Source organism: Trinickia sp., assembly GCF_051954495.1.
Lineage (GTDB): Bacteria > Pseudomonadota > Gammaproteobacteria > Burkholderiales > Burkholderiaceae > Trinickia.
In genome coordinates, this window is the sequence record NZ_JBQCHR010000166.1 from 1 (window position 1) to 47,158 (window position 47,158).

Genomic DNA, 47,158 nt, shown 5'->3' on the forward strand with positions numbered 1-47,158 from the left:
GTGCCGATGCGCTGGTGATACATCTTCGCGAGCGCCGGATACCCGAGCGCTTCGGACACCGCTGCGACGACGAGAAAAGTCGACAGCTCCTCTGCCAGCACCGGATCTTCGTCACTGCGCTTGCGCAGCCATTGGTAAAGATCCGGGTGAAAGTTCGTGAACACGCCGTTGAAACCCGCCGAGCCTGCTTTCATCGCGTCCCACGCAATCGCCGCATTCGCGTTCAGGATTTTCAGCGGCGAGCCCTGCGCCAGCGCGACGCGGCGCTTCACGGTCGCCAGATCGCAACTAACGTCCTTGAGCATGACGAAGCGGCCGGTGTCGATGCAGGCCTTCAGTTCATCGTCGGTGAGCAGACGCCGATACGGCGCCGGACACTCGTACAGCCCGAGCGGCACGTCCGAGGGCAGCTTCGACAACAACCGATGCAGGCTGGCGAGAAAGGTTTGCGTGCCTTCACGCTTCGGGTCGAGGTGATTCGTCACCAGTACGACGCCCTGAGCACCCGAATCTGCCGCGATACGCAGCTCTTCCACCTGGGCATCGAGGTCGTCGCTGATGTGGCCCGATGCGACGACAGGCACCCGCCCCGCGACCTTCTCGACGACGAAGCGCGCCAACGCCCCGCGCTCGGCCAGACTCAAGAACTGCATTTCGCTGGACTGTGCAACGGCGAACAACGCATCCGAGCCCTTCTCCAGATACCACTCGATCAGCCGCTCCAGCCCGGCATAGTCGATCGTGCCGTCATCGTGGAACGGCGTCAGCATCACGGGAACGATGCCCTCGATCGGGCCGGCCTCTTTCGTTGTATCGATCATCGGTTCTCCTTGAATAGGCAGGTTCGGTACGGCACGGGGCTGCTCGCTTCAGCATCCGTCAAATGGCCTGCCGAGCGGACACGTTCAACACGTCGTGCTCGGGAATGGGTTTCTTGACCAGCAGCAGATAGGCCAGCGCACCGACGAAGGCGATGCCCGCCGCCGTCAGCAACGCGGGAACGAACGACGTCGCTTGTGCGATGAATCCCGTGACGATCGGAGCGAGTGCGCCACCCAGAAAGCCGCCGAAATTTTGTATCGCGCCCAGCGATGCGACACGGCCGGGCGGCGCAGCCGCCGTCGCCAGCGCCCACGATGCCGCGGAGGCGGCATTCGCCAGAAAAATCACAACGGAAATGCATGCGATCGCGATCACATTGCTCTGCACCAGCGCGGCCGGAATCGTGAACGCGACCATGCCGAGCATCGTGATCACGACAGCGTTGCGACGGCTGATGACGGGCGAATCGCTGCGCTTCGTGATCAGATCCGAGAACCAGCCCGCGAGCAATGCGCCGACGAAACCACACAGGAACGGCACCGACGCCGCGATCCCTGTGCGTGTCAGGCTCATATGCCGTTCCATCGTCAGATAGCCGGGCAGCCAGGTGAGATAGACCCAGTTCAGATACACGGAACCGAAGAAGCCGATCAGCATGCCCCACGTCGTTCCGTGAGAAAACAGCGCACGCCATTGCGCGAACGTAAGCTTCGGTGAGCGCCCCGCCACTTGTTCGGCGTCGGCTTCCAGGTAGTCGCATTCTTCTCGGGTCAGCGCTCGTCTGTCCGGATCCCGATAGAGCATGAACCAGACGACAGCCACGACCAGCCCGAGGGCACCCGTGGCGATGAACGCCCAGCGCCAGTTGAACGCGACGATCAGCACGGACAGACACAGCGGCGCCAATGCGCTGCCGAGCGGCGACGCGGAGTTGAAGATGCCCGTGGGCGTGCCGCGCGACTTCAAGGGAAACCAGTTGCTCACGACGCGCGCCGCCGAAGGAAACTGCGGCGCCTCGCCGATCCCCAGCACGATGCGGGCGAGCACGAAGAAGCCGAACGTCGACACGAGGCCGCCGGCGATCTGCGCGAACGACCAGATGATCAGGCCCGCGCCAAGCAGGCGGCGCGGGCCGATTCGATCGACGAGGCCGCCCACGGGCAACTGGCACAGTGCATAGCTCCAAGAGAACGCCGACAGCAGCAGCCCCATTTGCCCAAGCGACAGCCCCAGATCGGCGCGGATCAACTGATTCGCAACGGCTAGCGTGCCACGGTCCAGGTAGTTGACGATTCCGCTCACCATCAGCAGTGCAAGTGCGGTCGTCTGCGCGCGCCGTATGCGTGGCGGCGTGGCCAGGCGTTCAGAGGTCGTTTCCACGTTTGCTGTCTCCGTCAGTTGTATTGGACGCTGTTTCCATCGACGAACGATCTGGGACGGCGGTTCGTCATTATGTTAGCGCTTACATTGCAGGTTGTTTTGCACAGCAGAATGCGCGCCGGGCACGTTGGCACGCCCTACTCGCCGTCCTCTTCTCACGCAGTGAGCGACCCAACCGAATGTTAGCGCTTACATTTTTGGTAGAAACGAGCGAAAATTGCAAGCAAGATCGCGAAGGATGAGGGTAAACGCGCGATCGTCCCGCTGTCTCATTCGTTGCCCTGTAAGATGGCGGCGACCTTTCGCCCGCGCAGCGGCTTACCTTCAGGCGTTCATGACCATGAGCCGTTCACCGTCAACTGCTACACCCTATAAGAGCGCCGTCCGCACGCGCCGCAAAAGCGGACGCGCCGTGCTGGGCGACGTCGCGCGGCTTGCGCAAGTGTCGACGGCCACGGTGTCGCGCGTCTATAACGAACCCGACAAGGTCTCGCCACTCGTGCGCGAGCGTGTGCTGCAGGCGGCGACCGAGCTGGGTTGGATACCGAATGCCGCCGGCCGCGCGCTCGCGTCCACGCGGACTCACATAGCAGGGGCGATCATCCCCACGCTCGACGATCAGGTATTCGCGTCGCAGGTCGCCGGCATGCAGGCGGTGCTGGCCGAGCGCGGCATCACCTTGTTTCTCGGCTGCTCGAATTACGATCCCGCGCAGGCCTTGACTCAAGTGCGGGCCATGCTCGCCCGGGGTGTCGAGGCGATTGCGATCGTCGGCGAGGCGCACCCGCCAGAGCTCTTCGATGCGCTTACGCAAGCGCGCGTACCGTACGCGATCACCTATGCATATCGCGACGGCAGCCCGCATCACTGTATCGGCTTCGACAATCGTGCGGCTTTCGTTGAAATTGCCGAACATCTAATCGGATTGGGACATCGCACCTTTGCGACCGTCATTCAACCGGCTCGAGACAACGACCGCGTTCAAGCGCGAATTGCGGGCATCAGGGAGGCGCTCGAGCGGCATGGGCTCGCGGTGCGTCCATCGCACATGTTCGAGGGCCCCGCGACGATCGCGTTCGGCCGTCAAAGTCTGCGCAAGATCTGGCAAGGCGGCGACCAGCGCCCCACGGCCATCATCTGCGGCAACGATCAACTGGCTATCGGCGTGCTGCTGGAAGCAGCTGAACTAGGGATCAAGGTGCCGCAGCAGTTGTCGGTGACGGGCTTCGACGACATCGCACTCGCGCAGGAGATTCATCCGTCGCTCACCACGCTGCGCGTCGATACCGCGGAAATCGGCCGGCGTGCCGCCCGGTATCTGCTCGATGTGCTCGACGGGAAGGAAAACCTAGAGCCCCGTGTCGTGCCGCCCGTTTTAAAAATCAGGGAATCGACGGCGCGGGTAGGCGACTCCCGGTGGTAAGCGCTTCACCCAACCCGCCTTCGCCCAAGCTTCCCCCGGCCAATAAATCCAACGAAATCTCCGTTTGAGGCAGTACCGGTGCGAACCGGTGGCGCGTCGTCTTGTACGGGAACAAGCTCCTGTCCTCTAAGATGCGCCTGCCGATGCTTGCCACGCTGAACGGCGCACCCGTGCCCCAGTGCGTGACCGAGACCCGCGGGTCGAGATAGTCGAGCAGCACACAGGGCAAATAGCGCAAGCCGAGCATCGCCGCCGCACGCAACCGGTGATTGCCGTCCATCACGATACCGGTTCTCTTTTCGATGGGAATCGGCGTTGTCCAAGCGCGCGCTGCCCGGATCTCGACCGCGAGCCCTTTTACATGCGCCTCGTCGACCATCTCCGATTGCCGCAGAAACGAAACCGGCTTGACCGCCACGCAATACGCCAACTCACCGGGCATGCTGTCTCCGTGTAGAGTTCGTCTTCACCGCCGTCACCGTTTTTACCGCTTTCACGAGCGCATCGAGCATCGTGTCACCCGCTCGACGGGAACTAGGAACTAAAGGCGCCATCGACGATGACATGGCTCGCACCCCTGGAACACCGCTCGACGCGGGCGTCGATGCGATATACGTCGCGCAGCATCGCCGACGTGACGATGTCTTCGCACGGCCCACTGCCGCGCGCCGTGCCGTCCGCGATCACCAGAACCTGATCCGCGAAACGCAATGCGTGATTGAGGTCATGCAGCGCGATCAACACGAGCATGCCGCACCGCGTCGCGAGGCCGCGCATGAAACCGAGCACTTGTACCTGGCGACGCATATCGAGCGCACTCGTGGGTTCATCCATCAGCAGGACTTCCGGATCGCGTGCGAGCGTCTGCGCAATCGATACGAGCTGGCGCTGTCCGCCGCTCAGTTCGTCCAGATTGCGAAACGCCAGTTCGCCGATGCCGATCGACTCCATGATGCCGTCGATCGCCGCAAGATCGTCATCGTGCACCGCCCAAGCGCTCTGGTGCTGCTTGCACGCGAGCAGCACCGATTCGTACACTGTCAACCGTGCGGTGGCGAGCGAGTCCTGCGGCATGTAGCAAACGCCGTCGCGCCCCCTTCGAGCGCCTTCGATCCGCACGTTGCCCGGTCCGTCGAGCAATCCCGCGATGCGTTTGAACAGCGTCGACTTGCCCGCCGCATTGGGGCCGATGACCGCCACCACCTGTCCGCCGGAGAAAACCGGCGTGCTGATGTTTGAAAGTATCCGACGGCCGCCATAGGCGGCCCCTACTCCGTCGAGCGATAGCTTTACCATGCGTTCCTCTTGCCGCGCAAAATCAGGGTGATGAAGAACGGCACGCCGATGAGCGATGTCACGACACCGATAGGGAAGATCGCGCCGGGAATCAGGGTCTTGCTGACGACCGAGCTTGCAGACAACATCAGCGCCCCCGTGAGCAAAGAGGCCGGGAGGAAGAAACGCTGGTCTTCCCCAACCAGCATCCGTGCGATATGCGGCCCCACCAGCCCCACGAAGCCGATGACGCCCACGAACGCGACCGGAAACGCGGCAAGCAGGCTCACCATGACAAGCGTCTGAAAGCGCAGGCGCTGCACGTCGATACCGAAACTCGCGGCTTTGTCGTCGCCGAGCCGCAGCGCCGTCAACTGCCACACACGTCGCGCGAACACCGGCAGCATGATGACGATTGCCGCGCAGACGACGGCGAGCTTCGGCCAAGTCGCCTTGGTGAGACTGCCCATCGTCCAGAACACGACGGCGGCCACGGCCTGCTCGCTCGCAAAGTACTGAACGAGCGCGAGCAAGGCGTTGAACGTGAACACGAGCGCGATGCCGAGCAAGACGATCGTTTCCGCTGTGACGCCGCGTCGCGTACTGAGCATGTGGATCAGCATCGCCGAGAGTACCGCCATCACGAATGCGTTGAGCGGCACCATGTAGTCGACGGCCACGGGCAGCAGCTTGAGACCGAACGCCATCCCCAAAGCGGCGCCAAAACTCGCCGCGGCGGAAATGCCCAACGTAAACGGGCTTGCCAGCGGATTGTTGAGGATCGTCTGCATCTGGGCGCCGGCCAGCGACAGCGCGGCCCCTACCGCCACGGCCATCAGCGCCACCGGCATACGAATCTCCCACAACACCACGCGCACCTGCGCCGGCACGCTGTCAGGCCACAACACCGCGCGCGCCACATCGCCTACGCTGTAGTTCGCCGGACCGAGCGCTAGATCGAGCAGCACACTCGCAATCAGCAAAATCGCGAAGACGCCGAGCAGCATCTGCTTGCGACGCACCAGGCCGCGATACGCGCTGCGCTGCGGCGCCCCCACCCAAGACACTGAATTCATCGGCGCACCTCTTTGGCGTTGGCGGGCAGACTGACGAAGTAACCCGGCTCATAATCGACGGGCAGGAACCGCTCATGCAATTCTCGAAACGTCGCGTCGGGATCGAGATCGGCGAAAAGCGTCGGATGAAACCACTTTGCCAACTGCTGAATGGCCACGAAGTCGTACGGGCTGTCGTAGAACTGATGCCAGATCGCATGAAACGCGTGGTTCTTATTCGCTTTGACGCCCGCATACGCGGGCCGATTCGTGAAGTACTCGAGCTTGCGCGCGGCCTGCGTCAGGTCCGCGCCCGGCCCTAAACCGATCCAGTGTCCGTTCGGCACGAAGGCTTGCCAGTTCGCGCTCGTGACGACGATTTGATCTGGATTGGCCGCAACGACCTGTTCCGGATTCAACTGCCCGAAGGTGCCGTGAATGATGTCGCCCGCGATGTTGTGCCCGCCCGCCATTTCGACGAACTTGCCGAAGTTCTCGTTGCCGAAGCTCAAGCAACAGTCGTCGGTGTAACCGCCGATGCGTTCGATGAACACTTTCGGGCGTGTTGGGCGATGCGCGGCAATCACGTCGGTGACGCGCTCGATCTGCGCCTTGCGAAACGCGATGAAGGCCTCGGCCCTCTCTTCCTTTCCGAACAGCTTTCCGACGAGCCGCATCGTGGGTTCGGTGTTTTCCACCGGATAGTGACGAAAGTCGACGTACACGACCGGGATGCCGAGCGCGGCCAGTTTTTCGGTGTAGCGGGCGTCGTCGGTCGCGCGTTGCGCTTCGACGTTCATCAGGATCACGTCGGGCTTCAGTGCGATCGCCTGCTCGATGTCGAAGGTGCCATCTTCGAACCCGCCGAACGTCGGGATGTCCGCGATCTTCGGAAATTTACGCAGATAGGCGGAGTAGGTATCCGGGTCCGACTGAATGAGATCTTTGCGCCAGCCGACTATGCGTTTGATCGGATTGTCGGTATCGAGCGCGGCGACCAGATAGAGCTGACGGCCCTCCCCCAGGATCACGCGGCGCACGGGCACGTGCACTTGGACCTTGCGCCCGAGCAGATCGGTGACGGTCGTGAGTGCAGGCGCAGGTTCCGCGGCGACGGCCGGCGTTTCACCGGTCGGCTTCAGCGCCACAAGCGCCAGGGCGCAAACGGCGATTCCGGCGATTGCGGCAACAGCCTTCAATACGCTGCGCCATGGATGTTTTATTGTCATCGTGATGAATAGCTCTGTGTTTGAATAGTGCGGCTCTTATTCGCCTACCGGCCCATTGAAGCCCATGGACGTGCGATGGCGCCACCCCTCGCGCCTAAGCAGCAAAATGCCGACCATCGCCAGCGAATAGGACACCGCAACGTAGAAGTAGGTGTATCGCAGGCCAACGCCGTCGCTCAGCCAGCCGCCGAGCGCAATGCCCACGATCGAGGCGAATTGAGTCGTGCTTTGAGCGACGCCGAGTACATAGCCTTGGCGAACGCTGCCCGCCGTCTTGGAGATCAACGACATCAGCACGGGCGTCGTTGCGCCAAGCAGCACGCCCCACGCGAAATGAATGGCGATGAATACGGCGATATGGTGCGTGAATGCAGCCGCGAGGGTGAGCATGGCGCAGCCCAGTGCAATGAACGTCATACGCCGCAGCGAGTCGGCGAGCATTCGATGCTCGAAATAGCGGGCCCAAAGCGAAGCCGAAACGATAAAGCCAAGCGACAACATGCCGTAACACAACCCCACCGTCCAGTTACCCACGTTGAACCGCGAACCGACATAGAGGGAGAACGGCGTTTGCGTAAGCATTCGGCTGACGAGCAGTATGCCGACGACGCCCAGCAGGCCCGGTATCGGCGACGATCGCCATAGGGGCTGCGTGCCTTCATCGTCCGTCTTCATCGGTTCCGAGGGCGCGACATGCGCAGGTTTGGACGCAAGAACGTTCGGCAGCATCATGGCCGCCGCGCCGGCGCAAACCATACATAAGACTGCAGCAACGATGTTGATCCAGAAGAAGGTCGCATGATCGAGGATCAAGCCGCCTGACACCGCACCCGCCAATGACCCGAGATTCGTCGACACCTGCAAGTACGCGAATAGTCGTGCGCGGCGCGCCGGCGATACGATGCCGACGCCGTAAGTTTGCGCCGGCGCGATGTAGCCCGCGCACGCGCCTTGCACGAAACGCAGCGCAAGGATCGTCCAGACATCGTTGGCCCAGGCCAGCGCAAGCTGGGTCAACGACAATCCGATCAGTGCACGGATCATCATCAACTTATGTCCCGTACGATCTCCGACGCGCCCCCAAAACGCACTCGTGAGCATGATGCCGAGCATCGGTCCCACGTAAACGGCGACGCCCGCAAAGGCAAACTCGAATTCGGAGGCGCTCAGTTCCTTGAGATGCAGCGGCCAGAACGGCCCGCTCATCTCCATGGCGCCCATCGAGACGAGCTGTAGGAAGAACAACACGTGGATCAGACGTGCTGCGCGTTCCGGCGCGATGGCGGCATTCGTCACCGGTCAGCCCTCGTCACACGCCGATTGCAGCGGATTGGGCAAATCATGCTGGAGCCGATAGTCCGAATACTGGAGCAAGTGCATGCGCATGACGGAACGAGTGGGCCAAGGATGGTCGAGAAACGCCGCCTGCTCCGCTTGCCATAGCGCGCTCGAGACGCGCGGCCGGAATGCATCGAACGCGCGTGCCGTCTCTTCCCGAAGAATCGACCACAGCCGCGTCGATGCAAGGTTGTACTCATCCGTGAGCCGCAGCGCCACCTCGTGCAGATGACAGACGAAACAAGCATCCAGCACGAACGAACGGACCGGCTCGATGTCGCTGTCGAAAACCGTCGGCAGAATGCCCGGATGCACGTAGGGCGCGAGTTCGTGACCCCGGGCGGCAAGCAGCGGCGCATACGTGCGGCCATCGCCGAAATCGCGGATCAGCACGCTTTTGGGCATGCCGTCCTCGTCGAACAGTATCGATGTGTTCTGCTGATGCGCCTCGAGCGCGATCCCATAAAGTAGATAGATACCGATCACCGGATGCGTGACGACGCGCGCGTACTGGCGGAACCATGCTTCGACCGTCTCGGCGGCCGCGGGGCGATCGCCTTGCGCTTCGACCAGTTCGGTGACGAGGGCTCGGCCATCGCTTGGCGACGCCGTCAGCAATGCGGCCACGGTGACCGGCAGCAAGTCGTCCGAGCGTTCGAAAGCGTCCTTGCTCGCGCGGTAGGCAACCGACAAGTGACGTCCGGGCCGATCCTCTTGACGCACCGCGTGCCGGTAGTGATACGCGAGTTCCTCGGGAAAAATCTCCAGCGTTCGGTCGAAGCCGTTTTCGTCGGCGAGGATGCGCTGGATCACGGTGCTGATGCGCGGTCCCATATGAATCGACTTCGCCTGAAGGCTGCGCTGCTCGCTCGTCAGCCACAACGCCACAGGCAGCTTGATGAAGGGCGCCGATCCCGGCAGTCGCGGCATCATCGTGCGGAACGACATCGTGGGCCATGTTTCGATGTCGGGGCCGTCCAGCATCAGCACGCCCTCCTCGATTTCCGCCGCGTATTCCGTGCGGACGAAGTGCTCGAGGTGCCACGCGTGAATCGGCAGCGGCAACCACGCGTGCTCATCGAAACCGTTCGCGTTCAGGCCGTGTTTCCAGCGCGCCCACACCTGGGGAAAGTTGTCGGCGAACCAGTCATAGAGGTTCGCGACGTGAGGCATCCGCTCGACATGCGCCATATCCGTGCGCAATGCGGCGATGCGCACGAGCACTTTCGCATTGAACTCCGGGGACAGCGCGGCGACCTGCGTCGCGTCGAGGTCCGGCTTGCTTTTCCAGGTGGGATAGAACGGATGGCCCTCGAGCGAACCCCATTGATCGAGCAGGACGGCGGCGTCGCGCACGCTCCTTTGCTTGCGCAGATAGCCGATCAATCCGATCGTACCGGCCAATCCGATGCGCATACGCAGGTCTGCGTCCCATGCGTCGCGGTAGATGCGAGCGAGCGCGTCGTTCTCGATACTATTCGCGATGTCGGCCTTCAATTTCGTCACGCCCGCTTCGTCAGGCGAAAAATCGAAGTACGGAAGCAATAGATCGATCAATTGATGCGCGCTTTCGACGGGGACACGTACGCCGTTCGATTCGATCAGCGTCAGCGAGCCACGATTGATCAAGGTATTGGCGGGCGCCGCCTGGAGGTGGCTGAAAAACAGCAGCGCGTGCCGGTTCCACAAGGGCAGCCAGGCGCCCTGCCCCTGCGGTGCGAACACGAGTGCGCCGCTGTCGATGATTCTCTCGGCGAACACGCAGCGCACGAGGCGACGCAATGCGTTGCGCTGCGCCGATTCGAATGCGCTGCGGTGGCGCTGCGCGTAGAACGCGTTATCCGGCTGCAATAGCGATAGTGTCTTGTTCATGAGATTCCGGCGTCAGGCCGGCCAAGTTTCGGGAAAGTAGTCCAGTGCGGAACTGCGCAGGCCGCCCATATAGGACACGCTCCAGTCAAAGACTTCTTCCATGTGCGGCAGAGGGGCGTCCAGGCGCCGGCCCATTTCGACGAGTAGCGCGAGGCCGTAGGCCACGTCTTCGTGAAAGGCGCGATGCGTTGTGTCGATGACATATCCCGCGCAATCGCCGGCCGGAATCAATGGGGCTTCGATGGCGTCGTACGCCTGGTTCGTGCGCAGCACGGACAGCATCGTGCCGTGATCCCGAATTTGCGTGCCGTAGGCTTCGACGATTTCCTGCTTCAACGGCTTGATCGACGACAGATCCAGGCCTAGTCGCGCCTCGATGGCCCGGCACAGCACCTGATTCTCTTCGTCGGTGCGCTCGATAAAATACGCGCCAAGCTCAGGGCAATCGGTCCACCAGCAGATTCGAGAATCGAATGCCTTGCCATGCCACTGTCCGTATGGGCCGATCAGTCCGTAGATCACGCCGCTATGCATGATCGGGTTTCCGGGCGTCAGCGTGATCTCCAGATAGTGATCGAGCAATTCGACCGGCGCCTGATAGAGTCTTTGCAAATGCGCGAGGAGTTCGGCGCGCGAAGCCTCGCTCTCGCGTGCGTGCGTCGCCACGTAGAGCGTGCTTTTGGCGCCGCCCATCCGAACCGACTCGCCGGGATGCAGATCGAACGCAATATGCGACACGTCCTTCATGCCCCAGATGACGACGTTCGGATGCTGTGCGAAGACACGTTCGGCGAGCCAGTCGAAGCCGCAAAACCCGGGGATGGCCCCGACGTAAACCGGCTTATTCGACGGCAGATGCGCCGCGATCGAGCGCAGCAACGCAGGCCTCGCATGCGCCGGCACGGTGATGAAAACCACGTCCGCATCGGCAAGGATCGCACTTGGCTCGCTTGCGACTGCATCGAGACGAGCGGAACACGTCGTGCCGTCGGGCATCGATACTGTGATCCCGCTTTCGTTGGTGCGATGACGATCGATCGCCTCACGATTTCTCGTGAGTAGCGACACGCGCACGCCCGGAAGCTGTTTGAACAGAACGGCCGCGAGATGCCCCGTGCGGCCGCCGCCGCAAACGACCACGTTCAGTGGCGACATTGGCTTCACGCTCCCCGCCTTCATGCTGCCTGCACCGCGTGCAGACGAGGAATGTCGCGCGACGCTTCGCCGAGGCTCTCTTCGCCGAGCCAACCGTCGAGCTGCTCCCAGACTGTCGGGTCGAGCAGATTGCGTTCCCTCAGCCAGCTTTCGCTGAAGACGGTATGCAGATACTTCTCGCCGCCATCCGCGATGGCTGCCACGACATTGCCGCCGATCAGGCCGCTGTGAATGAATTCGAGCGCTTTATAGACTACCCCGCCCGTCGATCCGCCTACGAGCATGCCCATGCGCCGCGCCATATACCGGGCGGTTTCGAAGGCCTGTGCATCGGAGACCTGTACACCCATATCGATACAGCTGTAATCGAGCACGAGGCCCACCGTGTCGCCGGCCGGCGTACCGGTGCCGGACTGGTAGTAGGGATGCCCCGGCTGTCCGAACACGATCGAACCGTCGGGTTCGACAGCGATCGTCTTGGTGTGCGGATTGTGCACTTTGAGCCCGCGCGCGATGCCCGTCATCGAACCGCCTGTGCCGACGCAGCCGATGTAGGCATCCACGCCGCCCACTTCGTTGATCACTTCCCTGACGAACTCGGAATAGCCGCCGGCGTTGGCCGCGTTGTCCGACTGATTCATGAAAACCGCACCGGGGATTTGGCTCGCCAGTTCGGCGGCCATGCGCTGCCGCTCTACCACGGCGACCTCGTCCTCGCGGTACTCGCCTTCGACGAACCGAATTTCGGCGCCGAGCGCGCGCATCACGGCGATCTTGTCGGGCGCGGCGTGATGATCGACGACGGCGATAAAGCGCAGCCCGAATTCGACAGCCGCAATCGCGAGGCCGATGCCCGTATTGCCCGACGACGACTCCACGACCACGCCGCCTGGGGCAAGCCGCCCCGACTTGAGCGCGGCCAGGATCATGTTGCGGGCCATACGGTCCTTGATGCTGCCGCCAGGATTGTTCTTCTCGATCTTCAGCAACAGTCGCGATTGCTTCGATGGAATCGCGATACTTAGAATGGGCGTGTTGCCAATCAGGTCGGTCACTTTAGTCAAGATCATTCCGGTTCTCCATACGATCGTCGGGTGAAGTCGTCATGCCGCCCGCGGCGTCAAATGCGACGCTGATCCGGCGCGGCATGGGATGGCGGTGAAATTCGTTTTCGAGCAAGTCCATCTGGTAGCCCCCCGTATTCGCGTACACGAGCAGATCGCCTGCTCGCGGTCGCCTCGCGAATTCGATGAGCCGATTGGTGAGTACGTCTTCGTCGAGACAGCTATGCCCGGCGATCCAGCCGCGCGTGGGTTCGTGTCTTTCTTCGCCTTCGCTATGCGGCGAAATCCGCGGCGAAATCTGCGGCGAAAGGTGAATCGGGTCGACCAGAAACTCGGAGGCGAACCACGTCTCGCAAGCACTGAAGCTGCTGCCTTCGACAAAGATCACGACCTCGCCCGGCGACAACGATTTGACGCGTGCGATACGAAACACGGAAAGGGCCGTTTGATCGGCGAGACTGCGCCCCGGCTCGATGGCCAGCAGCAACCTGTTCGCGCGCAGATAGCCGGCGATCGACTGGTCGTCGCCGCAGGGCGAAGCGAGGAACCGGTCCAGCCACTCGCAAGCGCCGATCGGCCCGCCATACGGATAGAACGATCCGGGGACCCTGCCGTTCCGGTAGCCGTCGCTGCGCTGCGTCTCGAGATACGCTTCGTAGTCGTCGCGCTCCACGTACTGGACCGGCAACCCGCCCCCGATATCGATCATCTTCGGATCGAGGCCCATTGCACGGGCCGCATCCACGAAGCGAACGACCTCGCGCACGGCATTCGCCCGCGCCTCGTAGCCGTACCCGCCGAGATGAAAATGAAACCCCTCGAACGAATAGGGGCTGCCCGCGGAGGCAAAACGTTCGAGGCAAAACAAGATGTCGTTTGCGCTCATACCGAACCGGCTTGCAGCGGACGCTTCGGGCCGATAGCGCAACAGGACGCGGACCGGCTGCTCGGGCTCGATCTCGCGCATCACCGATTCGAGATCGCCGAGTTCCTCGATGGAATCGACCGAAATCAGCGCCGAGTTCGCAATCAGCGCCATATGAAACACCCGCGTTTTCGCCGGGCCCGTCGCACACAGCCGGCGCGGGTCGATGCCGGCGCGCAGCGCATCGCGCATTTCGTAGAGGCTCGACACGTCCACGCCGATGCCCGCCTCCACAGCTGCGCGCACCAGCCCCGGCGATTTGTTGACCTTTGCCCCATAAAATATTTCGCCGCGCACGTCGTGCCGCTGCAGCACCGCACGAAGCGCGTCCGCGTTCGTCGCGAGCACCTGAGGCACGACCACGTTCAGCGGCGAGCCGAACGCCTGCGTCATTTCAACGAGCGCGCCCGGCGAAACGCAAACGAAACGGTCGAGCGCCGCGCCCAGGACGGGCTTGAGCGTCGTGGGTTTAGACACGTACACGTCCGGAACCTTCGTCGCCCGGAAGGAGACTTCGCGTTGCAGCGGCATCGCGCCTGTCTCCGTCAGAAGTCCACGGTGGCCGACGCAAACAGCGTGCGCGGCGCACCGAGCGAGATCGTGCCGTACGAGGCGACCCCCGACCAGTATCGGCGGTCGGATACGTTCAGCACGCCCGCGCGAAAGGTGGTCGACTTGCCGTAGATGGCCGTCGTGTAGCGCGCGCCGAGATCGAACGTCGTCCACGACGGTACCGATTGCGTGTTCGCCTGGTCCACGTATTCGTTGCTCGTGAAGTTCACCGCGCCGGTGAGCGTCAGGCCTCGCACCCAGGGCAGGTCCCATTCCGTTCCTATGTTGGCCGTCCACCGCGGCACGCCCACGGGACGGTTGCCCACCGTTGCAGCGCTATTCGTTTTGGTCAGCTCGGCATCGAGCAGCGTCGCACCGCCGAGCACGCGCACGCCCTTGACCGGTTCGCCCGCCACGGTGAACTCGAGCCCCTGATTGCGCTGTTCGCTGTCCACGGCATAAACGGCGCCGTACAGTTGACCGCTCGGTTTCGTGATCCTGAACGCGGCCAGTGTCGCCATTACGTTGTGGTAGTCGAACTTCACCCCGACTTCTTCCTGCTTGGCTTTGTATGGCGCAAACACCTGCCCTGCGTTCGAAGCCGAAGCCGGTGCGATGTCGCCCCTGCTGAGCCCTTCGATATAGTTCGCGTAAAGCGAGACGTTTCGCATGGGCTTGAAGACGATGCCCGCGAGCGGCGTCACGGCGCCCTTGTCATAGGACGTTGTTTTCGCACCCGTGCTGACGTTGAAGTTGTCCGACTCGATTTGCTGCTGCCGCACGCCGAGCGTCAGTTCCACGCGGCGGTTCAGCATACTCAGCGTATCGGCGAGCGCCACGCCCACAAGTCGCGACGACGACACCTTCGGGACGCGCGACGGCGTCGCGATGTTTTGTTCAGGGCTCGCGATCGGTGAATAGAGGTTCGAGAGAATCGCCGTGCCCGAATTGCTCGCTTGCGCGAGGCGATCCTGATAGAGACTCGTCTGCAACGCGACGTTGTGCTTGACGGGCCCCGTGTCGAATTTCGCTCGCACGCCGGTGTCGGCGCTCCAGCGGTTCACCTGGAATTGCCAGTTCTGCGGTATCGAGCGCGTGTCGCCTGCCGAGTCGAGGATGCTTGGCGTCTGGTCGGACAGCCGGGCGACGTCGGTCTTTGCGCCGCCCACGTCGCCGAACACCGTCACGTTGCTGTTCACGTCATATTCCGCGTGCAGCAAGGCCGACTGATCGAAGGACTTCCACCAGCCCCACGACTGAGTGACATTGCGCCGCCCATCCGCCGCGGAGGGCACCTGAATGCCCGATGCGACGACGAACGGCCGCGTCGGCGCATCGACCCATTGGTATTGCTCGATTACATCGAGCGTGGCGCGGAATTTTTGGCCTTGATAGTCGAGCGACAAGGCGCCGACTTCGGCGCGCGAAAATTGGTTATCGAGCGGTGTCCCGCCTTGCCGATGCAGGCCGTTGAAGCGGATGCCGAACTGCCGGTCGCTGCCGAAGCGGCGGCTGATGTCGACGTGCTCTCCGAGCTGGGAAGCGGACGTGAAGTCGACGCCCACGCGGGTGAGATCCTCCGACAGCGGCCGTTTCGGCACGATGTTGACCACCCCGCCGACGCCGCTGTTCGGCGACATCCCGTAAAGCAACGCGGCCGGCCCCTTGAGCACTTCGACGCGTTCGACGTACTCGGGAAACACGTGATAGTTCGGGACGACGCCGTAGACACCGTCAAACGCGAACTCGCTGATGTTGCCTTCGTTGATCGGAAAGCCGCGGATATAAAAGGAATCCGTGACACCGCCCGTCTGACCGGTGAAACGGATCGACGGGTCTTGGTTCAGCACGTCCGCAAGCGTCGTGGCCTCTTGATCTTCCATCCGCTTGGACGTATAGCTGCTGACGCTGAACGGCGTACTCATCGCGCTCTTGTTGCCTAGCAGCCCCATCCGCCCGCCTCTCGCGATCTGACCGCCCGCGTACGGCGCGGGCAGCTCGTCCGCCGCCGCGGTAGCCTTGACCACCACGGCGGGCAGCATGTGCCCGTCGGCCTGGTTTGCCGTGAAGTCTTGCGCGGCTGCTTCGGCGGGAGCCTGTGCGAAAGAAGCCGTGCCGAAACCGGCGCCGAGTGCGCCCGCGAAGGCAAGGCGAATAGACAGCACCAAAGGCTTGGATGCGATGCCTGACGGGATGACGGCTGAAGCCGCCGACTGGACTGCCTGGCAAAAGGGCCGAAATGACATGACGGTAACTGAGCGTTCTTGTTGAAAAACGTGACTAAGGAGAGCTTTGATCGCAAGCTTTTCGTTAGTTAACGATAATACAAATAAGAACGATTCGCAATACCGATGGAGTCGTCGCCACACCGTGGTGGGCATTAGGAGACAGCGCGACGCTTGAAGATCTGCGGTTATGCCGTGAGGCGGCAACAAACGTTGTAAGATCGGCCGGTGACGTCTTCGCCAATCGATTTCCGGTTCCTACGGATCCAGGCCCGCGGCAAGCGTCCGTGCTGTTCGACTTCTCTTTGACCGCCCCGACGACCGACGTGACCACCGACTTCGACGCCCTAGCCACCCTCATCCGCGAACGCTTTCCCGATTTCAGCCCGCAGTTTCAGACTGGTGCGGCGTTCTTGCTCGACAATCCGGACGAGGTGGCGGTCCTATCGATGCGCAAGGTGGCGGAGCGAGCGAGCGTTCAGCCGGCGGCAATGGTTCGGCTTGCCCAGCAATTGGGTTATCCCGGGTGGAACGAACTGAGGGACGTGTTCGTCGGCAGGCTCCGTACACGACCGGAGCCGCTGACATCCCGCGCCAAAACGTTGATCAAAGGCAGTGCGGGCGATTCGCTTTCGCATCGGCTGACAGCGGCTCAAACACACAACCTCGAAGTCACGTTCAGTCAAAGCGCACAGGCGGTCAGCAGCGCCGCCAAGTTGTTGCGCAAGTCGCCTCACGTGCACGTCGCCGGTTTCAGATCCTGCTTTCCCGTCGCGTTCGGTTTGGTATACGGCTACCGATTGTTCAGGTCGTCGGTGAGCCTCATTTCCGCTGAAGCCGGTACGCTCGAGATGCAACTTCGCGCGATCGAGAGCAAGCACGCGACGGTCGTCGTGAGCTTCGCCCCCTACTCCGTCGAGGCCGTGCGCGTGGCCGAAGCCGCGCTCGATCAGGGGTCCAAGCTGATCGCGCTCACCGATAGCGCCGTCTCTCCGATCGCATTGAACGCCGACGAAGTCTTGCTCTTCTCGCACGACACGCCGTCTTTCTTTCCGTCGCTCGTGGCAGCCAATGCAATCGCGGAGCTGCTCGTTGCCCAGCTGCTTTCTCTCGAAGGACCGGATGCCGTCAAACGGCTCGGCCTGACCGAGACGGCGCTGCATCAGTACGGCGCCTATTCGCCATAATGGGTGGCCGATTCCCGTTTCAACCACTCGCACGAAGAAAAACTTAGATGAGCGCACTGACTTTTTTAAACCGGACGCCGTACGTCGCCCAATTCACTGTCCGCAAGGGGCAACAGATCGTCGCCGGTCTGCCGAGCGTCGCGCCGGGCGGGCAAATTAGCGTGCCGTCGGACGGCGTGGGTACGGTCACGGACAGCGCGATCTCGGATTCGATGGACGAGGAGACGCTGGCGGTCGGCAGCCCCTACTTCGTCAGCGCGGTCGTCAACGGCGTGACGACCGAAACGGTGCAAACCACCAATGCGAATGCCGTCATCACAGTGGCGCGCGACGATGCCGCGCTCGGCGGGGGCTACTACACGCTCGAAGTCGCCTGAAAACCGCTGCTGCGCGGCACGCGCCGCGCAGTCTGCCACCGGTTCGGCTTAGGTTTAGGCTTCCACGCCTTTGGCCCACTCCCGATACCATGCGCGGAACAGCGCATACTGCTTTTCGGCGTAGTTGCGCTGAGCGTCGCTCAAAACGTCCGTCTCGTTGAAATGCAGCGTGTATTCCTTGTCGCCGTTCAACACCATCAGGTACTTGTAGAACAGCACGAGGTCCGTGCCTTCGTCGAACGACGACAAGACACGCAGCGCCGAGTCCAATTCATGAGCCTGGCGGCGGGCGGTGACGTCGCCTTCAGCCGCCTTTTTGCTCAACCTCACCAACTGCAGAACTTCTCTCGGCAATGCGTTGCCGATGCCCGTGATGGCGCCGGTGGCGCCGCAGTTCACGAAGCCGTGCACCACCTGAGTATCGACGCCCGCCATCAAGATGACGCTGTCGTCTTGCGACGTGATGTTCTCTGCCGCGTAGCGCATGTCGGCGGCGCCGCCGAATTCCTTGAAGCCGACCAGATTCGGGAATTGACGACGCAGTTCGAAGAACAGATCGGCGCGCGTGGCGAAGCCGTAATACGGGCTGTTGTAAATGACCGCCGGCAACTTGGGCGCGGCCCCGAGAATGGCGGAGAAATGCGCCTTCTGCGCGGCCGGCGATGAACCGCGGGACAGGACGCGCGGAATCACCATCAAACCTTGCGCGCCGACCTTGGCCGCGTGCGCCGCGTGCGAAACGGCCTCTTTTGAATTGACCGCACCGGTGCCGACGATCGTCGGGACGCCGGCGGCGACGAGGCGCGCGACGCCTTCCTGGCGCTCCGCCTCGGTCAGCAGCGGCCAGTCGCCCATCGACCCGCAATATACGACCGCGCTCATGCCGAGGCCCACGAGTTCGCGTCCCTTGGCGACCAGCGCGTCGAAGTCCGGCTTGCGCTCGGGCGTGCAAGGGGTCATCAGCGCGGGGATCGTGCCTTCGAAGATATTTGTAGCCATCATGCTTTCCTGAGTAGTCGGAACTTGAGAGTCGCGAGCCGGAGCAGATACCGTCTCGTCGGCGGCGCTTGGATGCGTCGGCACGCATACAACCCGCCACACATCTGTTACGCATCGTAAGGAGTCGCAAAGGCGCCGTCTTGAGGGTTTGCTTTATACGTGGTGACGAAATCGGCATAGCCGGCGAGCTCAAATGTCGGCGCGGGGGGGGGCGCTGCGGCCCGCCGTAGCCTACTCGGCGGCCGATTGCGGCGAACGCTCGCCCTCCCGTTAGAACTTATGACGTACGCCGGTCACCGCAATCATTTGCGTGTGGCTGCTGGACGGCCCTGAAGCGCCTTCGATCTGCGCCGCCGCGTTCGAAGCGCGCTGGTACATCAGGTCCGCGTACACGTCCGTCGTTTTGGACAGGAAGTACTGCAATCCGGCCGTGGTTTGCCAGTAATGCCAAGCACCGACCTTCCCGTTGGTCGATACGGTGGTGTACGTTTCGCCGATGGCCGCATGCAAGGCGGGCGAGAGGCGGTATCGAAGGCTCCCTTCCGCGTTCTGCCACGTCTGGTACTGGCTGGAGGGCGTCAGTTCGAAGCGCGTATTCGTATACATCAAGCCGAGGCTTGCATTGCCGATGTCATACAAACCGCCGGCGCCCATAATGCGCTGCCGGCTTATGCCCTTCAAAAACGTGAAGTAGTTGTCCGATGGAACGGCGCCCGTGGTATCGGTGGCGGGACGATCGAGCACCACATAGGCCGCGCCCAAACGCAATGGGCCGTTCCCGTAGCTCGCGCCGACGCTGTAGGACCGGTTCATCGCGAAGTTGCCCGCGTTGCCCGACAAGGCATACATGGCGTTGACCTGAACGCCGTAGAACTTCGGCGTCACGTATTTGACCGCGTTATCGGTGCGAAACGTGTTGTTCAAGTCGTCGACATCGAACGGATGCGTACCGTACTGCACGGTATCGGCAGCAACTTGCAGCGGTTCGAGCGAATCTTGAGCAGCGTTGTACTGCCGGCCCAGTGTCAACGTGCCGTAACGGTCGCTCGCGAGTCCCACCCAGGCTTGACGTCCGAACATTCGCCCATTGGCGCTGGCCGCACCGTTCATGAGGTTGAAACCGTTCTCCAACCTGAATAGGGCATGCAGTCCGCCACCGAGGTCTTCTCTGCCGAACAAGCCCCAGCGCGAGCCCTGCTCGTTGCCGGCCGTCGCTTGATAGTTCGACTTTCCGCCCTGGTTGCTCGTATAAGCGAAGCCGGCGTCGACGATGCCGTACAGCGTCACGCTCGACTGCGCGTGCGCCGAGCCAGCGGCCAGCCCGATGCCGCCAAGTGCGAACAGCGTGGCCGGTATGGTGTGTTTTCGCATGGTGCTCTTCCTCTTGAAGTGTGTCTTGCTGTTGAAAATCGGTTCGTCTGCCAACGAAGGGCGTCCTGCCGGTCATGGCGTCATCGGGTGTGTTCGCACGGAATCGCGGGCAAAAAGGGATCCGGACGACGCGCTGAACGCGTCGCCTCGTTGCCCTAAAGGCGTGTGATGGCGGGGGCTGCTAGCTGACTTATCCGCCGGCAGTGACGTGCGGCGGCATGGTTTCGAGCGACCTCGTCGGAACGATGGGCAGCACGACGTGCGACGCTCGACCCGCGCCGACATGCACGCGGTTCACCGCGACGCGCGGCAGGCGCGCCAACGCGGGGGCTTCGCCGCTATTGGGATTCACGTCGAAATGCGGGAAATTGCTGCTCGAGATGTCCACGCGGATGCGGTGGCCGCGTTTGAATAGATTCGCCGTGGCGAACGGTTCGATATCGATCGCGTAGATGCGCCCCGGTTCAAGGGAGCGCGGTTCGCTCCACGATTCGTGGAAGCGGCAACGGAAGATGCCGTCGGTCACGTTCATCGCATAGCCATGCGGGTAGTCCGCATTGGGCGGATAGACATCGACGAGTTTGGCCGTGAAATCGGTATCCGGCGCATCCGACGAAATCCACAGCTTGACGACGATCGGCCCGATGACGGCGACATCCTCCTCGAGCGGCTCGGTTTGAAACACGAGCACATCGGGGCGCGCCGAAAGCGGCATGCCCGGGTACCGCGTGCCGAAAAAGCGCGGATGTTCGCGCTGGTCGAATGCGCCGCCCTCGAAAACCGGTGCGCCCGACGTCAATGCGCCGCCGATCGTCGGTACGGGATCGGATGGATCGAACGCATACGAAATCGCGTTCGGCTGCGCATCTAAAGCATCGCGCGAGGTTGTCAGCGAGCCGTCGGCGCAGAGGTAGAACGGTGTGAGGCGAGTGGCCGGCAGCGGCCATTGCGACGATTTGATCCACCGCCCGCCGTGCTCCATTCGCCCCTGCGCATTGCGCGCCCCGCTACCGCCTCCCATCACGAAAATACGCGCGACAGGATCGCCGGGCGCGCCGGCTGACGCTTGCGGTTTGAGCCATCGGTCGAACCAGTCGGCGCGGAACGTCAGCCAATCGTGCGCAATCTGGCCTTCGATCTTCGCCTCCGGGCCGAATTCAACGTCGCCGCTATGCGTCACGTTGCGATCGCCGTGCAGCCAGGGGCCCATGATCAGGTAGGCCGGGGCGCCCGGCGTGCCCGAAAGCGCGGCGAAGTTCTCCAGCGTGCTGCGTACATAGGCGTCGTACCAGCTCGACATCAGCACCGTCGGCACGCGCGTCATGGTGTCGTAGTAGCCCGCGCCGTAGATGCCCGGCTGTTTCCAATAGTCGTCGAATACGTCGCGAGTCCATTGCTCGAATAGATAGTTCTCGTATTCCGGCACCATCGAAAGCGGCGAGTGTCCGGGGCGCCATGGCATTCGCGCGAACCATTGACGCAGATCGGTTGCATCCAGCGCCCGGGCGACCAGCGGATCTTCCGCGGCCGCGGCGCTCGTTTTCGCTCGATTGAACGCCCACGTTGCCTGCTTCAGCTCGAATGCGCCCCCTTGCCGGATGCCGCAACGATAGCCGTTGGCGAAGCCGCCCGAATCCAGCACCATGCAGGCCAGCCCGGGCGGGTTCAGGCACGCCAGCGCGAGTTGCGTATGGGCGGCGTAAGAGAGCCCCATCGTACCGACCTTGCCGTTCGACCAGGGCTGCCGGGTGATCCACTCGATGGTGTCGAAGCCGTCCGGTCCCTCCGAAACATATTTGGTGAACCTGCCTTCGGATCCGTAGCGTCCCCGACAGTCTTGCATCACGACGGCGTAACCGCGCGCGGCGAAATAGCGCGCGACATCGGCGTGATTCGCGCTCGGCTGGCCGTGATGGACCTCCGCGCGCGAGACGTCGGTCTTCCCATAGGGCGTTCGCTCGAGAATCGTGGGCAACGGCTCGTCGATGCCGACGCGGTAGCCGGCGGGAAAGTAGACATCGGTGGCGAGACGCACACCGTCGCGCATGGACACCATGGCTTCGCAAGGCGGGGGGAGCGTCGAATCGATGGGAGGCGCTCCGCTCGGGAGTGATATGTCGGTCATGGTTCTTGAGTCTCGATGAAGAGCAATGAAGTGCGTTCGGCTTTGTTGGGCTTGAAGATCACGCCGTTGCGCGTCGCCCAGTAATCGATCGGAAAATAAAGCGGCACGATCCCGTAGTCGCTGAAGGCGGCGTGAGCGGCCTGTTGCAGCAACGCCTCGCGCCGTGCTGGATCGAAGGTTGCGACGGCCTCGCGCAGCAACGCGTCGACCGTCGGATTGGAATAGCGCGCGCGGTTGAACGTGCCCGTGCCGGCTTTGCGCGAGTAGGTCTCCAGCACGGTGACCATCCCGATCGCCGAATCGCTCGTCGAATTGCCGAAACTAAAGACGAACGCGCTGTAGCGACGTCGCGACGCAGCGCCCGCATAGACGTTGTACGGTTGCGTGACGACGTCGTTGACGGCGATACCTCCACGCGCGAGCATCTGCCCCAACGCTTGCCCCAGGTCCCCATCGCTCGCGAATCTGTCATTGGACGAGTGGATCGTGAGCCCGAAGCCGTGCGGGTAGCCGGCGGCGGCGAGCAGGCGTCGCGCGCCGGCGGGGTCGTAAGGCTCCGGCCGAAGCCCCGGGTCGTACCCGCGCATGCCCGGGGGCACCATTTGCGCGGCCGGCAGACCGGCCCCGTTCAGCAAGTGCTGGGTGATCGCCTCTCGATCGATCATCTTCGAGATGGCTTCGCGTACACGCACGTCGCGCAGCGGGTTATGCGCGATTTTCGAACCATCGGCGGCCGTGACGAATGGCGACGCATCGCGCGACGAGTCGAGTGCCAAATAGATGAGGCGCGCCGATGGACCGGAGAAAAGCGTCACATTCGGTTCATGCCGCAGGCGCGCGATCGTGACGGGCGGAACGTTGTCGATCACGTCGACCGAGCCTGACAGCAACGCCGATAGTCGCGAGGCGTCGTTCGACATGAAGCGGATCGTGCACGTGTCGAAGATGGGCCGCTTGCCCCAGTAATAGTCGTTGCGGGCGAGTTCGATGCGGTCCCCCGGCGCCCACCGGATGAGCCGATAAGGGCCCGTTCCGACTGCAACGGAGGGCTGGCTGAAGTCGTTGCTCGTGTGACCCGACGCGGCATGCTGCGACACGATGTACACGAGCCCGACCTGCTCGACGAACGAAGGCGACGGCGTCTTGGTGACGATGCGCAGCCTCAAAGGGTCGACGATCTCGATGCTCCGGATATTGGCGACCGCGCCCGAAAACGACGCCGGACTGTTTGGCACGGCCGCCGCGCGATGCAACGAGTACACCACGTCCTGCGCGGTCATCGGCGAGCCGTCGGAAAACCGGACATTCGGCCGCAGCTGGAATTCCCAAGTGAGCGGATCGAGCGTGCGCCATGACACTGCCAAACCGGGCTTGACCTGCAGGTCGCGGTCCTGGTCGATTAGCCGCTCGTACATGTTCTCGGCGGTCTGCGTGTTGTTCTCGGTACGCGAGAATTGCGGGTCGAGCGACGACGGCTCGGAAGCCAAAGCCATCGTCAGCGAGCGTGCCTGGACCTCGGCGCTCGTCGCCGCGAGACTCAGTGCCAACACGAGCGCGAACGCCGCCGAGGCTCCGACCGCGCGTCGGCGCGGGAGTGACGTGAACACGCTCATTGCCCTTCCCCCGCGACCAAATGGCCTGCAATCAAGTGGCACGCAACTTCATGCGCGGCCCCGCGCGGACGCAGCATCGGGCGCTCCGTACGGCATCGCTGCGTGGCATGCGGACAGCGAGGATGGAAGTGACAGCCTTCCGGGGGAGAGAGCGGCGACGGAATTTCGCCCTGAATCGACTCGAACTGCCGTTTTCGATTCGACAAACGAGGCACCTGTTCGAGCAGCGCGATCGTGTAAGGATGCTGTGGATTGGCGAACAACTGCGTGGTGGGCGCCGTTTCGACAATTCGGCCCAGATACATGATGGCGACGCGGTCGCTGATGTGCTCGACCACGCCGAGATCGTGGCTGATGAACAAATACGTCAACCCCAGATCGTGGCGCAACTGCATGAAAAGATTGATGATTTGCGCCTGGATCGACACATCGAGCGCGGCAATCGATTCGTCGCAGATGAGAAAGTCGGGCTTTACCGCTAAAGCTCGGCCGATACCGATGCGCTGACGCTGCCCTCCGGAAAACTGATGCGGGAAGCGCTCGCGGAAATCCGGATTCAGGCCGACGCGCTCCATCACATCGACGATATAGGCATCGAGATGTTTGCGCGCCACGATGCCGTGCACGAGGGGCGCCTCGCCGATGATGTCGCGCACCCGCTTGCGCGGGTTGAGCGACGAAAGCGGATCCTGAAAGATCATCTGGGTGGCGAGCCGGCGCCGCGCGGCGCCGTGCGCTGCGTGCGCCCCTGCGACTTGATCTTTGCCGCCCGGAACCGACGGCTCGGCGCCCTTCTCGAACGTATGGATGGAGCCGCTCGATGGCGAGATGATTCCGGCCAACATGCGGCCGAGGGTCGACTTGCCGCAGCCGGATTCGCCCACGAGACCGACGACTTCCCCGCGATGAATCGTCAGGCTGACGTCGTCGACCGCATGGACGACCTGCTCCTCGACGCGCACGCCGAGCCAGCCGGCGATCCGCTCGGCGTAGTTCAAGCGGCGAACGAAGCGGCGCGACACGTGGTCGACTTCGACCAGCGGCGCCATCGGATGGGGGCCGTTCATGCGGACGCTCCGAGACGAGGATGGAAACAGCGGTACATATGGGCGCCCTCGCCGGCGACGGGCGGCTCGGCGCTTCGGCACAGCGCGCTCGCGTAGGCGCAGCGCGGCGCAAACGCACAGCCGGTAGGGAGTTTGAGGGCGCTGGGCGCCATCCCCGGAATCTGTTTGAGCGGCTCCCCTCGCCGGGCCTTTTCCGGCAAGGAATCGATCAAGCCGATGGTGTACGGGTGGCAGGCCCGCTCCAGAATCTCGTCGACGGTGCCGGTCTCGACGATACGGCCGGCGTACATCACACAAATCCGATCGGCCAATCCAGCCACGACCGCTAGATCGTGGCTGACCCACACCATCGCGGTATGGGATCGAGCGCACAGCTTCTGCATCTGCGCGAGGATCTGCGCCTGGATCGTGACGTCGAGCGCGGTGGTCGGCTCGTCCGCAATGATCAGTTCCGGGTCGTGCAGGAGCGCGATGGCGATCGCCACACGCTGACGCATCCCGCCTGACAATTGGTGCGGATAAGCACGCAAGCGCTCGTCCGGCGAGGGAATCCCGACCGCGGCGAGCGCGTCGCGCGCCTTGCTGCGCGCCGCGCGCTTCGATACGCGTTCGTGCGCCCTCACCGCCTCGATCATCTGCGTGTCGATGCGCAGCACGGGGTTCAGCGTCATCATCGGATCCTGAAAAATCATCGCGATGCGATTGCCGCGCAGCCGGCGCAACGATTCGGGCGCGAGTGTCGTCAGGTCTTCGCCTTTGAAAAGCACGCGGCCTCCGACGATGCGCCCGGGGGCGTCGATCAACCCGAGCACGGAAAAACCGGTAATCGATTTGCCCGAGCCGGATTCGCCGACGAGGCCGACGATTTCGCCGGGCGCGACGTCGAAGCTCGCGTCGTCCACGGCTTTGGCGATGCCGGCGCCGGTAAAGAAGTGCGTGCGCAGATGCTGCACGGACAAAGTTGGGGTGGACATACGAATTCCTATTTTTGCAGGCGCGGGTTCAAGGCTTCCCGCAGCCGGTCGCCGACGATGTTCATGCTGAAGACCAGTACGAGCAGCAATAGACCAGGGAAAACGCTGATCCAGTAGTACCCGGCGATCAATTGCTGGTAGCCGTTCGCGATCAGCAGACCGAGCGATGGCTGGGTGACGGGCAAGCCGATCCCGAGAAAGCTCAACGTGGCTTCCGCTGAAATGGCGGCGGCGATTTGGACCAGCGCGATGACGATGACGGGCGGCAGGCAGTTCGGCAGCAATTGGCTGAATAACGCGCGCCGGTGGCTCAATCCCAGCCCTAACGCCGCCTCCATGTATTCCTTGCGGCGTTCGACCGCGGCCACCGCCCGGACGGTTCGCGCGAAATAGGCCCATTGCACGACGACCAATGCGAGGACCACTTTATCGACGCCTTGGCCGAGGATCGCGAGCATCATCAACGCGACGAGAATCGTCGGGAAGCCGAGCATCAGATCCACCGTCCGCATGATGAGCGAATCGACATAGCGGCCGAAGTAAGCGGCCATGAGGCCCAGCGTCGTGCCGAGCGTCATGGCGAATACGCCGCTTAGCAGGCCGACGCCGAGGCTGATGCGCAGCCCGTACATCATCGCGGCGAACATATCGCGCCCTAGGGCATCGCTGCCGAGCAGATACAGATGACCGTGGACGCCACGCGCGCCGGGCGGCAAGCGGCCATCCACGATATCGAGCACGGCGAGGTCGTACGGGTTTTGCGGCGCGATCCAAGGCGCGAGCAGCGCGAGCGCGACGAGGACAAGACACACGCAAGTGGCCGCGGCGGCGGAAGGCTTGCCGAATAAGCTGAGCAGTACGATCCCGAGCGTGGTGTCGCGATCGATGCGCAAAAAGGGCGAGGCGGTATGCGTTCTCATGCCGCCTCCAGCCGCACACGCGGATCGAGCAATGAATAGACGATGTCGACGATGAGGTTCAATACGGTGAACATCGCCACGACGATCAGCAGATAGGCCACGATCACCGGCCTGTCGAGCTTCGTGATGCTGTCGATGATCAGTTTGCCCACGCCGGGCCACGCAAAGATCGTCTCCGTGACGGTGGCGAAGGCGATCAACGAACCGAATTCCATCCCGACCACCGTGACGATTGGGATCAGAATGTTCTTCAGAACGTGCACGAAGATCACGCGACGCTCGCTCAGGCCCTTGGCGCGTGCGAACTTGACATAGTCGAGCGGCAGCGTTTCACGCACTCCGGCACGCGTCAGACGCGTCACGAGCGACATCTTGAACAGCGATAGATTGATCGCCGGCAGAAGCAGATGCTTGACGCCATCCCACGTCGCGAGGCTCGTATGGATGCCGAGCAGCACGCCGGCCTGACCTCGGCCGGCCGACGGCAACCAGCCCAGCGTGACCGAAAAAATCAGCACGAGCATGATCCCTTGCCAGAAGTTCGGCAGGCTGAAACCGAGAATCGAGCCCGTCATGACGGTGCGGTCGAATGCCGATCCGGCCTTCAGACCCGCGAGCAGCCCGAGCGGCAGACCGACGATCAAAGAAAGCGTCAGCGCGACCAGCGCCAGCTCCAGCGTTGCCGGCAGCCGTTCGAAAATCAGCTGAATCGACGGCTGGTTGAACACGAACGAGCGCCCCAAGTCGCCGTGCAGCGCGCGCGCGATGAAGTGCAGATACTGCTGCCACAGCGGCTGATCGAGTCCGAACGACTGCACGGTCCTTGCGATTTCGGCCGGGGTCGCATCGGCCGGAACGAGGATCGCGATGGGGTCGCCGATGGCGAACACGCCGCAGAACACGAGCACCGACGTAAGCAGCAGCACGCCGATGCTCTGGATGAGCCGCCGGATGATGAAGGCGATCATTGCGTGTCAAACCTCAAATGATGAAAATGCGGTGGGTACCCGGGGGTAGACGTCATCGAATTCATGCAACGCCCCGATCATTCGGCGGCAAAAAACCGTCCGCAACCTTATGCCGAATCCACATAGTCCTATGCGGAACGTGAAATGAATTTCAAGCAACTCGAGGCTTTCGCGGCGATCTCGGCGCTGCATACCACGACGGCGGCCGCGCAGCGGCTTGGGTGCTCGCAGTCGGCGGTCAGCCGTCTGTTGAGTCAATTGGAGGAGGAGCTCGGCCTAAGCTTGTTCGTGCGGGAGCAGGGCCGGCTGACGCCAACCCGCGAGGGCAACGCGCTCGTGCAGGAGGCGGAGACGATCGTCGAGGCGGCGCGCTGCCTAGAGCGGCATGCCCAGCAGCTACGCCTTGCCGGAACGCAGCGCAAGCTCGTACGCATCATGGTGCCGAACACGTTTGCGCAGTTCTTGCTGCCTGCTGTGACGCAGCAATTTTACGAATCGCACCGGGACGCGGTTTTGGAGGTGTTTTCCGGCACGTACGACGTTTGCGAACGTGCGCTGCTCAGCCGCGAAGTCGATCTGGGTTTCGTGCGGCTACCAACGCGGTTGGCCGATTTTTCGGTCAAATGGCGGTTCGAAAGCGACGCGGTGTGCGTGATGCCCCGCACGCATCCGCTCGCCCGGAACGAGACCGTGGCGCCACGCGATCTCGACGGCGTCCCGCTCGTGCTGCTGTGGCGCCAAAGCTCGCTGCGCCATGAAGTCGATACGGCGTTTCGCACGGCGCGCGTTCTGCCCAATGTCGTGGCCGAAGTGCATTCCGTGAGCGTGGCGTGCGCGATGGCGGCGCGCGGGGTGGGTGCGTCGATCGTCAGCCGGCTGATCGCGCAATGCTGCGATATGGAACAGCTCGTGATGAGGCCGTTCGTGCCGACGATCACCTTCGAGACGGGAATCGCGGCGCTTGCTTCCGAGCCGGTCAGCGGTACGTGCGATGCGTTCGCCGCGTGTCTGGCGCAAGCGCTCGATGGCCCGCGCACGCAAGGCGCGGCAGCCTAAGCAGCGCTCGGAAACAGCAACGTGAACTCGACCCACCCATCGGCCGTGCACGCCGCGGATGCGGATCCGCCGTGCAAGCGCATGATTGCCTGCACGATCGACAAGCCGAGCCCGCTCGATTCAGTGAACTCGCTGCGAGCCGCATCTCCGCGATAGAAACGATCGAATAGCCGCCCTAGTTCTTCTTCGCCGATGCGCGGCCCGCGATTGCCGATCACGATGCGCGCACCTGTTGCATCGGAGGCGCCGCGCAGCCGCACCGTGGTTCCCGCATCGGCATATCGCACGGCGTTGACGACCACGTTGCCGATCGCCCTTCTGCACATGATCGCGTTCGCCATCATGTCGCCCCGCGCATCGACCTCGAACGTGATGCCGCGCTCCTCGGCAATGCCGTCGAAATACTCGACGATGGACTCGAGTTCTTCGCGAAGATCGATGCGCTCGCGGTCGATGGACTGCTGTCCATGATCGGCTTGCGCAAGGAATAAAATGTTTTGCGCAATACGAGCAATCCGTTCCAATTCCTCGAGGTTCGATTCGAGCACGCGTCGATATTCGGGCACGCTGCGTTCGTGCGCCAGCGCAACTTGCGTTTCTCCGATCAGCACGCCGATCGGCGTGCGCAACTCGTGCGCGAGGTCGGCCGAAAACTGAACCAATCGCTCGTAGCCATGTTCGAGACGATCAAGCATCGCGTTGAACGAAGCGGCCAGGCTTTGCAATTCAGCCGGCGCGCGAGCCACTTCGAGCCGCGTGGACATCCGGTTCGGCGAAATCTCGGCGGCTTTTGCGGCCATCGATTTCAACGGCAGCAGCCCCCGGCTCGTCACCCAATAAGCGAGCCCAAGCGTGACGAGGACGGCGAGAATGACGTTGATCCAAACCCGTCGGAGGTAGACGGACAACACTTGGGCTTCCTGCGTCATCACATGCGCCGCGATGATCTCGACCACGTCGCCGCTGTCGCCGACTTGCGCTTGCGCGGCGACCCAGCGCATTCGAATGCCGTCGGACCGCTTGCCTTCATACAATGCGTCGAGCCCTACCCGCTGCGTGACGGGCACGATCCGAAACGGCGGCAGCGTCATATGTTCCGGATTGACGTTGATGAACGGCGCCGAACCCGGTCGACGAAAAATGATCACGTCCTTGCTGTCGCCAAGCATGGTTTCGAAGAGCCTCGGCCGCGCTTCGATTTCCTTGATGGTGTACAGATCTTGCAGCAGCGAGCGAAAGTGCTCGACACGCCCGATCAACTGATAATCGGCGCGCGTGGACAACGCGCGGTTGGTCGCATCGTAGAGCGCCGCCCCGACCATGCCGAGCACGATGCAGACGATGACGGCGAACGAGAGGGCGATGCGAATCGAAAGCGAACGCGCGGGCCGTTTCAAGCATCTTCTCCGAACGAATAGCCGATGCTGCGCACCGTGTGAATCAGCTTGAGCTCGAACGAGTTGTCGATCTTGGCGCGCAGACGCTTCACCGCGACGTCGACCACGTTCGTGTCGCTGTCGAAGTTCATGTCCCATACCTCGGAGGCGATCAGCGTGCGCGACAACGCCTCGCCCTGTCGCTTGCAAAACAGATGAAGCAGTGCGAATTCCTTGTTGGTCAGCGTGATGTCGACGCCCTGCCTCGTCACCTTGCGGCGCAGGACGTCGACATGCAAGTCCGCGATATTGAACGTATCGGACTCGCGCATGACGCCTCGCCTGAGCAGCGTGCGGATACGCAAGACCAGTTCGGTGAACGAGAACGGCTTGACGAGGTAGTCGTCCGCGCCCAGTTCGAGACCGTGAATGCGGTCGGTCACGTGATCGCGCGCCGTAAGAAAAATGACAGGCAGGTCACGCTTTGCGCGTAGCGCCGCCATGATTTGCCACCCGTCGATACCGGGCAGCATGACGTCGAGCACGACCAGTTCGTAGGGGTTCCCGAGCGCCTGGTGCAGGCCGTCCGTGCCGTTGCGGGCGAGATCGACCTGATAGCCGGACTCGGTGAGCCCCTTCTTCAGATAGTCGCCGGTTTTGCGGTCGTCTTCGATCACGAGGATGGTCATGCTGGCGCTGCCTTGATTGCGGTGACGCCATTTTAGCCAGCGGCCGCATGAAGCCCGCGATAAATGACAAAAAAGTCATCATCGGGTCATCGGTCGAACAGCGCAGGGTTTCTACCATGTCGATCTGACGAATACGCGAAACCCGAGGACCGACGTGCAACCGCAATCGCAAACGCTAACGCGCCACGCTGTTCAGCCGCTTTGGCTGCGCATCACGCATTGGATCAACGCGCTCGCCATTTTGATCATGGTCACGAGCGGTTGGCAGATCTACGACGCTTCGCCGATCTTCAAGGCGCTGACCTTCCCTTCCGCGCTGACCTTGGGCGGCTGGCTCGGCGGCGCGATACAGTGGCATTTCGCGGCGATGTGGCTGCTGGTCGTCAACTTCATCGCCTATCTGGCGCTGAACGTCGCGACCGGCCGTCTGCGCCGACGCATGTTTCCGCTGAGCGTCAAGACCGTCTTCGGGGATGCCTATGCGGCCCTGCGCGGCAAGCTGGGCCACGGCGATCTGACGCAATACAACGCGGTGCAGAAGTTTGCCTACCTGGCCGTGATCGTCGACCTCGCGATCGTGATTCTTTCCGGCCTCGTCGTATGGAAATCGGTGCAATTTCCGCTGCTGCGCACGCTCATGGGCGGCTACGACAACGCACGCGTCGTGCACTTTTTCGGCATGAGCTTTCTGGTGGCGTTCTTCGTCGTTCACGTGGCGATGGTTGCGCTCGTGCCGCGCTCGCTCGTGTTGATGATTCGTGGGCGCTAAGTCTTCCAAGGAACCGTTCGATCATGTCGCTCAAACTCTTCACGTCCAGGCCCGACGCCGATCTTATCGTCAAGGACGCGGCCAAGGAACTCAAGGCGCCGGCACGCCGGCTCTTCGGCAAACGCATCCTGTCGCTGGGCGGCCTCGCGATGCTGTCGGGCTGCAGCATCAGCGACGACAAATCGGTGAACGCGATGCTGCGCAAGATTTCGTCGTTCAACGACGACGCCCAGGCGTTCCTATTCGATCCGAACAAGCTCGCCCCGACCTATCCCGAGTCGATGATCACGCGGCCGTTTCCGTTCAACGCCTTCTACGACATCGATGAAGTGCCGCTGGTCGATCCGTCGACGTACAAGCTGACGATCGGCGGCCTCGCGAAAGGCAAGCGGGTGTGGACGCTCGACGAGCTTCACGCGATGCCGCAAGAGAGCCAAATCACGCGCCACATCTGCATCGAGGGATGGAGCGCGATCGGCAAGTGGGGCGGCGTGCGCTTTGCGCACGTCCTCGCCCGCGCGGGTGCGGACACGAGCGCGAAGTACGTCGCGTTTCATTGCGCGGACAACTATTCGACGAGCATCGACATGCCCACGGCGCTCCACGCGCAGACGCTGCTCACGCTCACGTACGACGGCCAAATCCTGCCGGCCAAGTACGGTTTTCCGATGAAGCTGCGCATGCCGACCAAGCTCGGCTACAAGAACCCGAAGCACATCGTGGCGATCACTGTCACGAACGAATATCCGGGCGGTTATTGGGAAAACCAAGGCTACAACTGGTTCGGTGGGTCTTGACGCCCGCTCCCGCCTTTTTTCATGTTCGACACCGCAGCACAACACCAGGAGAGTCCATGTCTTTTCGAATCAACCTCGCCGTCGGCGCGCTGGCCGTTTCGTTTGCATCCGCGGCGTTCGCGCAAGGCGCGGACAAGCCGACGCGTATCCGCGGCGACATCGTATCCGTCTCGGGCGACACGCTTACCGTGCATCGCCGCAGCGGCGACACTGTCAAGATCGCGTTGAAAGCGGACACGCCCGTCACCGCGCTCAAGAACATCAAGCTCCAAGACATCAAACCCGGCGAGTTCGTCGGCACGGCCGCGATGACCGGCGTCGACGGCAAGCTCACCGCCACTGAAGTCTTGGTATTCCCCGAAGCCGCCCGCGGCACGGGAGAAGGCCACTATGCGTGGGACCTCGGCTCGAACAGCACGATGACCAACGCGAACGTCGATCAGGTCGTGCAAGGCACGAACGGGCGCGATCTCAAGCTCTCCTACAAGGGCGGCTCGAATGCGGTGACCGTACCCGAAAACGTGCCGATCGTGACTTTCGCGCCTGCGACGCACGACGATCTGAAAGCCGGCAAGCAAGTGTTCGTGGTAGCGAGCCATGCCGGCGCAGACTACGCGGCGCAACGCATCGTCGTGGAGAAAGACGGCGTGAAGCCGCCTATGTAAGCAAGCGAGCTTCGGCTCTCGCGGGCGGGAGCGAAAAGCAGGCGGCTCCCCCCGCTATGGATTCGACGCCGGCGTGGCCGGTGCCGCGACCGCTTCATCCGCGTCCGACGATGAGAGCCGTCGACGCAGTCACGTCAGATAGCCCAGCAAGAACACCCGAACGCCCCCCAAAATCCTTTGACGTCCGTGGTGGGCAGCGCACTGCTCCAGGCGCGCGCGTGAGCGTGGCCGTGCAAGCCGCATGCGCTCGCGCAGCCGCACGCGGCCGCCGTCAAAGCGCGCTGCAGCGGTGCGCCGTCCTTTTGCTCGGCGCCCCACGCGCCATAGCCGCCATACTGGCGCACGGGCGACCAATCCGGCATGGCCGGGGGAATCGGCGCATCGTGGCGTGCAAACGGCCCCGCACCCCAGACGATTTTTCCCCCGACGACCGTCAACAAAGCGGTGATGCCGGCGATGTCGTCTTCCGCGCAAGCGAAGTAGTCGCGGTCGGGGACCATGAGGTCGGCGAGCTGCCCGACAGCGATGCGGCCTTTCTTGCCCTCCTCATTCGAAAACCAAGTCACGTACTCGGTCCACATGCGCAAGGCCGTTTCGCGGTCCAGCAGGTTGCGCCGCGGATAAAGGCGCAAGCCGCCGACCGTTTTGCCGGACACGAGCCATGCGAGCGACACCCACGGGTTGTACGATGCCACGCGCGTCGCATCGGTGCCGGCCGACACCTTCAAGCCCTTCTCCAGCATCCTAGCGACGGGCGGCGTGGCTTGCGCCGTCTCGGCGCCATAGCGCTCGACGAAATACTCGCCCTGGTAGGCCATCCGATGCTGCACCGCGATGCCGCCGCCGAGGGCGGCGATGCGGTCCATCGAACGCTCGGAGACGGTTTCGGCGTGATCGAAGAACCAGTTGATGCCGTTGAGCGGAATATCCTTGTCGACTTTCTCGAACACATCCAAGGCGCGGCTGATCGTTTCGTCGTAGGTCGCATGCAGCCGCCAGGGCCAGCGGTTCTGCGCCAGTACGCGCACGACGCCCTCCAGCTCGTCCTCCATGCCGGGCGGCAATTCAGGCCGCGCGACACGGAAATCCTCGAAATCGGCGGCGGAAAAGACGAGCATCTCGCCCGCGCCGTTGTGCCGGAAATAGTCGCTGCCGTCGTGATACTTGACGGTGCGGGTCCAGTTCGCGAAGTCTTCCTTTTCCGCTTTCGGCTTTTGGGTGAACAGGTTGTACGCGATGCGGATGGTCATTTCTCCGGCGTCATGGAGCTTGCGGATGACTTCATAATCGTCGGGGTAATTCTGCGACCCGCCGCCTGCGTCGATCGCTCCGGTCACGCCAAGCCGGTTGAGTTCGCGCATGAAATGACGCGTCGAGTTGTATTGATACTCGGGCGGCAGTTTCGGCCCTTTTGCCAGGGTCGCGTACAGGATCGACGCGTTGGGATTCGCGAGCAGGAGGCCACTGGGGTTGCCCGCCGAGTCCCGCACGATGGTGCCGCCAGGCGGCTCCGGCGTGTCCTTCGTGTAGCCCACCACGCGCAACGCCGCGGCGTTCAACAACGCCCGGTCGTACAAATGTAGGATGAACACGGGCGTGTCCGGCGCGACCGCGTTGAGTTCTTCGATCGTCGGTAGACGTTTTTCTGCGAATTGATGCTCGGTGAAGCCGCCCACGACGCGCACCCATTGCGGCGCCGGCGTAACGGCCACTTGCCGTTTGAGCATTTCCATCGCGAGCGCCAGCGAGCCGACGCCGTCCCACCGCAACTCCATGTTGTAGTTCAGCCCGCCGCGGATCAAGTGCAGATGGTTGTCGATGAGCCCCGGCAAGACGGGACTGCCCGCGAGGTCGACGATCTTCGTCTTGTCGCCCGCTAGCGGGAGCACCTCCTCGTCGCTGCCGACGGCGACGAAGCGCCCATCGGCGATCGCGACGGCCGAGGCCGCGGGGTTCGAACGGTCCAGCGTCGTCATGCGTCCGTTGTGCAGGATAAGATCGGGGCGAGTGTCGATGATGCTCATTTTGCGTTGCCTCGTTTGACTTCGATTCGGTTAAGTGCCGAGCAGCTTTTCGATGACCGGAATGGCTTGCGCGCCGATCGTCATGCCCAGCAGGCCGACGAGCGCTACGAGCGGGGGGGCGGGCGAACGAACCTTGATCGCGCTGTAGATCAAGCCGATCGATATGCCTGCGCCTAATGACACAAGGTAAGATTCCATGCGACGAGTCGTTCTCCTTTCCTCATGCAAAACGTTCCTGATCTAGAAGCCTGGGCCATCTTCACGCGCGTCGCCGAAACCGGGTCCTTCGCCAAAGCGGCCGCGGTGCTCGGCATATCGCAACCCACAGCTTCGAAAGCGATCGCTCGCCTCGAACAACGGGTCGGCACGATGCTGCTGTATCGCACGACTCGCCAGCTGTCGCTGACGCCCACCGGCGAGGCGCTGCGTGAGCAAGCGCTGGCTCTGCTCGCGCATGCCGAACTTTTCGAAAGCGAAGCCTCCGCGCACGCGCTCGAGCCGCAGGGGCTCGTACGCATGAACGCGCCGATGTCGTTCGGGCTCAAATATCTCGCGCCATTGCTGCCGATATTCTTCGATCGCTACCCGAACGTGGACATCGACTTGGCGCTGAGCGATCAACTGGTCGACATCGTATCCTGCGGCTTCGATCTGGCCATTCGCGTGGCCGATCTCGGCGACTCTTCGCTGCGCGCGAGACAGCTTTGCTCGGTGCGCAGGCCGCTCGTCGCATCGCCGGCTTACCTCGACAAGCACGGACGGCCGACTCACCCGAGCGAGCTGGAGGGGCATACGGCCTTCATCTATACGAACCAGTCCACACCCGAATACTGGCGTTTTCATCGCACCTCGACGGGCGAGGAATATTCGGCGCCCGTCCATGGGCGCATTCGCACCAACAACGCCGAAGCCTTCTTGCCCGCCTTGCTGGCGGGTCACGGACTTGCCCTGCAACCGGAGTTTCTCGTTTGGGACGCGCTCCAGCGCGGCGAGCTCGAGCAGGTCATGTGCGACTGGCGCATCGCCGACATCAACGTGAATCTGATCACGCCGCCGGGCATGCTGCGCACGGCGCGCGTAACGGCGCTCATCGATTTTCTCGTCGAACACCTGGCGCACGCGCCGTGGGCGATGCCGGCCGTCGAACAGGAAACGATCCACCCGGCGGCCGCCGCCTACGATTAGGCCCGGCTAACGGGCCGGCGCGGCGGGCAACGCTTCGTGCGTCGTGGCCGTGCGCTGCGGCGCCTTGTGGACCATCGTGTAGGCGTAGTCGATGCCCATGCCGTATGCGCCCGAGTGCTCCTTCGCGATCGCCATCACTTCGTCGTACGTTTCGCGGTGGGCCCAGTCGCGCTGCCATTCCAGCATGACTTGTTGCCAAGTCACCGGCACGACGCCTGCCTGGACCATGCGCTGCATGGCGAAGTCGTGCGCATCCTTCGACGTGCCGCCCGACGCATCGGCCACCATGTAGATTTCATAGCCGCCTTCGAGCATCGCGCACAGGGCGAACGTCGTGTTGCAGACTTCGGTCCACAGGCCGGCCACGATCACCTTCTTGCGGTCGTTGGCGGCGAGCGCGTCGCGCACCTTCTGATCGTCCCACGAGTTCATCGACGTGCGCTCGAGCACCTTCTCATTGGGAAATACGTCGAGCAACTCGGGATACGTGAACCCCGAAAAGCTTTCCGTTTCCACCGTGGTGATCGTGGTGGGGATCTTGAACACCTTCGCCGCCTTGGCGAGTCCCACGACGTTGTTCTTCAGCGCCTGGCGGTCGATCGATTGAACGCCGAAGGCCATTTGCGGTTGTTGATCGATGATGATCAGCTGGCTGTTGTGCGGCGTCAGTACTTCGAGCTTCGGATTGCTCATGGCTTGGGTGTCCTTCGATTCGTAGAGAGATGGCCGGGCCCTGTTCGGCGCCGCGACCGATTTCGACTTGCATCGTGCTGGCGGCTCGGCTCCAGCTGCGAGCATTTGACACGCAAATGCGATCGAAGAACAATAAAAAAACCGGAATAAATCCGATTCGAAAAATTTAGCCCAATAATCCCGAATGGGTCTTCACTCGATTTGCGAAAGACGATACGCTACCCACGAATTTCGCAACGGCAACCGGCATCGACCGTTGCCACAGAGAGGCCCTCTTGAAGCCGTATATCCTTTCGGCGCTCGCCGGTATCCTCGCGGGCGTCGTCTATCACCTGATGGGCGTGCAATCGCCTGCGCCGCCGGCCATCGCTTTGATGGGGCTGCTCGGCATGCTGGCCGGCGAACAGATCTTGCCGCTCGCCAAGAGAATGTCATGCGGATCGAAGCTCGGCGCGGCATGGCGTGAAGCCAAGTGCGGCGAGCATATGTTCGGTCCGCTGCCGAGCGCGCGGCCGGCCGCGGACGCTCGGCCTGGAAAGATCGACCCATGACTTGAACGTATCGCTCCCATGCCCTCTCCGATCAACGTCGAAGACTTCCGTGAACTGGCGCGACGGCGGCTGCCGCGCCGCCTATTCGATTACATCGACGGCGGGGCGGAAGACGAGCGCGGATTGCGGCGCAATCGTGAAGCGTTCGATCGGTTCACGTTTCTACCGCGGCGGCTCGTCGACGTCAGCACCCGCGACGCGGCCACCCAACTGCTGGGCCGATCCGTCGCGGCCCCGCTGGCCATCGCGCCCACCGGCCTGAACGGCTTGATCTGGCCGCATGGCGACATCGCGCTAGCCCGAGCGGCGCAACGGGCCGGAATCCCGTTCGTCATGTCGACGGCGTCCAATGTCTCGCTCGAGCGGCTGGCCGCCGAGGCCGGCGGCGATCTGTGGTTTCAGCTTTACGTGCTGCATCGCGACTTGGCGGACGATCTGGTCGAGCGCGCCGTGCGCGCCGGCTATCGCACACTCGTCGTGACGGTCGACGTCACGCTGAACGGAAAGCGCGAACGCGACATGCGAAACGGCTTCGCGCTCCCGCTGCGCTACACGCCGCGTGTCGTGCTCGACGCGGTGCGCCACCCCCGATGGACCTATGCTCTGTTGCGCGCGGGCGGCGTCCCCTCGCTCGAAAACATCGCGTCGGGAAGCAAAAGCAATGTGCAAGCGAAGGCCGCGTTGCTACGCCGCCAAATGGATGCAAGCTTCGCGTGGGAAGATCTGCGGCGATTGCGCGACCGATGGCCCCATCGTCTCATCGTCAAAGGCATCCTACGCGCCGACGATGCGGCGCGCTCCATCGAATTCGGTGCGGATGGCGTGGTTCTGTCGAATCACGGGGCGCGTCAACTCGACGATGCTGTCGCGCCGCTGGACGTCCTGACGCCGGTGAAGAACGCTTGTGCGGGCCGAGGCGCGATCATGATGGATAGCGGCGTGCGCCGCGGTTCGGACGTGGTCAAGGCCGTCGCGCTCGGCGCCGACGCCGTGCTGCTCGGCCGCGCAACGCTCTATGGGCTCGCGGCAGCGGGAGAAGCCGGTGCGCTGCACGTCATCGACATCGTCAAGGACGAGATCGATCGCACGCTCGCCATGCTGGGCTGCCGCACGATCGCAGACCTATCGCCCGGCCACCTGCTGGCGGCCGGTGCGCGCATGGCCGACCGCGGCGCGCCGTGGACGGCTGCCGTGGCGCCGAACGCGGATTCCGACGCCATCTTCGACGCGCCGCAACGCTGATTAGGCTGCCTTGCACATCAGGCCCAGCACCAGCAGCATCAACGCCGACGCGACGAAGAACGCCATCCCCGCTAAATTCGTCGGCGCACCGGCCCGGGTGGACCACGCAAACACGAGCCCAAACAGTATCGGCCCTAGGATCGATGCCACCCCTTGAACGGCCTGCACGACGCCTTGTAACCGCGCTTGTTCGCCTTCGTCTACCCGGTGGGTCAGCAAGCCTTGCACCGCGGGCGTGAACAGGTTGTGCGCGGCGAACACGGGAATGGCCAGCAGGTATGCCCATCCTGCCGAAGCGGCGCCGAAACACGCGTAGCCCGCGGCCGCCGCGCCCGCGCCGACCAAGGCCGCCCCGCGTTCGCCGATTTTTCTGACGACGGGGCCGACGAGCAAGGTTTGGACGAGGGTGCCCACACCGCCGCTTACCACCATGACGACGCCGATCGTGACGGGCGTCCAAGCATAGCGGTATTCGCCGTAAAGCACGAAGATGGACGGGCCGACCATCCACGCGAAGGCAAACAGCCCGCCCAGCAGGGACAATCGAAAGACTGCCCGATTGCCGCGAAAGGCGCCCATTGCCGCGAGCGGATTGAGCTTGCGCGCGTCCAACCGTTTCGTTCGCCGCTCGAGGGGCAGCGATTCCGGCAGCAGGAACCATCCATAAAGGCCGTTCAAGGCGGTGAGGACGCCCGCCGCGTAGAACGGCACACGCAAATCGATGCCGGCCAGCATACCCCCGAGTGCCGGCCCCGCGAGAAAGCCGAGGCTCAGCGCGGCGCCGACCCGGCCGAACGCGCGCGCGCGCGATTCGGGCGGCGTTACGTCGGCGATATAGGCATTTGCGGTGGCAAAGCTTGCCGACGTCATACCGTTCACCATGCGCCCCACGAGCAGCCACATCATATTGGTCGCAAACGCCATGATGAAGAAGTCGGCTGCGAGCCCACACAACGAAATCAACAGCACGGGTCTGCGGCCGAACCGGTCGGACAGCACGCCGAGCGCCGGCCCGCATACGAACTGCATCAGTCCCCAAGCAACGCTGAACAGCGTGCTCCATTGCGCGGCGCGCGACGTGTCGCCGTCGGCGAACACTTTGATGAGCGTCGGCAAAACCGGCAGAACCACGCCGAAGGAAACGGCGTTCATCAATGCCGTCGCGAAAATGAAACCGAACGCCGCGCGCGAAGCGCCCTCGCCGCTCGCGCCAATCGTTGAACTCATGTCATGGCTCCGACGCGGTCAGGAGAGCGAATCTTCGGTCGTCCTCGCGGGTTTTGCTCGAAGCCTTTCGACGCCCCGCATCAAGGTCAGCACGTGGTCGCCGTCCACCCGCGCGTCGCCGTAGTGTCGGGCGACGATCTCGGCCAGCGAGACGGCGAGCGCGACGAGGTCGCGATGACCGACCGCCTCACCGCGTTCCGCCAATGCGAGATCGGCCAAACCGAGTAAAGCGTCGGGAAGCGCATTCAGCCTGCATCCGGGCCGCTGCGCCGGCGCGGCGCCGCCGTCGCCGTCTGGCGTAGCGGCCCATTCGTCGAACGCCGCCAGCGTCAGCAGACAAGCGGCCCATGTCCGGCCGTGGCGAAGGAACATCGCTGCCGCCGTCAGGAAATCCAGCCCCGCAGGCGCGAGAAACGCCTGCTGAAAGGACATCAACCGGTCGATGGCATAAAAATTCGGCAGCGCGCGCGTCGAATTCGGCGCGTCGAGGATCTGCTTCAATTCGGGCGCCCACCAGAAGTTGACCGATATCGACACCTCGGGGCTTCGAACGTGATGCCACCAAAATGCCGGCAGGAACAGCAAGTCGCCGGGCTGCAGCGTAAAACGGATCGGAGACGCGCTTGAAAAATCCGGATGATGGGCGAGGTTAGGCTGATCGAGTTCGACATGCGACAAATGGGCGGTCGCCGAATCATGATCGTACGGATAAAGCCGCTCGCTGTCGTTGGGCGCGAATATCGTGAACGTCTTCGCGCCATGGAGCTGGGCGAAGAAGTTGTTCGAATAGTCGAAATGCAATTGAGTCGTGGTGCCGCGGCCGAACCACAAATTGATTGCAGGGCGTTCGTCGCCGATCCAACGCGGCAGCACGACGTGATCGAGCAGCTCGGGAAGCTTTTCCGGTATCGATTGCTGCATCACGTACAGATGATCGCCGGCGTCGGGGTCGAGCAGATGCCGTACGGCTTCGCCGAACGTCGTTTCGCTCGTCTCGAAGGCATTCGAACTCGCCCCCTCGCGCGACGGGTCGAAACGGTAGCGGCCGTCGCCGGAACGGCTCGTCGTAATGCGTCGATGCTTCGCCGCATCGACGAGATGTTCGGGCATCCAGCGCTCGCCGATACGCCACTCGTCCAGGGCGTCGGTGATGACGGCAGGCCGTCCCTCGGCGAAAAAGCTGCGCGAAAACTCGTGGCTAGTCACTTTCGCAATCATCGTGCGTAGTCCTCTTGCGACGTCGTTGTCGTTGTCGTTGCCGGCGATCCGATCATTGAACGATGCTCCCGGCCGTCAGCGCCTCGCCGATGCATCGGCCCAACACATCGGCATGGAATTTGACGATGGTCTCGTGATTGCCGGGCACGCTGATCTCGTCGATGTTCGAAGGATCGAGCACGGCCGTCCACCCTAATCGGTCGGGCAGCGCCGCATGTCCTTCCAGCGGTGTGATCGACGTATCGCGGGCCGCGAAGACATGCGCCCTCACGTCGATCGGCGTGGGGGTCCATGCGTTCATCGCGACGCCATGCGCCACGAGCCGGTGCAGGAACGCGCGGTTTTCGTCGGCTGTCTCGTAAGCGAGATGCCATAGCGGGACGCGCGCCGTGCGTCTGGCTTCGATCGATTCCACCATGGCTTCGATCAATGCATCGACACGTGCGGCCCCCTCGAAATCGATCGACCCCGGGTCGAACTCGGTAAAGTTGTTGAGCGCGAACGAATACAGCGCCAGCACGGCGGCCCGGTGCGCGTCGACCTGCGTCGGGCGAGCTGGCAGCGTCGTATCGAACAGCCCGAGAAACTCCACCTCATCGCCGTGACGGATCAGTTGCGTCGCGATCTCATAGGCGATCAACCCGCCGAAAGACCAACCGGCAACGCGGTAGCGCCCCGTCGGCTGGATCTTCTTCATCATCGCGACGAAACGAGCGGCGATCGCCTCGAGCGTACGCGGCGCTGCGACGCCGAGCCGGGTCGGCGGCAAGCCATAGACGGGAATGTCTGCGTCGATGTGCGCCGCAAGGTGGCCGAAGTACCAGGAATACCCCTGCAGTGTATGCGTGAGGAACAAGGGGCTTTGCGTACCGGAAGTGTTGAACGCGACGAATTCCGAATCCGATGCGCCGCCTTCGTTGCCGCTCGGCGCGCCGGCGTTCGCCCTTGCCTGTTCGGCTTCGAGGTGGGCCGCGAGGGCATGGACGCTGCGTGTGTCGAAGATGCTCCGCACGGTCAATCTTGCCTGCAACGCGTTGCTCAGGCGTGCCGCGACCCTCGCCGCCGACAGAGAATCCCCGCCTAGCGCGAAGAAGTTGTCGTGCCGCCCCAAACGATCGATGCCGAGCGCTTCGCACCAGATACGCGCGATCGTTTCCTCTAATTCGCCTTGCGGCGCATCGTCGGCAGTCCTATCGAGGGGCGATTGCACATTGTCGATACCGGTCGCCGCCAGCGCGAGGCGGTCCAACTTTCCATTGGGCAAACGCGGCAATGCATCGAGGGCGATGAACCGGCTCGGCACCATATGGGCCGGCAAGCGTGCCTCCAACCACGCATGCAAGTTGTTGGCGCCCAAGCGCGCCCCCTGCCGCGGGACGTAAAAGGCGATCAATTGCGTGGATTCGTCGTGCGCGCGCCCCACGGCGGCGCCGGTCGCGACATCGGGGTGCGCAGTCAGCGCTTGTTCGACAGCCGGCAGTTCGACCCGCTGGCCTCGCACCTTGATTTGGAAGTCCTCACGCCCCAGGTGAAGCAACCGGCCGTCGGGGAGCCATCGACCAAGGTCGCCCGTCCTCAGCATGCGCGCACCATTCGGGTGTCGGACGAAGCGTTCGGCGGTCAAATCCGGCCTATTCCAGTACCCTGGCCCAACGCTCGGGCCTTCGACGAAAATCTTGCCGACGGCTCCGACGGGAACGGGTCGTAATGCGTCATCGAGCAAATGGACGCTGCAGTTGGCGATGGGACGACCCGAGGGAACGATCGCGGTTTCGCCGGCCAAGTCGTCACCCGACGCGTAGCCGATGTCGTTGAGTTCGGTGCAGCCGTAGTTGTTGTGCAGGTGAGCGTTTGGCAAAACTGCCGCGAAGCGTTCGCGCAACGGGCGACTCAACGGCTCGCCGGCCGTGGTCACGTGGCGCAAGCTCGTGAGTTGATCGGCGAAGTCGAGCAACACGGCCAAATGGGACGGCACGAGATTCAGGCGCGTGATCCCATGGGCACGCACCGCGCTTGCGAAGGCGCTTGCGTCCTTGACCACAGGGTCCGCGAAGATGACTTGAGGGACGCCGACGAGCAACCCCGACAACATTTCCTTGATCGACGGCACGAACGACATCGACGTCTTCTGCCCAACCACTTCGTTGTAATCGAACGGCGTGCGCTCCCAGAGCGCTTGCAAGCCGTTGACCAACTGCCGATGTTCGACGACCACCCCTTTGGGTTCGCCCGTCGAGCCGGACGTGTACGCGATATAGGCAATGTCGTCGGGGCGCGCCCTCTTCGGGGCGAACGGCGGCGCATGCGGCCCGGGTGCGCCGGGCAGTTCCACGTCGAGCAGCACGACGTGCTCATCCTTCATATGAGGCGCGCCGGCCAGCTCGGGCGTCGTGACCACGATCGCCGGCTGCGCGTCGCGCAGCGTGCGGATGACGTAGCTCGCCGGATAGGAAGGGTCGACAGGTACGTAGGGGCAGTTCAGTTTGAAGCAGGCGAGCACGGTCGCCAGGCACTCGATGGTGCGTGGATAGTGGATGGCGACGCGCATGCCTGCCTCGATACCGCGACGGTGCAGCACTTGAGCGATGCCGTTCGCGCGGCTGTCAAGCTCGGCATAGCTGACGCGGCGCTGTTCGAAGACGCACGCCAAGGCGTCCGGCCGAAGCGCCACTTGCCGTGCGAAGCGTTCTGCGATACTCGTTTCCTCGAATGAACGGCGTGGGCCTCGAGTTCGTTCGATGAACGCATCTTCCGCTTTCGTCATGGCGCTCAACGCCGAGATCGGTGCGTCTGGCGTCTGTGCCATCCGTTCGAGGATCTCGAACCATACGTCGAGCATCAGCTCGATCTGACCGCGGGCAAACATCGAACGATCGAAGTTGGCCACGACCTCCAGATCAGTGTCGTCCCCGAATATTTCCAGGTCGAGTGCCGACTGTGCGACGCGCTCGATACCCTCGGGCATCGGCTCGACCGTCAGCGTGTCGTCCCACGGGCCCATGTCGACGGGCGGCACGTTCTGATGACGCAGCATGACGGGCACCGGCGACCGGCCGTCGGTCTGCCGCAGTTCAGGCACGAGCGCGAGCATCCGCTCGAACGGCAGTGCTTGATGCTCGAGCGCGCCCAGTACGACATCTCGCGCATGATCGATCGACGCCGCGGCTGTTGGATCGCCCGAGATATCGAGACGAAGCGGAAGAATATTGACGAAAAATCCGATCAACGGCTCTAGCCTCGGGTCGTCGCGCCCGGCCGTGGTCGTGCCGATGCACAGATCGTCGCGGCCGGTTTGACGTCGGCATAGAATCGCCAGACCGGCAAGGAACACGGAAAAGAGGCTCGCGCCGCGTGAACGGCTGAGGTCGCCGATCATCCTGCCGAGTGCGGGCGGCACGGTGCGCCGCACGATGCCGAGCGCACCATGCCCGGCGCCGACGGGCGCCTCGTAAGTTCCGAGATCGATCGGTTCGCTGTATCCCGTCAACACACGTTTCCAGTGTGCGATTTCCCTGTCCAAGTTGCGCCGCCGCTGCCAAGCGGCGTGATCGGCATACTGCAGCGTGAGCGCAGGCAGCGCCGATGCCGCGCTGATTCCGTTCGCATGCGCCAGGTATAGCGCGCGCAAGTCGGCCAGCAGCACGCTCATCGACCACCCATCGGACACGATGTGATGCATGACGAGCGCTATGACGTGCTGTGCCGGCGCCATGCGCAACACCCGTACGCGCAGCAGCGGCCCGCGCGCCAAGTCGAACACGATGTCCGACACCCGGTTCAGTGCGGCCTCCAGTTCACCGGGACCGACCTCGATGACCGCGAAATCGGCCATGGCGCAGGCGTCGACGAACTGCGACGGAACATCGTCGCCCGCCGCGATATCGAAGCGCGTCCGCAATGGTTCGTGGCGCGCGACGAGCGAGTCGAACGCCGCTTGCAGCGCGGTCAGCGACAACGGACCGTCAACGCGCAACGCCCCGTGCATGTTATAGGCGCGCCCGCCATCACGCTGCGCAATGAGCCACAACCGCTCCTGCACATAGGAAAGCGGCAACCCGTTGGCTCTATTTATCGGGGAGATCGCGGCGAGCTGGGATTCTTCCCTAGCCGGGACCGCTTCGCGCGCCGATAAGCGTTCCGCAAGCGCGGCCAAATCCTTGGATTCGAACAACGCGCGCAGCGTGGCCGAATCGCCGAACGTTTGACGTAGCCGGCCAATCGCGCGGACGGCCAGCAGAGAGTGTCCACCCAGCGCAAAGAAGTTGTCGTGTCGGCCGACACGCGGTACCCGCAGCAATTCCGCCCAGATCCGCGCGAGCAACTGCTCGACTTCGCCGAGCGGCTCCGCATAAGTCGCATGAGCAAATTCCGCAGGATCCGGAGCCGGCAGCGCCCGGCGATCGAGCTTACCGTTCGGCGTGAGCGGCATGCGCTCGAGCGCGACGAAAGCCGATGGCACCATGTATTCCGGGAGCGCGCCGCGCAGTCGAGCCCGCAGCGTATCGGCGTCGTGCGGCTGGCCCGTGTAATAGGCAATCAGCCGTTTGTCCCCCGCGGCATCATTGCGCGCGAGCACCACGGCATCGGTTAGACCGTACTCGGCAAGCTTCGCCTCGATTTCCCCCGGTTCGACACGGAACCCGCGAATCTTCACTTGCGCGTCGTTTCGGCCGAGAAATTCGATGTTGCCGTCGGGCCGATACCGTCCCAAGTCACCGGTGCGATACATGCGCGCGTCCAGCGCATCGGAAAATGGATCCGGCACGAATCGTTCGGAAGTCAGGGCGTCCAGATTGAGGTACCCTGCCGCAACGCCCTCTCCGCCCACGTGGATTTCCCCGGGTACGCCCAAGGGCGCCGGCTGTCCCGCCGCATCGAGCAGATAGACGCGCGTGTTCGAAATCGGCCGTCCGATCGGTAGCACCGGATCGTCCACGTCCCATGCGTCGAGCGCGTAGGTGGTCGAGAACGTCGTCGATTCCGTCGGGCCGTAGCAATGAATGAAATGCCGCGGCGCGCTGCGGCGAACGATGCGCCGAATGGCTTGAATGTCGGCCGCATCACCGCCCGTCAGCAGATAGCGCAAGCCGCCGAATACCGGGGCGAGCGCATCGGCGTAGGCGCTGAGCAAGCCTGTCACCAGATGCAGGACGTTGACGCGCTCCGCCTGCAGCATCGAAGCGAGGTCGGCGCCCGACAGCAGGATATCTTGCGGAATGACCACGACACAGGCGCCGTTGAGCAACGCGCCCCACACTTCCATCGTGCTGGCGTCGAACGCCGGGTTCGACGTGAATGCGATTCGATCGCCCGGGGCGAAATCGGCATATCCGTTGTTCAGCGCCAGCCGATTGATTCCACGGTGCCGAACGACCACGCCCTTGGGTTGTCCCGTCGACCCCGACGTATACATCACATAAGCGGGCACGCCCGGATCGCCATTCGTCGGCGGGCCGCCCAGACGCTTATCCGCCGCGATCAAGCCCGTTTTATCGCTCGACGGCATGTCGATGTCGATGTCGATGTCGAAGCGCTCGACTGCCAGATCAGGGGGCGACACGCATTGTGCGGTGGTCACGATCCGCAACGCGCCGCTGTCTTCGAGCATGTAAGCCTGACGTTGCGCCGGGGCGTTCGAATCGAGCGGCACGTACGTCGCACCGCACTTCAGAATCGCCAGTTCCGCGACGATGAGCGCGGCAGATCGATCGAGCAGCACGCCGATGCGTTCGCCCCGCTGCACCCCGGCG

Annotated in this window: 38 protein-coding genes; 10 read left to right on the top strand and 28 right to left on the bottom strand. The window is 63.1% G+C overall.

The genetic code is table 11. From position 1 onward, the window contains the following. The coding region (locus ACTHNR_RS23055; RefSeq protein WP_440550552.1) for a dihydrodipicolinate synthase family protein at positions 1-821 on the bottom strand (821 nt) is incomplete at its 3' end. Positions 822-879: 58 nt separating this feature from the next. Continuing rightward, on the bottom strand, positions 880-2,202 hold the full coding sequence (locus ACTHNR_RS23060; protein WP_440550554.1) for an MFS transporter: 1,323 nt from the start codon (positions 2,200-2,202) through the stop codon (positions 880-882). A gap of 340 nt (positions 2,203-2,542) precedes the next feature. On the opposite strand from ACTHNR_RS23060, the gene ACTHNR_RS23065 reads away from it, so the two are divergent. Further along, complete coding sequence (locus ACTHNR_RS23065) at positions 2,543-3,625, top strand: LacI family DNA-binding transcriptional regulator (RefSeq protein ID WP_440550556.1); 1,083 nt, start codon at positions 2,543-2,545, stop codon at positions 3,623-3,625. On the opposite strand, the gene ACTHNR_RS23070 is transcribed toward ACTHNR_RS23065, so the two are convergent. From ACTHNR_RS23070 to ACTHNR_RS23115, 10 genes are all read right to left on the bottom strand, one after another. Further along, a complete protein-coding gene (locus tag ACTHNR_RS23070; RefSeq protein WP_440550558.1) occupies positions 3,585-4,067 on the bottom strand; it encodes a transcriptional regulator in 483 nt (160 codons plus the stop codon). The genes ACTHNR_RS23065 and ACTHNR_RS23070 overlap by 41 nt on opposite strands. 92 nt (positions 4,068-4,159) lie before the next feature. Next, the gene (locus tag ACTHNR_RS23075) at positions 4,160-4,921 is read right to left on the bottom strand and encodes an ABC transporter ATP-binding protein (RefSeq protein WP_440550560.1); all 762 of its coding nucleotides are present in this window, start codon (positions 4,919-4,921) and stop codon (positions 4,160-4,162) included. Further along, positions 4,915-5,976 carry a FecCD family ABC transporter permease gene (locus tag ACTHNR_RS23080; RefSeq protein ID WP_440550561.1) on the bottom strand — a complete coding sequence of 354 codons (1,062 nt, stop codon included), beginning with the start codon at positions 5,974-5,976 and terminating at the stop codon, positions 4,915-4,917. The genes ACTHNR_RS23075 and ACTHNR_RS23080 overlap by 7 nt, the downstream gene beginning before the upstream one ends. After that, complete coding sequence (locus ACTHNR_RS23085; protein ID WP_440550563.1) at positions 5,973-7,184, bottom strand: ABC transporter substrate-binding protein; 1,212 nt, start codon at positions 7,182-7,184, stop codon at positions 5,973-5,975. Before ACTHNR_RS23085 ends, ACTHNR_RS23080 begins: the two co-directional genes overlap by 4 nt. A 36-nt stretch (positions 7,185-7,220) precedes the next feature. Then, a complete protein-coding gene (locus ACTHNR_RS23090) occupies positions 7,221-8,480 on the bottom strand; it encodes an MFS transporter (RefSeq protein ID WP_440550564.1) in 1,260 nt (419 codons plus the stop codon). Positions 8,481-8,483: 3 nt separating this feature from the next. After that, positions 8,484-10,394: an IucA/IucC family protein gene (locus ACTHNR_RS23095; protein WP_440550566.1), complete on the bottom strand. Its 1,911-nt coding sequence runs from the start codon at positions 10,392-10,394 to the stop codon at positions 8,484-8,486. A 12-nt stretch (positions 10,395-10,406) separates the two neighbouring features. Then, entirely contained in the window at positions 10,407-11,549 is a 1,143-nt protein-coding gene (locus ACTHNR_RS23100; RefSeq protein WP_440550567.1) for an NAD/NADP octopine/nopaline dehydrogenase family protein, read from the bottom strand. Between the two features lie 20 nt (positions 11,550-11,569). Beyond that, complete coding sequence (locus ACTHNR_RS23105) at positions 11,570-12,619, bottom strand: PLP-dependent cysteine synthase family protein (RefSeq protein WP_440550569.1); 1,050 nt, start codon at positions 12,617-12,619, stop codon at positions 11,570-11,572. Beyond that, a complete protein-coding gene (locus ACTHNR_RS23110) occupies positions 12,606-14,069 on the bottom strand; it encodes a Y4yA family PLP-dependent enzyme (protein ID WP_440550571.1) in 1,464 nt (487 codons plus the stop codon). The genes ACTHNR_RS23105 and ACTHNR_RS23110 overlap by 14 nt, the downstream gene beginning before the upstream one ends. A 14-nt stretch (positions 14,070-14,083) precedes the next feature. Beyond that, positions 14,084-16,336 (bottom strand): TonB-dependent receptor, encoded by a 2,253-nt coding sequence (locus ACTHNR_RS23115; protein ID WP_440550572.1) that lies wholly within the window; start codon positions 16,334-16,336, stop codon positions 14,084-14,086. Positions 16,337-16,641: 305 nt separating this feature from the next. Between ACTHNR_RS23115 and ACTHNR_RS23120 the strand changes: the two genes are divergently transcribed. Together ACTHNR_RS23120 and ACTHNR_RS23125 are read left to right on the top strand one after the other, a co-directional pair. Continuing rightward, entirely contained in the window at positions 16,642-17,502 is an 861-nt protein-coding gene (locus ACTHNR_RS23120) for a MurR/RpiR family transcriptional regulator (protein WP_440550611.1), read from the top strand. A gap of 47 nt (positions 17,503-17,549) precedes the next feature. After that, positions 17,550-17,879, top strand: a complete 330-nt coding sequence (locus tag ACTHNR_RS23125; protein ID WP_440550574.1) for a hypothetical protein — start codon at positions 17,550-17,552, stop codon at positions 17,877-17,879. 54 nt (positions 17,880-17,933) lie between these two features. On the opposite strand, the gene ACTHNR_RS23130 is transcribed toward ACTHNR_RS23125, so the two are convergent. The 8 genes from ACTHNR_RS23130 to ACTHNR_RS23165 form a co-directional block, all read right to left on the bottom strand. After that, a complete protein-coding gene (locus tag ACTHNR_RS23130) occupies positions 17,934-18,878 on the bottom strand; it encodes a dihydrodipicolinate synthase family protein (RefSeq protein ID WP_440550612.1) in 945 nt (314 codons plus the stop codon). A 270-nt stretch (positions 18,879-19,148) separates the two neighbouring features. Further along, the gene (locus ACTHNR_RS23135) at positions 19,149-20,249 is read right to left on the bottom strand and encodes a porin (RefSeq protein WP_440550576.1); all 1,101 of its coding nucleotides are present in this window, start codon (positions 20,247-20,249) and stop codon (positions 19,149-19,151) included. Between the two features lie 190 nt (positions 20,250-20,439). After that, the gene (locus ACTHNR_RS23140) at positions 20,440-22,374 is read right to left on the bottom strand and encodes a CocE/NonD family hydrolase (protein ID WP_440550578.1); all 1,935 of its coding nucleotides are present in this window, start codon (positions 22,372-22,374) and stop codon (positions 20,440-20,442) included. Further along, complete coding sequence (locus ACTHNR_RS23145) at positions 22,371-23,981, bottom strand: ABC transporter substrate-binding protein (protein WP_440550580.1); 1,611 nt, start codon at positions 23,979-23,981, stop codon at positions 22,371-22,373. Before ACTHNR_RS23145 ends, ACTHNR_RS23140 begins: the two co-directional genes overlap by 4 nt. A gap of 2 nt (positions 23,982-23,983) precedes the next feature. Then, on the bottom strand, positions 23,984-25,054 hold the full coding sequence (locus tag ACTHNR_RS23150; protein WP_440550582.1) for an ABC transporter ATP-binding protein: 1,071 nt from the start codon (positions 25,052-25,054) through the stop codon (positions 23,984-23,986). Next, complete coding sequence (locus tag ACTHNR_RS23155; protein ID WP_440550584.1) at positions 25,051-26,028, bottom strand: ABC transporter ATP-binding protein; 978 nt, start codon at positions 26,026-26,028, stop codon at positions 25,051-25,053. Before ACTHNR_RS23155 ends, ACTHNR_RS23150 begins: the two co-directional genes overlap by 4 nt. Positions 26,029-26,036: 8 nt before the next feature. Then, entirely contained in the window at positions 26,037-26,948 is a 912-nt protein-coding gene (locus ACTHNR_RS23160) for an ABC transporter permease (protein ID WP_440550586.1), read from the bottom strand. Then, positions 26,945-27,916: an ABC transporter permease gene (locus ACTHNR_RS23165; protein WP_440550588.1), complete on the bottom strand. Its 972-nt coding sequence runs from the start codon at positions 27,914-27,916 to the stop codon at positions 26,945-26,947. The genes ACTHNR_RS23160 and ACTHNR_RS23165 overlap by 4 nt, the downstream gene beginning before the upstream one ends. A gap of 144 nt (positions 27,917-28,060) precedes the next feature. On the opposite strand from ACTHNR_RS23165, the gene ACTHNR_RS23170 reads away from it, so the two are divergent. Next, the gene (locus tag ACTHNR_RS23170; RefSeq protein ID WP_440550590.1) at positions 28,061-28,972 is read left to right on the top strand and encodes a LysR family transcriptional regulator; all 912 of its coding nucleotides are present in this window, start codon (positions 28,061-28,063) and stop codon (positions 28,970-28,972) included. Here ACTHNR_RS23170 and ACTHNR_RS23175 read toward each other — a convergent pair. Both ACTHNR_RS23175 and ACTHNR_RS23180 read right to left on the bottom strand, forming a co-directional pair. Continuing rightward, a complete protein-coding gene (locus ACTHNR_RS23175; protein WP_440550592.1) occupies positions 28,969-30,369 on the bottom strand; it encodes a heavy metal sensor histidine kinase in 1,401 nt (466 codons plus the stop codon). The genes ACTHNR_RS23170 and ACTHNR_RS23175 overlap by 4 nt on opposite strands. Further along, positions 30,366-31,037: a heavy metal response regulator transcription factor gene (locus ACTHNR_RS23180; protein WP_440550593.1), complete on the bottom strand. Its 672-nt coding sequence runs from the start codon at positions 31,035-31,037 to the stop codon at positions 30,366-30,368. The genes ACTHNR_RS23175 and ACTHNR_RS23180 overlap by 4 nt, the downstream gene beginning before the upstream one ends. 247 nt (positions 31,038-31,284) lie before the next feature. On the opposite strand from ACTHNR_RS23180, the gene ACTHNR_RS23185 reads away from it, so the two are divergent. The 3 genes from ACTHNR_RS23185 to ACTHNR_RS23195 are packed head-to-tail and all read left to right on the top strand — an operon-like array spanning position 31,285 to position 33,268. Beyond that, a complete protein-coding gene (locus ACTHNR_RS23185; protein WP_440550613.1) occupies positions 31,285-31,806 on the top strand; it encodes a cytochrome b/b6 domain-containing protein in 522 nt (173 codons plus the stop codon). Between the two features lie 23 nt (positions 31,807-31,829). Then, complete coding sequence (locus ACTHNR_RS23190) at positions 31,830-32,603, top strand: molybdopterin-dependent oxidoreductase (RefSeq protein ID WP_440550595.1); 774 nt, start codon at positions 31,830-31,832, stop codon at positions 32,601-32,603. Between the two features lie 56 nt (positions 32,604-32,659). After that, positions 32,660-33,268, top strand: coding sequence for a hypothetical protein (locus tag ACTHNR_RS23195; RefSeq protein WP_440550596.1), 609 nt, complete (start codon positions 32,660-32,662; stop codon positions 33,266-33,268). A gap of 134 nt (positions 33,269-33,402) precedes the next feature. On the opposite strand, the gene ACTHNR_RS23200 is transcribed toward ACTHNR_RS23195, so the two are convergent. Further along, positions 33,403-35,292 (bottom strand): amidohydrolase, encoded by a 1,890-nt coding sequence (locus ACTHNR_RS23200; RefSeq protein ID WP_440550598.1) that lies wholly within the window; start codon positions 35,290-35,292, stop codon positions 33,403-33,405. A gap of 30 nt (positions 35,293-35,322) precedes the next feature. Beyond that, complete coding sequence (locus tag ACTHNR_RS23205; protein ID WP_440550599.1) at positions 35,323-35,490, bottom strand: DUF1427 family protein; 168 nt, start codon at positions 35,488-35,490, stop codon at positions 35,323-35,325. 24 nt (positions 35,491-35,514) lie between these two features. Here ACTHNR_RS23205 and ACTHNR_RS23210 point away from each other — a divergent pair, with 24 nt between their 5' ends. Continuing rightward, positions 35,515-36,477, top strand: a complete 963-nt coding sequence (locus ACTHNR_RS23210) for a LysR family transcriptional regulator (protein WP_440550601.1) — start codon at positions 35,515-35,517, stop codon at positions 36,475-36,477. Between the two features lie 6 nt (positions 36,478-36,483). On the opposite strand, the gene ACTHNR_RS23215 is transcribed toward ACTHNR_RS23210, so the two are convergent. Beyond that, positions 36,484-37,170 (bottom strand): hydrolase, encoded by a 687-nt coding sequence (locus tag ACTHNR_RS23215; protein ID WP_440550603.1) that lies wholly within the window; start codon positions 37,168-37,170, stop codon positions 36,484-36,486. Positions 37,171-37,445: 275 nt separating this feature from the next. Here ACTHNR_RS23215 and ACTHNR_RS23220 point away from each other — a divergent pair, with 275 nt between their 5' ends. Further along, positions 37,446-37,721: a XapX domain-containing protein gene (locus tag ACTHNR_RS23220; protein WP_440550605.1), complete on the top strand. Its 276-nt coding sequence runs from the start codon at positions 37,446-37,448 to the stop codon at positions 37,719-37,721. Positions 37,722-37,739: 18 nt separating this feature from the next. Then, entirely contained in the window at positions 37,740-38,963 is a 1,224-nt protein-coding gene (locus ACTHNR_RS23225) for an alpha-hydroxy-acid oxidizing protein (protein ID WP_440550606.1), read from the top strand. Here the strand turns inward: ACTHNR_RS23225 and ACTHNR_RS23230 are convergent, their stop codons facing one another. The 3 genes from ACTHNR_RS23230 to ACTHNR_RS23240 are packed head-to-tail and all read right to left on the bottom strand — an operon-like array spanning position 38,964 to position 47,151. Further along, on the bottom strand, positions 38,964-40,190 hold the full coding sequence (locus tag ACTHNR_RS23230) for an MFS transporter (RefSeq protein WP_440550608.1): 1,227 nt from the start codon (positions 40,188-40,190) through the stop codon (positions 38,964-38,966). Positions 40,191-40,208: 18 nt separating this feature from the next. After that, on the bottom strand, positions 40,209-41,408 hold the full coding sequence (locus ACTHNR_RS23235) for a cupin-like domain-containing protein (protein WP_440550609.1): 1,200 nt from the start codon (positions 41,406-41,408) through the stop codon (positions 40,209-40,211). A 52-nt stretch (positions 41,409-41,460) separates the two neighbouring features. Continuing rightward, positions 41,461-47,151, bottom strand: coding sequence for an amino acid adenylation domain-containing protein (locus ACTHNR_RS23240; RefSeq protein WP_440550615.1), 5,691 nt, complete (start codon positions 47,149-47,151; stop codon positions 41,461-41,463). Positions 47,152-47,158 lie beyond the last annotated feature (7 nt).

Coding starts and splice junctions, on each gene's coding strand:
- ACTHNR_RS23065 (WP_440550556.1), top strand. CDS start 2,543: ATGAGCCGTTCACCGTCAACTGCTACACCCTATAAGAGCGCCGTCCGC.
- ACTHNR_RS23070 (WP_440550558.1), bottom strand. CDS start 4,067: ATGCCCGGTGAGTTGGCGTATTGCGTGGCGGTCAAGCCGGTTTCGTTT.
- ACTHNR_RS23075 (WP_440550560.1), bottom strand. CDS start 4,921: ATGGTAAAGCTATCGCTCGACGGAGTAGGGGCCGCCTATGGCGGCCGT.
- ACTHNR_RS23080 (WP_440550561.1), bottom strand. CDS start 5,976: ATGAATTCAGTGTCTTGGGTGGGGGCGCCGCAGCGCAGCGCGTATCGC.
- ACTHNR_RS23085 (WP_440550563.1), bottom strand. CDS start 7,184: ATGACAATAAAACATCCATGGCGCAGCGTATTGAAGGCTGTTGCCGCA.
- ACTHNR_RS23095 (WP_440550566.1), bottom strand. CDS start 10,394: ATGAACAAGACACTATCGCTATTGCAGCCGGATAACGCGTTCTACGCG.
- ACTHNR_RS23100 (WP_440550567.1), bottom strand. CDS start 11,549: ATGTCGCCACTGAACGTGGTCGTTTGCGGCGGCGGCCGCACGGGGCAT.
- ACTHNR_RS23105 (WP_440550569.1), bottom strand. CDS start 12,619: ATGATCTTGACTAAAGTGACCGACCTGATTGGCAACACGCCCATTCTA.
- ACTHNR_RS23110 (WP_440550571.1), bottom strand. CDS start 14,069: ATGCCGCTGCAACGCGAAGTCTCCTTCCGGGCGACGAAGGTTCCGGAC.
- ACTHNR_RS23115 (WP_440550572.1), bottom strand. CDS start 16,336: ATGTCATTTCGGCCCTTTTGCCAGGCAGTCCAGTCGGCGGCTTCAGCC.
- ACTHNR_RS23125 (WP_440550574.1), top strand. CDS start 17,550: ATGAGCGCACTGACTTTTTTAAACCGGACGCCGTACGTCGCCCAATTC.
- ACTHNR_RS23130 (WP_440550612.1), bottom strand. CDS start 18,878: ATGGCTACAAATATCTTCGAAGGCACGATCCCCGCGCTGATGACCCCT.
- ACTHNR_RS23135 (WP_440550576.1), bottom strand. CDS start 20,249: ATGCGAAAACACACCATACCGGCCACGCTGTTCGCACTTGGCGGCATC.
- ACTHNR_RS23140 (WP_440550578.1), bottom strand. CDS start 22,374: ATGACCGACATATCACTCCCGAGCGGAGCGCCTCCCATCGATTCGACG.
- ACTHNR_RS23150 (WP_440550582.1), bottom strand. CDS start 25,054: ATGAACGGCCCCCATCCGATGGCGCCGCTGGTCGAAGTCGACCACGTG.
- ACTHNR_RS23155 (WP_440550584.1), bottom strand. CDS start 26,028: ATGTCCACCCCAACTTTGTCCGTGCAGCATCTGCGCACGCACTTCTTT.
- ACTHNR_RS23160 (WP_440550586.1), bottom strand. CDS start 26,948: ATGAGAACGCATACCGCCTCGCCCTTTTTGCGCATCGATCGCGACACC.
- ACTHNR_RS23165 (WP_440550588.1), bottom strand. CDS start 27,916: ATGATCGCCTTCATCATCCGGCGGCTCATCCAGAGCATCGGCGTGCTG.
- ACTHNR_RS23170 (WP_440550590.1), top strand. CDS start 28,061: ATGAATTTCAAGCAACTCGAGGCTTTCGCGGCGATCTCGGCGCTGCAT.
- ACTHNR_RS23180 (WP_440550593.1), bottom strand. CDS start 31,037: ATGACCATCCTCGTGATCGAAGACGACCGCAAAACCGGCGACTATCTG.
- ACTHNR_RS23185 (WP_440550613.1), top strand. CDS start 31,285: ATGGTCACGAGCGGTTGGCAGATCTACGACGCTTCGCCGATCTTCAAG.
- ACTHNR_RS23190 (WP_440550595.1), top strand. CDS start 31,830: ATGTCGCTCAAACTCTTCACGTCCAGGCCCGACGCCGATCTTATCGTC.
- ACTHNR_RS23195 (WP_440550596.1), top strand. CDS start 32,660: ATGTCTTTTCGAATCAACCTCGCCGTCGGCGCGCTGGCCGTTTCGTTT.
- ACTHNR_RS23200 (WP_440550598.1), bottom strand. CDS start 35,292: ATGAGCATCATCGACACTCGCCCCGATCTTATCCTGCACAACGGACGC.
- ACTHNR_RS23205 (WP_440550599.1), bottom strand. CDS start 35,490: ATGGAATCTTACCTTGTGTCATTAGGCGCAGGCATATCGATCGGCTTG.
- ACTHNR_RS23210 (WP_440550601.1), top strand. CDS start 35,515: ATGCAAAACGTTCCTGATCTAGAAGCCTGGGCCATCTTCACGCGCGTC.
- ACTHNR_RS23215 (WP_440550603.1), bottom strand. CDS start 37,170: ATGAGCAATCCGAAGCTCGAAGTACTGACGCCGCACAACAGCCAGCTG.
- ACTHNR_RS23225 (WP_440550606.1), top strand. CDS start 37,740: ATGCCCTCTCCGATCAACGTCGAAGACTTCCGTGAACTGGCGCGACGG.
- ACTHNR_RS23230 (WP_440550608.1), bottom strand. CDS start 40,190: ATGAGTTCAACGATTGGCGCGAGCGGCGAGGGCGCTTCGCGCGCGGCG.
- ACTHNR_RS23235 (WP_440550609.1), bottom strand. CDS start 41,408: ATGATTGCGAAAGTGACTAGCCACGAGTTTTCGCGCAGCTTTTTCGCC.